Below are 55513 nucleotides of genomic sequence, written 5' to 3'. Positions count from 1 at the left end.
CCATGCCCTTCATGACGGATTTCACGTCGGCGAAGTCGAGGTTGATCAGGCCTTCCTTGACGATCAGGTCGGTGATGCAGCCGACGCCGGAATAGAGCACGCGGTCGGCGATCACGAAGGCATCGGCAAAGGTGGTCTTGGCGTCGGCGATGCGGAAGAGGTTCTGGTTGGGGATGACGATAACGGTGTCGGCCGCTTCGCGCAGGCGCTCGACACCCTCTTCAGCCATCTGCATGCGGCGCTTGCCTTCGAAGCTGAACGGCTTGGTGACGACGCCGACCGTCAGGATGCCGGCCTTGCGGGCTGCCGCCGCGATCACCGGCGCAGCACCGGTGCCGGTGCCGCCGCCCATGCCGGCGGTGACGAAACACATATGCGTGCCGCCGAGGTGATCCATGATCTCGTCGATCGATTCTTCCGCCGCCGCGCGCCCGACTTCCGGCAGCGAACCTGCACCAAGGCCCTCGGTCACATGCGCACCGAGCTGGATCAACCGCGACGCCTTCGACATCGCCAGTGCCTGGGCGTCCGTATTCGCCACGATGAAATCGACCCCCTGGAGCCCTTCGGTGATCATGTTGTTGATGGCATTGCCGCCGCCGCCGCCGACACCGATGACGGTGATCTTCGGGCGCATTTCGGTGATCGTGGGCTTCTTGAAATCGTTCATGGCTTTGTCTCCTAGGGCGAACGCCGCCAAAACAACGGATCGGGGCGAATCGGGCAGCTGTTATTTTAGGAATTGAAAAAAGCCACGGAGAAGGCAAGAGAAAAGGCTGATGCCACTTTCCACACATGATTTGTCATTTGCCGTTCGAGTGGGATTTCAGTCCTTCGCCCAGTTCGTCGTGGCGACCAAATTAATTCTTTTTATCAATGACTTGCTACATTTCCACATAGGCAACCGCCATTTGCCTCGGATCGAGCCGGCGCCACCCTCTTCTTGCTTCAATGGACCGAAACGGCGCGGCGCATCTCTTCCCACTCTATGTCGACAGGGCGGATCGGCCAATACAAGTGCCAATCGGGGGCAAACGTGAACTGCAAATTGGAGTGCGCCCCTGAGGGTGGACAGATAGGCATGATGAATTGACCGGGCTGGCCGGGTTTCCGAAAGTGGAACCCATGGCAAAACATCGCATTCACAGTATGGAATTCAAACGGCAGGTCGCGCAGGAGTTTGTCGCGGGCGAGACCTTGCATGGCCTGTCAAAGCGCCACGACGTGTCGCGCAACTTGATCCGGATTTGGGTGAGCAAGTATGAGCAAGGTGCGTTCGACGACGACGCTCAGGCCGCCGACCTTATTCAGGAATACGGCCCGGATTGCAGCGCTTGAACGCCTCGTTGGCAAACAGGCGCTGGAACTGGAGTTTCTAAAGGGGGCTCTGAAAAACGCACCGCGGCCGAGAAGCGGAGCTACATCCGCCATCACCGGCCCGCTGGTATCTCCGTCGCCGAAGGATGCGAGCTGATGGGTATCGCACGCTCGACCTATTATGACCGCCCGGAAATGCCTGTCGACGATACCTCTATCGTCGAGGCGATGTTTGCCATCTGCGATGAATTTGAATTCTACGGCTACCGTCGCGTTGGTGCCGCGCTACGCCAGCAGGGTTTGGTCATCAACCACAAGAAGATCAGACGGTTAATGCGTCAACACGATCTGCATCCGAAGATTCGCCGCAGGTTCGTCGCCACCACCGACAGCAATCATGATGGCCTGATCTTCCCGAACCTGGCGAAGGACATCGTGCCGACCGGCCCCAACCAGCTCTGGGTTTCCGACATCACTTACGTCGCGCTGCCAACCCGCTTCATCTATGTCGCGGTCATCCTCGATGCCTGGTCACGGTTGATCGTCGGTTACGCCGTCAATCGGAGTATCGACGCGCGTCTGACGGTTGCAGCATTAAAGGCAGCGATAGAGCGTCGGCGGCCGCCATCGGGCTGCATACATCATTCCGACCGCGGTTCCCAATACGCAGCTCAGGTCTACAGGGATGCACTGGCTGGCGGTGGTCTCGTCGGCTCAATGGGCCGCAGGGGGAATCCCTATGACAATGCCAAAGCCGAAAGCTTCATGAAGACGCTGAAGGTCGAAGCGGTGTACCCGATGGCCTATGAAACTTTCGAAGAGGTGACCGAACACCTTCCCCACTTCATCGAGGAGGTTTACAACACACGCAGACTTCATTCAGCGCTCGGCTATCTGAGCCCGCAGCAGTTCGAGGATCAACACATCCGGCAGACTGGCAAAACAGCGGCCTGATCACTGTCCACCCTCAGGGGCGCACTCCAAATGGCGGCCAGATTTGCCCCTCACCCCAGCCCTCTCCCCGCGTGCGGGGAGAGGGAGAACCGAGCGTGCGGCCCCCTCCAATTCTCCGCACGTCCAATTCCATCCCTCTTGCGGAATGCGTCTCGGCGGGTGCCGCAAAGTCCCTTCTCCCCGCCAGCGGGGAGAAGGTCCCGGCAGGGGGATGAGGGGCGGATCACCGCGATAACCCCGTCCCTCGACGGGCGGTCTAAGCCTCAAAGCTCGGCCGCGCCCGCACCCTTTCCAGCCAGCGCTGGACATTCCTGAGATCTCCCGGCACCTCCATGCCGAAGACGTCGCCAAGCCAGGCGCAGACGCCGGCGGTGATGTCCGCGATCGAGAACTTGTCGCCGGCAAGGAACGGCCGGCCATCGGCAAGCTCCCGGTCGAGCCAACCCCATTTCCTCGGCACCGCCTGCCGCTCGGTCTCGGCGAAGGCGGGAAACTGCCTCAGGCGGTCCTTGAAGAAAGCATCGGAATGCAGCGCGACATTGCCGATGGTGCCAAAAATCACCAGCTCGGCCCGCCGGTTCCACATTTCCACTTTGGCACCGCTGACGGCGTCGCTGCCGAAAAGCTGCGGTTCGCGGTGCGTCTCCTCGAGATAGCGGCAGATGGCGACGCTCTCGGTGATGACGGTGCCGTCATCCAGTTCCAGCACCGGGATCTGGCCAAGCGAATTGAGCGCGAGGAACTCGGCCCCCCTGTGCTCCGCCTTGGCGAAATCGACGTCCACCATCGGCAATTCGATGCCCTTCTCCGCCATGAAGATACGCACCCGGTACGAATTCGGTCCCATGCCCTGATAAAGTTTCATCGCTTCCTCCCATCGGCTCGCACGGCATGATTGCCGCCCCGTCGTGATGCAGCCACTATGCCATACCAGTTGTTTTTAGCAACCAGTTTTATTTAACTATATAGTTTATTTCGAGCCGCGGTTGCGCAAGCCGACTGCGTCAAAGTCGCCAGGCGCAAAGGTAACCCGACTTGAACACCGCCGGGCTCCGTGGACTGCTGCTGCAACAGGAGCCGCGCATGCAGATCAGAGCCCTGGCCCTTTCGGCTGTCGCGCTTCTCGGCGCCGGCGCTTCCCATGCCGCCCTTGCGCCGAACTATCAGCGCGCCAACGAACTGACCGCGATCATCAGCGCCGTTGCCGCAGCAGTGCCGAAATATCCGATCGACAAGATCATCAGCCAGGGGCGCGACCGCTATACGGTGGTCGCCGGCAAATGCACCGTCATCGCCCACATCGTCGGCCTGCCGGCAGAGCCGGGGCTGGTCGGACCAAGACAGTTCAAGGTGGAGCTCGACAGACCGCGTTGCGATTGATGTTTCTGCCTGCCTGTCGACCCGGCGCAGATGCTGCCGACCGTCGGTCGCGATCGGCGCTTATCCTATGCCCTCAAAGCCGCCAGCTGCTGGCAATCGCGAAGGTCGCTTTCTGTCCAACAGGAATGGCCGTGCCGCCATAGGCCTTCAGTGCCTGCCCGTCCGGCAGCGCCAGCGTCAGCGCAAAGCGTTCGCCCTCGTAGACGCAAGCCTTGACCTCGAGCGCGATGCCGTCGGCGGTGAGCCGCACATGCTCGGGCCGCACCAGCACGTCGCGACGAAGGCCGCTGTCGGTGGAGCCGATCGCCTGGCGGAGCATCGGCCACTCCAGCGCCCTCGGCGCGCCCTCTGGTAGTGGTAGCCTGAGGATCGAGCCGCGGCCGATCAGCCCGCCGACAACACTGCCTTCCGGGCGGGTATAGATTTCCGCCGGCGGCGCCAGTTGCACCAGCCGCCCCTCCGACATCACGGCAACATCGGTCGCCAGCGCCATCGCTTCCGACTGGTCGTGCGTAACATAGACCATCGTTGCGCCGGAGCGCTCATGGAAGATGCGGAAGGTCTCCTCCATCGATTTACGCAGGTGCTGGTCGAGATTGGCGAGCGGCTCGTCGAGCAGCACCACATCGGGCGACGTCACCAGGCAGCGCGCCAGCGCCACCCGCTGCCGCTGTCCGCCGGAAAGGGCCGCAGGTCGGCGCTCGGCATAATCGGTGAGTTTTACCAGCGCCAGCGCCTCGCCGACGCGGCTGCGCCAGGTCTCGCCGGAAATGCCGCGCACCTTCAGGGGATAGCCGACATTTTCCGCCACGGTCATATGCGGCCAGAGCGCATAGGACTGGAACACCATCGCCATGTTGCGCTTTTCCGGCGGCAGCGCCCGCGAGGCATCCGATAGCCGGCGCTCGCCATAGTCGATCGAGCCGTCGGTCGGCTGCTCGAAGCCGGCGATCATGCGCAGCACCGTGGTCTTGCCGCAGCCAGATGGCCCAAGCAGCGCCAGAAACCCGCCTTCGCGCACCGTCAGCGACACGTCGGAGACGGCAGGACGACCGCCGCCGAAATCCTTGGTCAGGTGATTGAGGATCAGTTGCGCCACGGCAGCACGCCTTCCGGTAGATAGTTTGCAAGGGCCTCGAGCGCCGCCATCAGTACCATCACCATGATGACGACCAGCACCGAGAGCGCCGACGCCAGATCGGATGAGCCGCTGTCGTCGAGGTTGAAGATCGCCACCCCCAGCGTCTGCGTACCCGCCGACCACAGCAGGGCTGAAACCGTCAGCTCATTGGCGGCTATCAGAAAGACGAGGATGATCGAAGCGCCCGCCGCCGGCGCCACCAGCGGCAGGATGACGTCGCGCATGCGTCGGAAGAAACCGGCGCCCGACAGCCGCGCCGCCTCCTCCAGCGATGGGTCCATCTGCAGGAAGGCGCTCATAACCGGCTTCAGGCTGACGGCAAGGAACGAGGAGAAATACGCAATCAGGATGATCCAGATGGTGCCGTAGAGCGATACCTTGAGGATCGGCAGCGGCGCTGCAAAGGTGAGGATGAAAGCAACCGCCAAAACAATGCCGGGCAGCGCATAGGGAATCTCGATCAGGATGCCGATCGTGCTTGAAAGCGCACCCTTGCGCCGGTTCATGAGATAGGCGGCCGGCACCGCGACGACGAGCAGCCCGAGCGCCGCCGTGCTCGCCAGGAACAGCGAATTGCCAAAGGCGCTCAGCGTCATCGTCTGGCGAAAGAGAATTTCTTCATAGGCGCGCAGCGAGACGGTCTGAAGGTTGAGCGGCACGCCATAGGCCGGAACCAGCGAGCTGGCGATCAGCGCCGCCAGCGGCGCTACCAACACCAGAAACAGGATCGCCGAAAGCGCCAGTTCGACAGCCACACGAAAGCGCCCGAGCGAAAAGGCGGCGCTGGCGCCGGAAAGGCCGATGATGCGGTAGTCCCTGCCCGCCAGCGCGCGCTGTTGAAGGATCAGCCCGGCGGCCGCGATCACAGCGATCAGGCTGGAGAGCAGCGCGATCTCGCCGAAGGTGCCGGTGCCGAAGCTCGCGAGCCGCGTGTAGATCAGCGTCGGCAGCACCGAAATCCCGGCGGGAATGCCGAGGATCGCCGGAATGCCGAAATTGCCGACGCCGGAGACGAAGGCGATTGCGGCACCGGCGATCAGCCCGGGGGCGGCCAGTGGCGCAACGATATCGAGAAAGACGCGAAACGGCGACGCGCCGGAAAGTCTTGCCGCCTCCACCCCGTCGCGCGGCGACGCAGCCAGCCCCGCCTTCAGCGCCAGGAACACCAGCGGCGCGTGCTGCACCCCGAGAAGCAGAGAGATGCCAAACAGCGAATAGAGCGGCTGCGGGCTGCCGAGCGGCGGTGCGATCCCCAGCGTTTTCAGGAGCGGGCTTGCCGGCCCGGTCATCTCCACCCAGGCAAGGGCCGTCACCTGCGGCGGGATCATCATCGGCAACATGAAGGCAAAACTCAAAAACAGTTTGCCCCTGACATCGGTGAGCGCCACGGCAAAGGCAAAGAGCGCGCCGATCACAAGCGAGATCAGCATGCCGCCTGTCGCCGTCACCAGAGTGTTGCGGATGGCCGCATAGGTCGCAGGCTCGGTCAAGACAGCGATGGAATTGCCATTGATCACTCCCGCAAAGCCGGCTTTGGCGAGGCTGATGAGCGGCAGCGCGCAGAGGAAGAAAAGGCAGGCGAGCACGAAGGGCACCAGCCAGCGCGGCTCGCCGGCGGGCGAAGCACCCGGTCTCGCGCGACCCGACCCTGGCTCGCTTGACCTCACCCGCCCCGGACGCTGCAGCCCCGCAATGGGAAAGCGCAGCCAGCGGTGCCGGCTGCGCATGGTTTCACCCTGTTCGGACATTCAGGCGATCAGTTCGTACCGAAGATGCCGGAGAAGGTCTTGAGGTCGGCGTCGGAATTCTTCACGGCCGAAGCAGCATTGATCGGCAGAACCTTGATCGTCTCGCGCGCCGGATAACCTTCGGGCAGCGCCACGCCGTTGCGTGCCGGGATATAGCCCATCTTCACCGCCGTCTTCTGGCCCTCCACCGAGATCAGGAAGTCGACGAATTTTTTGGCGGCGTCAGGGTTCTTGGCGGTCTTCAGGATGCCGACCGGCTCGGTGACGGCGGAAACGCCCTCGGCCGGGAAGACGAACTCGACCGGCGCGCCCTTGGCCTTCTCGCGGATCGCCATGAAGTCGACGATCATGCCGTAGGCCTTCTCGCCGGTGGCGACCGCCTTCAGCACGCCGCCATTGCCGCCGGCAGCCGTGGCACCGTTTTCGGCCAGCGCCTTGTAATAATCCCAGCCGAGGCCGTCGATGCCGGCAAGCGTCTGGGCGTGGATGAGGGCCGCACCCGAGGTCAGCGGGCTCGGCATCGTCACCAGGCCTTTGGCGTCGGCCTTCGCCAGATCCTGCCAACCCTGAGGCTTCGTCGAGGCCGAGGTGTTGTAGATGATGCCGGTGGTGATCATCTTGGTGGAGTAATAGGCGCCGTCGGCGTCATAGAGCGCCGCGTCGTAGTTGGCCGCTTCCGGCGACTTGTAGGCGAGCAGCTGGCCGGCTTCCTTCAGGCGCTGCATCGTCACGGTGTCGGCGATCAGAAGCACGTCGGCAACCGGGTTGCCGGCCTCGATCTCGGCCATCAGCTTGGCCATCAGCTTCGTCGTGCCTTCGCGCACCCACTCCACCTCGACACTGGGATTGGCCGCCTTGAAGGCGTCGACCGTCGCCTGCGCATCCTCGTTCGGCTGGCTGGTGTAAAGCACCAGGCTCTCGGCAAAGGCGGCGGTGGAAAGCAGCGAAGCGACAAGCGCGCCGGCAACGACGGAAACAAACGATTTCATCGGCATATCCTCGGTTCAAGATGGCGCCGAGCCTTAGAGCCGGTGTTTTACAGGGGTGTGACAGGGCCGCCGGCTGACACACCCTTGACAGCACCGGCAAGCCGCGAAATCGTGCGCCCCAAACGGATGGAGAATTGTGATGGATACTTTGCTGAAAGTGGCCGGCGCTCTGGTCATCCTGGTATCGGCTGGCGCGGCCGTTGCCGTAACCCTGCCGTCCTTCGGCGCACCGGCGGTGATGTGGGCGCTGCAATGGGCGCTTCCGGGCATCGGCATCGGCATCGCCCTTGCCGCCTTCGGCTCGATGCTCGGCCAATTGAAGCGCATTCGCCTTGCCGCCGAGCGCCAGGCCGATCTGTTCCAATCCATTCTGGAACGCCGTCAGCCCGCGAAATAACGGTACCGCTTGCGATCGGCGACGACCCTATCCCGCAGCCATCGGGTGAGACCGTGGGCTCTCGCCGCAGGTCTCTTCGACGTGCGGGAAACACGTCACGCCCATAGACAGGCAAACACGTTTCCAGCTTGGCCGCGGCGAAGATGGCGGCAAGGCTCAAGCGCAACCATCTGCTCACCACCCTTCAAAGGTGCAGCACGCACCCCGCCTGCGGGCCTGCCAGAAAAAATTCGCGAAAAAATCTGCGTCGATGTCACAGGGGCCAATCCTGGCTCGTCATGTAGTCGGAACCAACGAAAGGAAACGGAACCATGACTGCCAAGATCGACCTTTTCGCCGCCGCTCCGCAACTGATGAAGAGCTGGACCAGCGTCTCTATGTCCGTCGCCGCCAGCCTCGAGTCTGATCTCATCGAACTCGTCAAGATCCGCGCATCCCAGATCAACGGCTGCGCCAACTGCATCAACATGCACACCCAGGAAGCGCGCGCCAAGGGCGAGACCGAGCAGCGTATCTACCTGCTGTCGGCCTGGCGCGAAGCCCCCTGCTATTCCGAACGCGAGCGCGCCGCGCTAGGCTGGACCGAGGCGCTCACTCGCCTGTCGGAGGGCCATACCCACGAAAGCGCTCGTCAGGCTCTGCAGAACCATTTCACCGAGGAGGAGCAGGTGAAGCTCACGCTCATGATCAACGTCATCAACGGCTGGAACCGCCTGGCCGTCGGCTTCGGCCTCTGGATCGAGCCGGCAGCGGCAAAGGCAGTCGCCGAGGTCGCCGCCTGATGACGGGCAACGCCCAGCTCGACGCAGCGGCCGGTTTCGACCCGCTGCGTCCGAAACTCATGCGCGTTGCCTATCGCATGCTCGGCTCGGTCGCCGACGCCGAGGACATAGTGCAGGAGGCCTTCATCCGCTGGATGGGGGCCGACCGCTCCGCGGTGCGCGAGCCCGAAGCGTTCCTGCGAAGCACCGTCACCCGGCTCTGTCTCGACCAGCTGAAGTCGGCGCGGCGCCAGCGCGAGACTTATGTCGGCCCCTGGCTTCCCGACCCCGTCGTCGAGGAGGAACCGGAAGAGGACGTCACCCTGCCCCTGATGCTCGCTCTGGAGCGCCTGTCGCCGCTCGAGCGCGCCGCCTTCCTGCTGCACGACGTCTTCGGCCTCAGCTTCGAGGAAGTCGCCGCGACGATCGAGCGCGACCCGGCCGCCTGCCGCCAGCTCGCCGCCCGCGCCCGCACCCATGTCCGCGAGGCGCGGCCCCGCTTCCATGTCGAGCAGGCGCGCGGCGTCGAACTTGCCGAAGCCTTCTTCACCGCCTCGCGCAGCGGCGACCTGAAGACGCTCGGCGCCATGCTCGCCTCCGATGTCAGCATCCACGCCGACGGCGGCGGCAAGCGCCCCGCAGCGATGCGCCCCATCCTCGGCTTCGAGGCGGTTCTCGGCGTGCACGAAAAACTGGCGGTCGCCTTCCGCACGCAGATCTCGACGCTCGTGCGCTCCGGCTTCATCAACGGCCTGCCCGGCTTCGTCACTCGCGAAGCCGACGGCGAACTGCAGTCGACAGCACTAGAGATCGAGGACGGTAAGGTCGTGGCGATCTACATCGTGCGCAATCCCGACAAGCTGGGGCATCTGCACTAAGAGCATTTCCAGGAAAAGCGCGAAGCGGCTTTCCGTCAGGAAATGCTAAAAAACAGAGAGATAGAGCGTTTTCGTCTAAATCGGAAACGTTCTACAGCGCCGCGCGTCTTAGGTCGCTGTAGCACTTTGAATTGCTGCATGTTTTTGTCCTTAAATCGAATAGGATCTAAGGATAAAAACATGCAGTAGGAGTTGTGGATCGCATGCTCGGACGTGGTCACGCCGGCCGATAAATCTGCGCCACCGAGCCCCCCGGAAACGCTGTTGAGCTGATCAGCTTGAGGCGCTTTGGCGGGGCGACGTCAGAGAAGATCGGCAAACCCCTGCCGAGCACCACCGGATGCACCAGCAGGGCGTATTGATCGACCAGACCTTTCGCGATGAGACTGCGCGCGAAGGCGGCGCCGCCGTGGGCGAGGATCGGCTTGCCGTCCCGGGACTTCAACCTGGCGATCTCGTCGGCCAGATCGCCGCTCGCCACATAGGCCTCACTCCAACTGTCCGCGCCGGGCTGCAGCTTCCCCGAATGCGTGCTTCCCGCGTCGGTCCGGGCATCTTCGAGCGCCCTGGTCGCTTCAGCCGCTTTCAGGACCGCCGGCCCTTGTTTTGAGAAGACGGCCTTCGGAATCCGGTTCATCGGCGGCGCGAATACCTGTGTGGAGGTCGGCCAAAATGCCGCCATGTCCTTAAAGGTGCGGCTGCCCATGATGTGTAGGCTGGCGTTCCCCACCGTCTCCACCGACCAGGCAATGGCCTCTTGATCGCCGCTGAACACCCATTCGATTTCGCCCTCGGGCCCGCCGACAAAGCCATCGAGCGACACGGACATCTTCAGGATCAACTCTCTCATTGCTTCTTCCTCACGCTGGTCCGACCCAAGGACGGGCGAGATCAATCGGTTCCGACAATTCGCATTCGCCAAGCCGAAAAAATCTCGACCAACTCCGTGTCGCTTCTTCGGCCTGCGCAGGACGATCGGAATTACCGGTTGAGCGCAACCGGTATGGTTCCTGTTGCCGCGCCTCGGTCACCCACGCCGCCATTGTCCCGTGGCCCGTTAGCGGCTCCCAGGAAGGGCGAAACGATTTCCCGTCAGGAAATGCGTAAAAACAAGGGCTTAAAGCGCAGAAGGCGAATCTGAAAGATCGCGACGTGTATCAATGCATGTCGCGCAAAAGCGTGCAGCGGTGTTGCGGGAAACCGTGTCGTCGCGCGCTCATCGTCTCGGGCCGAGGCCATCGAGCAGGAAGTCGAGGCCTTTCCTGAAAGCACCGTCCCAGTCGTTATCCAATAGCAGACGAGAGCGTTCAATCGTCGGGTAGTGTTCGCTGAGACCTGCAAGGCGCTGCTGCCCGGCGGCCCTGTCCTCGTCCGAGAGGTCGAAGCTCGCCCGAGTGATGGTAGCGCCCATCACATAGTTCCAGAGCGACCATATCGCGACGTTCAAGTCCGCGTCCGAAACACCGGCTCCCGACAGGGTCCTGCTCAGGAGTTCCAGGCGATTGAGCATGTTCGGGCCGAGCGCCCGGCGCGGCAATAGCGATGCCGACCAGGGATGGCGCAGCATGACGGCGCGCCAGTCTTCGAGCATATGAACGACGTCCCCGCGCCAGTCTTGAGCCTCGACCCTATGCGACGGCCCGCGATATTCGAGCACCGCGTCGAGCGCCAGATCAAAGACCTCGTCCTTGTTGCCGACATGCCAATAGAGGCTCATCGCGCCGGCGCCGAGGCGATCGGCCAGCCGACGCATCTTCAATCCGTCGACCCCTTCGGCATCAAGCAGGTCTACCGCGGTCGCCACGATCCGTTCCAGGGAGAGCGGCGCTTCACTGCGTGGCTCCTGCACAGGCTGGAGTGACGCAGCCTTCCGCTGAGGCCGTTTGCTCTGAGTGCCGCTGCGTTTGGCTGCCATCGTTTTTCCTTGCTGATCAGAGCGTCGTTTTAAGCCGACAATCCGCCGAATGTCGATCCTGACCAATTGACGCGTACGTTGTACGATGCAATTTAATCGTACAACGTACGAGTCAATCGCATCGGCAATGCGTTCAAGTTCAATCCTGCAGGCCGTGAGCGTCGGTTGCTCACGGTCCTCTCGGAGCCAAGAGAAAATCATGTCACGCGACAGCAAGCATCTGCTTATCGGAGGGCTAATCATCATGAGCATGGCAGTTCCCACTGCGACGACAGCGAATGAGAATGATCTCAAGCTGACCATCGTCAATCCGCAAAACCTCTACGACCCGACGCCGAACGGCTACAGCACGGCGGTGATCGTGCCCCGTGAAGGCCGGGTTGCCTACATCTCCGGACAGGGCGGCCAGGACAGCACCGGCGCCCTGTCGCCCGACTTTGCCGTCCAGGTCAGGCAGGCCTACGCAAATCTGCGCACCGCCCTCGATGCGCTCGGCGCCAAACCGGATCAGGTCGCCAAACTCACGGTCTTCGTGGTCGATCACGACATGTCCAAGCTCGAGGTCCTGACCAAAAACGTCAAGGAAATGTTCGGCGCGTCCCTGCCGGCGCAGACGCTGATCCCCGTCCCCAAGCTTGCCATCGACCCCATGCTCTTCGAGGTCGAAGCCGTCGTCATGCTGAAATAGCGGCGGCGACGCATGAGGCGCGATTGGCAACTGTGTGAGCGGATACCAATGGGTACTTACGGGGACCGTCGTCGCGCCAACAGGCACGCAACTGCTCTAAGAGGCGCGTCTGCGGAGATTCTTCCATGCTTCAGCGCGCGCTCACGTCGTCGCGCCGTTTACGGCCCAGCAATGCCGGGACGTCAGGCTGCACGCCGGTCGCAAAGCGATCGGCGTCAAACTTGCGAGTCGATCGGCAGGAGTTTCACGAGGTCGGCGATGAGCCGCCGGCGGAATCCCGTTTCGGGCTCGTCGCCGTAGCTGACGATCTCGCCGTCCCGCACCGTCTTCCAGACGATCGCGCCATTAGGATCAAGGAAGACGTGGTAGCTGTTGGCGGGCGCGACGCCGGTCGCCATATAGGCCGTCAGCCTCGAGGCAAGCTCCGAACTCTCGATATACAGGCCGGCTTCCGTGTTGATTACCGCGGATCGCGGGTCGAGGTTGAAACTGCCGATGAACACGGCCTTGTTGTCGAAGACCATGGCCTTGGTGTGCAAGGCCGCCCGCGACCGCCCGGAATGGTGCGACCAGCCTGACCGGAATGCGTCGGTGTCCGCGCGCAGTTCGTAGAGCTCCAGGCCGTTCTCGAGAAGGCGCCTGCGGGTCTTGGCATAGACCGAATGCGCGGCGATCTGGTTGTTCGAAGCGAGCGAGTTGGTCAGCACGCGCACCCGAACATGGCGCTCGTGCAGCGCCTTGACGATCGCCTGCGCCCCGGCGGGCAAGGCGAAATAGGGCGCCTCGACGAGCAGTTCCTCCTTCAACTCGGTGACCCGCCCGCGAATGAAGGCGGTAACGTCGTCGGCCGCCTTGCCGCTGGCGATTGCTTCCGGGTCGTCGGCGATGATCCGCCCTGGCGCCCACACGAGACCGTCGCGCAGCTCGGCGCTCCGGGTCGCCAGCTCGCCGAGATCCTGGTCGATCGGATAGGGGTATTCGGCGGCGGCAATCTCCTGGCGCAAGCGGGTCAGAATGGCGTCGAGATCGGCGGCGCCATAGGTGCGCTTGACGATGGTCGCGATCGGCCTCGTCGAGGCGCTGTTCCAGTATCGGTCGAACACCCCCGACAGATCGTCCACAACGGGCCCGACCGCCAGCACATCCAGATCGCGAAAATTGGCGACGGTGTTCACGCCATAGTAGTCGTCGCCGATATTGCGGCCGCCAACGATCGCCGCCGAATTGTCGGCCACCATCAGCTTGTTGTGCATGCGGCGGTTGACCCGGCGGAAGTCGACAAGGAAGTCTAGCCTGGACCACCTCCGGTTCTTGGTCGGGTTGAACAGACGGATTTCGACGTTGGGGTGGGCGTCGAGGGCAGCTTTGACCTGATCACTGGCCTTGTAATAGGGATCGTCGACCAGGAGCCGCACCCTGACCCCGCGATCGGCCGCCCGCATCACCCGGTCGACGATGATCCGGCCGGTTGTATCGCCGTCCCACACATAATACTGCATGTCGAGATGTTTCTCGGCCAGGTCGGCCAGCGCCAGACGCGTGATGAAGGCATGTCGCGCCTCGCTCAAGAGGCTAAAGCCGGAGAGGCCAGGATGCGCGGCAGCGGCCGGGCTGAAGAACTGGCTCAACCGGGTTAACGCGGTATGCTCGAACCCCGTCATGGCCTTCATCTCTGGTTAGCGGCGGCGGCGCCTAACGCATGTCGCGCAAAAGTGCGCCGCGGTTTTGCGATAACGACATGCGTAAAAGCAAGAACTTAGAGCGCGGCAAGCGAATCCTAGAGATTGCTACGCGCTTTAGCCCTCTTCAAGAAGCTTCATGATCTCCGCCTTCATCGTCGCGTCGTCTTGGGAGGCGAGAATCGATTGATGTAGCCGGTTTTGCGCAGATCGAATTCGACCAATCCACGTCGCCAGAGTTGACCAATCTCGGTATCGACACGTCGGCAGTCGACCCAGTCATCGCTCTGGACGCACCCAATTTGGCGTCAGGGAAAATGCGCCAATGGACAGTGGGCGCGGCATGTTTTCCCCGTCTATATTGGGCTGAAACGATAACACGGTTCAGATGCAATGTCGTCACCGTTCACTGTGGGCGGTGCGAGCGAGGGTGCCGACTGGGGGATGATGGCGATTCGCGGCTGGCGATCGTCGTGCAGCGAAGGTGACGGGATCACGCGGCGAGATCAATGCGCTTGCTGAGCGAGGCCTCGGCGCTGCCCTCCCTTCCAGCCGAACTCAATGACTTTTCCGCTCGATGCAGGAAGGAGGCGAGGCTGAAATTGTCGCAAGCCACCGCTCGCTGTCCGCCCCCTTTTATCAAAATACTAACGCCCTGGTTGCTAAATGGACGAACGCGCTCGCTCTCGTTACCGGTGGGATCTTCTGCCGCAGGAGTGGCCGGTTGCCGAGGTGCCGATAGCCATGTGGCCATTCGAAGATGACGTGTATCCGGAAGGGTATTTGCTGCCTGTGGATGTGACCGGGACACCACTGCGATGGAGGGACTTCGGGCGGCGGCACGGGGTTGCCGTTCTGCATTATGGGCACTACGGGCTGTTCGCCGCCGACAATGTCCGGCTGCCGGATGGTACGCGCGGTCGGGTGCGCCTTGCGCCCCAAGGCCCTCATTGGCGGCGACCGCTCAACGATCATAATCGCGCCTGGTCCAGCGCCGCCGTGGCAATCCCGGTCCACTGGCGTTGGGGCACGCTGACGATAGGCCCCGACGATGTCGTGTTTGAGGACGATCAATCGTTGCCGGAGTACATGTTGCAAGGCCGCAACGAACGCCTCGATTACGATCTCTGCCAAAGTTCCGAGATCCGAAACCTCGCCCTGACAATGGAAGGGTGCAACGCGCTTTACGGCTTGCTCGTTGAACGACATTGGGCGCGTTCTCCCGACGATGAGAGCTGCTCATATACGCGGAAAGGCGCGGCCAGGCTGCTTGCAAAAATTCGCGGCCTCGGCGAGACATTCTATGATTTCACCAGTCCGGGCTGGCTGTGTTACCGGGGCTATGCGGCCGAGCACGAGAGGATAAGCCGTCAGCTCGAACGGCTCGGTTGGCACGATGTTACCGAGAAACCCGCCTCCCTGTCGGCAGACGGAGCTGGTGCGTCTGACGGGATGCCGGAGCTTCTGCGAACAATGGCGCTTTTCGTTGTCGGCACCATGGTCGCCTTTTTCATCCTGCTCGCCATCACAATACTCGCCCCGGTCTAGCGCGCCGCCACAATCTCTGCCTCCCTATCCAGCGGATAGATCGGCCGGCGCACGCGTTTGAATGCCCGTGCCCCGATATTGGCGGTGCTCAGACCATCGGCGTCGACCTCGATGATATCAGACGCGATCGGGCCGAAGGCGGCGCGGAAATGTTGCTGCGACTTGACGACGACGATGTCGTAGCGGGCGGGCTCGATGCCGACGGCGCGAAACAGGTTCTGGTCGAGCAGCTGCTGCCGCTCGCTCGAAATCAGGATGTCGATGCCTGAGACATGGAAGCGCACGCTTGGGCCGAGCGACGCCGGCAGGCCCTGGAACATCGGCCCTTCGAAGATGATCCGGCCATCGGAGATCGCCTGCACCGTGCCCCTCACCCGGATCGGCCCGCCGCCGACCGCAGGGTCGATCTTGCAGCCGAGCGTCACCTCCCGCTCGGCGCCGAGGCCGGCTTCGATCAGTTCGGCCACCACAGCTGGGTCGCACATCGCCCCGAAGGCTGCGTTTTCGACACCCGCCTGCAGCAGGCCTGTGAGCAGGCAGGTGGAATCGCTGTAGGCGCCGCAGCCGGGATTGTCGGAGAAATCGGCGATCACCAGCGGCCCGGGCTCGCGCTTGGCCGCGAAATGTTTCGCGATGGCGCCCGGCAGCGCGGCAAGCGGCAATTGCTGGTCCTGATGCTCGCGCCGCCGCCAGATCTCGTCGCAGAGCCGCTCGGCGTGCGCAATGGCATCGGCGTCGGCAACCCGCGCCTTGTCGTAGCAGATCACGGCAGAAGGTCCGGTGTTGTGGATGTCGGCGTCGTAGAAGCCGGCATTGATGGAGGTCGCAAGGATCCCATTCTCCTCAGCGATGGCATCGGCGATCTCCAGGAGTTCGGTCATGGCGCAGGCATGGGTCGTGCGGCCGTCGTTGCAGCCATTGATCATCGGCGGCTGGCGGATGGCGATGGCGGGCGTGATCTCCCTGCGCATCGCCGCCTCCAGCAGCGCGCCGGCCTTGTGGCCGCACTCGGCCATGTCGACATGCGGATAGGTGCGGAACGACACGGCAATGTCCAGCAGCGCGGCCATGTCAGGCGCGGAATTGGCATGAAGGTCGAAGGTGGCAGCGATGGGCAGATCGGACCCGACGATGCCTCTGACCGTCTCTAACAACTGGATCTGCGCATCGTCGGCCGTTTCGGTGCACATGGCGCCGTGAAAGACGATGAAGACGCCGTCGAGTTTTTCGCCGTTGAGCGCCGCCGTCACATCTTCGACGAAGCGCAGCCGCGTTTCCTCGTCGACCCTTCCGCCGGGCTCCGCCCGCGCCGCCACCGTATAGACCGACTCCCAGCCATAACGATCGCAACAGTCGATGAAGCCGCCGATTTCCGAATTGGTGCCGCGGCAATTGTCCTCGATCGCCGCGCCCTTGAAGTAGTGGCACATCTGAAAATCTTTAAAGCCGGTCTTCAGCTTCGAGAACGTGTTGGTTTCCTGGTTGAACTCGAGAACGGCGACCTTGAAGCTCATCGCATGCACTTTCATGTTGGGACTGGGAGAAAATCGAGGAAACGGGCGCCGGGGAAGCGCGAACACCCCGGCGCCGCGCCCACCGCTTGCCGCGCCCTGCGCTGAGCGCAACGCACAACACGCGAATTCCTTGTGAGAGGCGTGCAACACACCCTGACCCTCTCCCCGCAGGCGGGGAGAGGGAACGAGGCCGCCACGCGCGCATCACCTTGCGCACTCATTCACTGTTGCGAACGTTGCGGGCGCGGCAGCGACGCCGTCACCTTGTCGTGACAGAAGAGAAAGCTGAGAGGGCTGGCGGCTGTTGGGGTTGCGAGCGGGTGCCGCAATGTCCCTTCCTCCCGCATGCGGGGAGAAGGTGGCCGGCAGGCCGGATGAGGGGCTTCGATGAGCCAATAACGATCCTGCTCTAGCCCCTCGCCTCACCGGAAATATTCGGTCGTGCTCTTCGGCCGCGCCATGATGTCGAAGTCGAAATACTGTTTGCGGATCTTCTCGTAGGTGCCGTTCGCCATGATCGCCTCCAGCCCGGAATTGAGCTTGGAAAGCAGCGCCTCGTTGCCCTTGCGCACCGCCATGGCGTTGCCCTGGGCGGTGTCGAGAATGAAGCTGTCGCCGACGAAATCGCAGCAGCCGCTGTCGTCCTTGGCCAGCCAGTCGGTCAGCGCCATCTGCCCTTCGAGGATCAGGTCGAGGCGGCCGTTGGCCATGTCGAGAAACACTTCGCTGAGCGTTGGATAGAGTTTTATCTCGCTGTCGGGAAAGAACTCCTGCAGCGCCTCGACCGCCACCGAGCCGGACTGCGTGCCGATCACCTTGCCCTTCAGCGCCTCCGGTGAAACTTGCGCCAAGCCCAGGTCCTTGCGGGTGATGAAGCGCATGGCGTTGAAGTAGTAGGGCTTGGTGAAGTCGACTTCCTTCTTGCGGTCCTCGTTGATCGCCATCGAGGCGATCATCACGTCGAACTTCTTTGCCTGAAGGGCGGGAATGATGCCGGACCACTCGTTGGTGCTCCACACGCATTCCATCTTGATCTCGGCGCAGACCGCCTGGCCGATATCGTAGTCGAACCCTTTGATCTCGCCGCTCGCCGTCACATAGTTGAAGGGCGCATAATCGCCTTCCGTGCCGATCGCCAGCTTGTCCGCCGCAAGGCTGGTGCCAGCCATCGCACAGGCGAAGAACATCGCTGCCGCACTCATGAACTTCTTTTGCAACTCGTTCCCTTTATTGTTCTTCTCGGCGCCTCCCGGAATATCGCTCGCAAAGCCGCACACCGGGTTACACCCAATGCGGATTTCGCTTGTTATTCCGTAAACTTGCTGCCGATCGTTGTTGCATTTTCGCTTTATTATTCATCGACAATGGGGGATGCGGCAGCGCTTCGCAATGTCAAAGAAATAATCCCAGCCATCCAAAAAATTCATATATACTTGAGCGATTGAACCGCCTTCCGGAGAAACCCATGCGCGATCTGCCGAGCCTGAAATCCCTGCGCGCCTTCGAAGCGGCGGCGCGCAATGGCAGCCTCACGGCGGCGGCAAACGAGCTCTGCATCGGCCAGGGCGCCATCAGCCACCAGATCCGAATTCTCGAAGACAATCTCGGCCTCAGCGTGTTCGTCCGGAAGCAGCACGGCGTCGAACTGACGCCCGAGGGTGCCCTGCTCTTTGCCTCCTGCAACCGCGCCTTCGACGATCTCGAAGGCGTCGTCCAGCATATCCGCCCGCGCAACACCCAGAAGATCCTGCGGGTCAAGGTCGGGCCGTTCTTTTCGATGAAGCTGATTACGCCACGCATCTCTGAGTTTCTGGCCGAAAATCCCGGCCTGCAGATCCACCTCTCCCACCTCGAAACCAACACGCCCGCCTCCGGCACCGCCGACGTCATCATCGACTATTGCCTGCACCCGCCACCCGCCCGGTTTTCGCAGCGGCTCTTGCGCGAGCGCCTGGTGCCGGTCTGCGGCAAAGCCACTTGGGAGGGGCAGGCCGACAAGCACGATCTTCTCTCGGGCAACCGCCTGCACTATCGCGGCCTTCAGGAATGGCAGAGCTGGATCGCCTCCTCCGGCCTCCGGCTTTCGCCCAGCCGCCAGGACCTGATCTTCGACGACCAGCACATCATCCTCGAGGCGGTCAAGGAAGGACAGGGCGTCGCCCTCGTCGACCGCACTATGGTCGAATATGAGCTCAGAACCGGACAGATCTGCCTGGTGCACGACCACTATTACGAACCGGCAGAGACCTACCAGTTCGTCTGCCAGGAAGAGCTGTTCCGTACCAAACCGGTGACCAAGAGCTTTCTCGGCTGGCTGCTGCAGGAAATCGACGAGCGCCAACGCCGCTATGCCGAGATTGCCCCGGCCGGCTCCGCTGGCTAAGGCGCGGAGTGGCCGTGACGGGGCAACCGTACCGCTCCGCGACCACTATGCAGCCGACGCGATCTCACCCTCGGGATGACGACGTCGCTGGGCCGGCGTCAGGCAGCGAATGCCCATACCGCAGACCGAGAACCAGGGGCACGGCGATCGCATAGATGACGACGACCGTAAGCCAGATTGCACCGGGCCATTGCTCCCGGACGACGAAATAGAAGCTTGAGAACGCCAGCGGCGCCACGATCGAGGCGAGGCTGACGGCCGACGTCAGCACGCCCTGGAACTGGCCCTGCTGGTCCTCGTCGACCTGCCGGGTCGCCAGGGATTGCAGCGCCGGCGTGCCAATGCCGCCAAGCGCGAAAACCGCCATGATCGCGAAGATCATCCAACCCTCTGTCGCAAACGCCATGACAACAAGCGCAAGACAAACGCCAGCGATGCCCGTCAGGATGGTGGCGCGCTCGCCGAGCAGTTTCACGACCGGACCGGGAAGGAAGGCCTGGGCAAGGGCCTGGCAGACGCCAAAGGCGCCGAGTGAAAGGCCGATCCAGAGCCCGTTCCATTGAAAGGTGTCGCTGCCCCAGAGCGCCCAGCAGGTGCCATAAGCGTCGCCGGTGGCGCTGAAGATGAAGAAGGTGAGGAGACGGGAAAGCAGGCTCTTCACAGAAAACACCCAGCGCAGCGGCCGAAGCGGGTTCAGCGCTGCAAGATCGATCTTCTCCCGGCTCGGCGCGCGCGACTCCGGCAGGATGAAGAACGCCAGCAGCAGATTGAAGCCGTTCAGCACGGCCGCCGCGATGAATGGCAGCCGCAGCCAAGTGTCGCCCAAAACGCCGCCAAGCACTGGGCCGATGATGAAGCCGATACCGAACATGGCGTTGAACAGGCCGAAGCGCCGGGCGCGCTTATCCTCCGGCGAGATGTCGGTGATGTAGGCTGATGCCACCGACATGTTGGCGCTCGTCAGGCCGGCGATCGCGCGGCCGATGAAGAGCATCCAGAGATTGGGTGCAAAAGCCAGGAACAGGTAGTTGATGGCGGCACCGCCAAGCGAAATCAAGAGCACCGGCCGACGGCCCAGCCGATCGCTGAGCGCGCCGAGCACCGGCGCAAAGATGAACTGCATCACCGCGTAAAGTGCGGTCATGATGCCGATATAGGGGGCGACGTTGTCGGCGTGGGTCACCTCCTTGAGCAGCGAGGGCAGGATTGGAAAGATGAGGCCGATGCCGATGGCATCGAGGACAATGGCAGTAAAGATGACGATGAGGGGTCTGGTCATGACAGGTTCCGATGGACGCAAGCATGCGGACGCCGCCAGGCGCCATGAGCTCACGATAAGGCCCGACAGAGGTCAGGCGTTTGATGTTCTGGGAACCGCTGGCCGATCCATACGTCAGGCGTACGGATGGCGTGTGCTTGACCGCCTGGACGTGAATTCGTCCACCTGTTTACTCCGCCACTGAGCGGATCAAGGGAAGCAGTCGCTTTTCGCGATGGGCGATATTTACGCCAGACGATTGCGCGCGGCAAGCCCCCTGCTGCTGGCGCGTGGTGGCTGGCAGCTTCTTGCCAGGCGTCGGTTTGGACCTGGCCCTGCCAAAACGGCGGCACCAATGCGTCCGTCCTAGTCCTGCCTTCTTTTGGAAAGAACGCGCCTCCGGCCCGACAGCGGAGGACTTGCGCGCCATGGCCACGACCCGGCATCCTCGGCTGCCGTGGCTGAAAGCCAGATTGTAGGCCGTTGTGTTGAGGTAGCCGGCTGCGTCTACGCAGAGCCGCCATTTGCCGCGGCTGGTGAGGCCGCAGGCGCCTGTTGCGCTCGCGCGGTCCTCTGAAGGTGGATGGAAGGACAGAGCAACCATCTGACCAGCTCGCGCCGCCCGGCGCGCTTCACGCCAGGCGCGTCGCCCGCGAAAGGGATGGTCTCAGCCGCGGCGCGCCGCTTCGATCGCCGCCACGTCAATCTTCCTCATGGTCATCATCGCGTCGAATGCACGCTTGGCCTCAGCACCGCCTATGGCGAGCGCATCGGTCAGCACGCGCGGCGTGATCTGCCAGGACAGGCCCCATTTGTCCTTGCACCAGCCGCATTCGCTTTCCTTGCCACCGTTGCCGACGATGGCGTTCCAGTAGCGGTCGGTTTCTTCCTGACTGTCGGTTGCGATCTGAAAGGAGAAGGCTTCGCTGTGTTTGAACGTGGAGCCACCGTTCAGGCCGATACAGGCAACACCCGCAACCGTGAATTCAACGACCAGCACATCTCCCTGTTTTCCATCCGGATAATCTCCAGGCGCACGGATCACAGCGCCTACTGCGCTGTCGGGAAAGGTCGCGGCATAAAAGCGGGCCGCCTCCTCCGCGTCCTTGTCGTACCATAGGCAGATCGTATTCTTGGCCATTGTGTCGTCCTCTCACTGTTCGTTGCCCAATCCGGCCTGAACGACTTGAAGTAGGAGGAAAACCGCCTGTCTCCAGCCCGGACACCCAATTTGATGGGAAAAATGAGACAAGCCGGCCAGTTTGCCGAACCGTTTGCCTGGCGCGGCCCGGAGCCTCGCCGCATGGGCCGCCGAGGACTATGCCGGAGCGAAAGCCTGGTCCGTGCGCGACCTACCCAGCCTGCGCCGTCCCATGAGAATGGATCACCGCCTCGGCCTCCTTGCCGTAGAGCTCCTCGAAATGGTCGAAGTTCTTGGAGAAGTAGCCGATCCCTTGCGTTGCCGAACGCAACGCCCGCGCCAGCTCGTCGAGCGCCGAGCCCGGCACCAGGGCGCGAAAAACGTCCCAGCCCTTGGCCGCCTCGTCGCGGTCGAAGCCGAGCACCTGGCCCTTGAAGGTCGAGACAACCGGCACCAGGCTGCCGGAATAGATCGACGGGATGTGGATCTCGACGCGCACCACCGGCTGCATCAGCACGGCGGAGGCCTGCGACAGCGCCTGGCGCACGCCCATCTTGGCAGCAGCCCGGAAGGCGAATTCGGAGCTGTCGACCTGATGGTGCTGGCCATCCGTCAGCGTCACGCCGACATCGATCACCTGAAAGCCGAGCGGCCCCTTCTCCATCGCCTCGCGTGCGCCCGCCTCGATCGCCGGGATGAAGTTGCGTGGCACCGCGCCGCCCTTCACCGTCTCGTTGAAGCTGAAGCCGCCGCCGCGCTGGTTGGGGTGAACACTGAGCTTGACGTCGGCAAACTGCCCCGCCCCGCCCGTCTGCTTGCGGTGGCGGTAGTGCACGTCTGAGGGTTTGAGCACCGTCTCGCGATAGGTCGGGCTCGGCGGCCTATCGGTGACGCCGACATGGAAGACATCGGCCAGCGTCTTGCAGAGATCGCGCAGATGCACCGGCCCCTGCACGCAGATCAGCTGCGCGCCTGTGCCCTCCTCCTGCATCACCTTGAGGCTGCGATCGGTCTCCGCCAGCTTCGCAAGCGTACCGGAAAGCTTGGTCTCGTCGCGCTCGCTGTCGGGCACCAGGATGCGCTCCAGCATCGGCGTCGGCGGCACCGTCCAGTCAGGCGCCTCGGATGCGGCAGTGCCGGTCAGAAGCGCCGGCACCGGCAGGTGGTCGGATTTGACGGCGGCAAAGATCGTGCCAGGCTCCGGTGTCCCTGTGGCAAGCGGTTTTCCGGTCGCCGGGTCCTGCACCGAGCCGACACCGCCGCCGCCGAGTGCCGCACCCTGTTTGATGCCGTTTGAAAGCGCGCGGACAAGCACGGTCTTGCCGACATTCTGGCGGTGATAGGCATGAAAGCTGACGGCAGCGAGGTTCGCTTCGGGAACCTTGCTCGCCTCGCCGAGCCTTTTTCGCAGCGTGTCGACCGGCGGCGCCTCGTGCCTCAGCGCCTTCATCAGCCGCAGGATGCCGTTGCTGTGGCTCGCCGCGCCGACGAGAACAGGGATGATCCGGTTTTCCCTGAGCAGCCGCGAGGAGATGGCATAGATCGTGTCGCTGCCGGGCTCGCGATCCTCGATCAGCTCTTCGAGCAGCCAGTCGTCGAATTCCGAGAGATGTTCGAGCAATTCGGTGCGCGCTTCCTTCTCGCGCTCCAGCGTCGTATCCGGGATCTCGATCAGCGCCGAGGTCTGGCCCTCGCGATAGCGCCAGGCCCGCTCGGAGATCAGGTCGCAGCTGCCGACGATCCTGTCGCCTTCGCGGATCGGCACCTGCCGCAGGATCAGCATGTGGCTGGAATAGTCCTGCAGCGCGGCGATGACATCCCGCAACCGGCCGCGCGGCTCGTCCATGCGGTTGACGAAGATGATGCAGGGCGTGCCCGATGCTTCGATCACCTTGAGATAGGGCGCTGCCAGCACCGCCTCCTCCGGCGCCGGCGAGACGCAGAGCACGCAGGCGTCGCTCGCCAGAAGCGCGTGCTGCGCGTGCGCGAGCGCCTCGGTGCCGCCGGGCGCATCGAGCGCGCACCAGGCTTCCTTGCCGATCTCGAATTCGGTGATGTTCAATCCATAAGGTGACGTGGCCTTTCTGGAGCTTTCCCCCAGCGCAGCCAGTTTTTCCACCAGCGTGGATTTTCCGGTCTGCGAAGGCCCAACTACCGTGAAGCAGCGCATCGGCGATCCTCCCCTGTTGCGGAGCGCCGTGCGTTTCGACGCCCTGCCTTCTATTAAGTCTAGCGCATCTTTTGGGCTTTCAATGGCCTTGGGCAAAAACGGAACACGAACCGTGCTTCAAAGCACGCCACTTGGCGTTCGCAACACTCCAAAAACTGATTGCATAAGTGCATCAGTTTTGCCATAAGTTCCCCAGTAAAATCCGACCCATCAGCGTTGCGCCGGGTTACCGGACGCAACGCCCGCCTGAACCGTCAGCATCGGAGATTGTCCGCATGTCGCTCACGCTTTATCTGCATCCGCTCGCCTCATTCTGCCACAAGGTGCTGATCGCGCTCTATGAGAACGATACACCCTTCGAGCCGAGCCTGGTCGATCTTCTGGATCCCGTGGAGGCGGCCCGTTTCGCTGAGCTCTGGCCGGTCGGCAAGATGCCGGTGCTGCGCGACAGCGCCCGCGATGTCACCATCCCGGAGACGTCCATCATCATCGAATATGTCGATCGCCATTACCCCGGCAGCCAGCCGCTGATCCCCAGGGATAGCGACGCGGCGCTACAGGCGCGGCTCTGGGATCGCTTCTTCGATCTCTACATCCATGTGCCGATGCAGAAGATCGTCACCGACACGCTGCGCGCCCAGGGCGAGAACGACCATCGCGGTGTCGCAGATGCCCGCGCTACGCTCGGCGTCGCCTATCGCATGGCCGACCGGCATTTCGCAATCAACGCCTTTGCCGGCGGTGCCGCCTTCAGCCTTGCAGATTGCGCCGCGGCCCCCGCACTCTTTTATGCCGGAATTGTCGAGCCCTTTGCCGACGCCTATCCGCATCTCTCCGCCTATTTCGAACGGCTGCTCGAACGCCCTTCGATGACCCGCGTGCTGGCCGAGGCGCGCCCCTATTTCCACATGTTTCCCTATAAGGATCTCATGCCCGCGCGCTTTCTTGCCGGGGCCTGAAACGGCCTCGAAACCGCCGCCCGCCGTCGGACGCCGCACCCTAGAATTGTGGTTGCGGCTCGGCCTGCCCGCTGCCTTCCGGGCCGCTGTCCCTCGCCTTCGCCGGCTGCAGAACCTCGAGCGTGCGCACCAGCTCCCAGGCCGCCTGAAGTTCGGTTTCAAACAGCGCGATGCTGACATCGATCGGCTCAAGCCTCGCGCGCGAAGACGGTATTTCCCGGCGGCCGATCTCGTCCTGTACCCGGTAGAGATCGGCGCGAAGCGCATCGACATTCAGTCCGAGCGAGTGCAGCACGATGTTGATCTTGCGTTGCAGGTAGCCCCGCGAACCGGCGCTGAGCTCCGAGCGCAAACCCAGGATCGACAGAAAATTGACGAGGAAGAGATAACCGTCGGCCCCGAGATCGGCCTCAGGATAGCGCGGCAAGGCGCGCAACGTCTCGGAAAAGCGTGGCCGCGAGCACAGGAAGATATCGATCCGGAACGCCGTGTCGATCAGCTCGGTCCATTCCGCTTCATCGAGCGGGCCAAGCTCACTCAGTTCATGGTCAAGGTTGAAATAGGGCATCGAGCGCCTGGCGAGGATGAGCGCCAGCCGGACGGTAGAAGGCGACATCGGCGAGCCGCGCGCGGCTTCCGCCTCCGCCAGGCGCACGATGCCGGCGTCCGGCACGCCCCGTTCGATCTCGCCCCGGCTTGCCAGATATTCGTAGCGCAGCATCGACGTCTGGAGATAGGCGAGCCAGGCAAGCCGCACCTGTCTGGATGCGGCCCAGCGCGCCAGAAGATAGCCGCTGCCGACAACGGGCAAGTTGTAGAGGCGCAGATCGTGCCGCTCGAAGCAATTGTGCTCGAAACCGGCAAAGCTCTCCAGCGACAGTTGGGGGCTTGCCACGTCGCTCACCGCAGGCACTCCTCGATGTCGTCGAGTACCCGGCGATAGCCGGCATCGCTCTTGCAGACATCCGTGTGGTTGCGACGATCAACGGTATAGAACGGCGGATCCTGCGCAAAATCGCCGGGTTCGACGATATTTTCATACTGGCCGATCGTGATCTTGGTCGCGACCAGACATCGCAGTCGGCCCCGCGCCAGCCGCGTCAACGTCCCGGCTTCGATATCCCTTATGAAGTCCGATTTAGGCCGAAGGTCTTCCAGGATCGGTGCCTTGTAGAGCAGGCCGCATCGCAGCGCCGCCAGTATCCCGTGCCCCACCATCATCCCGCCCGCGTTGTGCAGCGCGTTCGATCCCTTGTGAGCAGGCGCAAAGAGCAGAAGCTGGATGTGATCCGCATAGGCGTCGTTGGCGCGGGCGAGATCCAGCGCCACCTGCCGCATGATCGCGCCACCCAGCGAATGCGCCACCACGACGACCCGGTCGTAGATGAAGGGCTGCCGCTGCGCTCCGTAATAGATGTAGCGATTGGAAAATTCGGCCGGCTCGGCCAGCAGCTTGCGAAACAGATCGAGCACCCAGCGACTGATCACACGCGCCCGGCTGCGCACGCTGTCATAACCGAGGAAGAGAACGTCCGCAGAGGAAAAAAGCGCATCCCGCCGGATATAGGCACTGGCATTGTGCCACGTCGCCTCCGCGGCGCCGGTAAAACCGTGCAGGAAAACGACCAGCGTTCCGGGCGTATCGAGGCACCAGAAGGCCGAACTGCCCACGCCGAAATCGATCCGGCCGAGACAATAGTGATTGCTCATTGCCCGCCCTTCCAACGCCTCTCCGCCCGCCATGATACAAGGCATTGCCCGATCAAGCGATGCATCTATTATAAGTAGCATTGCGGCGCCGCACGCGCGGACGTTCTCCCGTTCGACGCGGAGCCGACGCCTCATCCGCACCGTCACCTTGTTCCGCCTCGCTCCGCCCCTAATTTGTCACCCAACAGCAAAGGCCGACACCACAGGGAAGAGGAAAGCCAGATGGAATACCGACTGCTTGGCCGCTCCGGCCTGAAAATCTCGACGATCACCATGGGAACGATGACGATCGGTGGCGGCGGCAAGTTCGCGCAGGTCGGCAATGTCGGTCTCGACGAGGCGCGCCGCTATGTCGACATGTGCCTCGATGCCGGCGTCAACCTGATCGACACCGCCGATATCTATTCCACCGGCGGCTCGGAGGAAATTATCGGCGACATCCTCGCCGGCAAGCGCAAGAACGGCGTGCTGGTTGCCACCAAGGCGCGTTTCAACATGGGGCCGGGCCCGAACGACGGCGGCCTCTCCCGCCACCACCTGATTGCCGCCTGCGAAGCGAGCCTCAGGCGGTTGAAGACCGATGTCATCGATCTCTACCAAGTGCACGAATGGGACGGCCAGACGCCGCTCGAAGAAACGATGGAGGCGCTCGACACGCTCGTTCGCCACGGCAAGGTGCGCTACATCGGCTGCTCCAACTATTCCGGCTGGCACATCATGAAGGCGCTCGGCATCAGCGCGCTCGACCGCCGCCACCGCTTCGTCAGCCAGCAGATCCACTACACGCTCGAAGCCCGCGAGGCCGAATACGAACTGCTGCCGATCAGCATCGACCAGGGCCTCGGCGTGCTCGTCTGGAGCCCGCTTGCCGGCGGCCTGCTGTCGGGCAAGCACCGGCGCAACCAGACGCCGGAGGGTACCCGCCAGCTCGCCGGCTGGAACGAGCCGCCGATCCGCGACGAAGAACGGCTGTGGAAGATCGTCGACATGCTGGTAGCGATATCAGGCGAGCGCGGCGTCTCGCCAGCCCAGATCGCCCTTGCCTGGCTGATCGACCGCAAGGGCGTCACCTCCGTCATCATCGGCGGTCGCCGGGAGGAGCAGTTCCGCGACAACCTTGCCGCCGCAAGCCTCAAGCTTACCGATGAGGAGCGCGAACTGCTCGACGCCGTCAGTCTGCCGCCGGTCATCTATCCCTACTGGCACCAGCTGCGCAGCGCCAAGGACCGACTTGGCGAAGCCGATCTTTCGCTGCTGGGCCCGCATGTGTGAGAGCACGCTATTGCCAACGCGGCGAAGCGCGTTGCCCCTCATCCGGCCTGCCGGCCACCTTCTCCCCGCATGCGGGGAGAAGGAAACCCGCGGCGCCCTACCCATTCACATCGCGCCATACCAAAGCCTCCCGATCACCATGAGAGGGATCGCCGAGTTGCAACCCACTCTGTACCGCGTCCCCTCTCCCCGCCTGCGGGGAGAGGGTTAGGGTGAGGGGCCAATCTGCGACAGCAGTGAGTGGCAAAACTGCGAGAGCCCGGCGAGAACCCACCCGGCCACGCGTCGCTGTCGGACACCACACCTCCCCTTGACTTCCAGCTCAAAACCCCCATTTTATATCATATGATACGGCACGGGATTTCATAGGAGACGTTCATGCCCAGCGCACAGCCGGTTCTTGCCCCCGACCGCGACGCGGCAAGACATGAGGAAGCCGTCATCGTCAGGGCGGTGGTGAAGGCCTGCGACCTGTGGAAGCTGACCAACCGGGAAGCGTCGCAGCTCTTCGACGTGCCGATCGCCACCTGGAACCGGATGAAGGCCGGCGACTTCAAGGGCAAGCTCGACCAGGACAAGCGCATGCGTGCCAGCCTGATCGTCGGCATCTTCAAGGGCCTGCGGCTCTATTTCAACGGACCGCTGACCTATCAATGGCCAAAGGCGGTCAACACCGGGCCGGTCTTCGACGGCCAGTCGCCGGTCGACCTGATGATCGAGGGCGGCATACCCGCGATGATGAAGGTGCGCCGCTATCTCGATGGCCTGCGCGGCGGCCTATGATCGCCGAGATCGATTTTACCGATCCGGCCACCATCCGGCTGATCTCGACCGCCTATATCGACGAGCCGGCCGTCAAGCCGCTCTGCGACGACGAGGACGACATCGAGATCCTCAACCGGCTGGAGGCGCTGACATCCGCGCGGCTGAGCCCGCTGGCGCTACCCGCCGGTGTCAACCCGGCGGAGCTTCTGAACGAATCCTTCGGCTACGGCTGGTCGCTGATCAACGCCGCCTTCTGCCACGCCCGCCCGCCGGGCAACCGCTTCAACAACGAGGACCGCGGCGCCTGGTACTGCGCCTTCGGCGACACCGCGCTCGAAACCTGCCAGGCCGAGATCGTCTATCACCGCACCCGCGCGCTTGCCGACGCCGGTATGTTCCAAGACATCGGCGCCTACCGCGAGCTGATCGCCGGCTTCACCTGCCGTTTCCACGATGTCCGCGGCGAAACCGATGCTACCTATCTCGACTCCGACCCGACCCTTGCCTATCCGGCCGGTCAGGCACTCGCCGCCACTGTCTACGCGGAAGGCGGCAACGGCCTGATCTACCCCTCCGCCCGTCACCTCTCAGGCGAATGCATCGCCGTCTTCCGCCCCGCCGTCATCCAGAACATCCGCCAGGGCCAAACGATCACCTTCGAGTGGAAGGGTTCGCCCGAACCGACGATCCGGCGGGAAGGCTGAGGGTGCCGCAGCGGAGCTGCGGACGCAAAGTCATCTGTGATGCGGAAAGATCTAAATCCACTGACTGCCTAAAAACTCCCTCATTCCGGCCTTGTGCCGGAATCCAGCCAGCCCAAGTCCTTGGGCTGAAAGGTCTTTTGACCTGACAGCCGCCAAGTCGCTGGATGCCGGTACACGGCCGGAATGAGGGAGAGCAAGTCGCGCGCTCCGCCCTGAGCGGAACGGTTCGTCGGAACCAACCACTCAGCACCGGGGCTCGGGAATAGGTCGAAACGCCATCAGGCGGTAAGTTTGGAATGCCGGGAATGCGCTACTGCATGTTTCCTTAGATCCTATTCGATTTAAGGATAAAAACATGCAGCAATTCAAAGTGCTACAGCGACCTTTGCGCGTCTAATAAGACGCGCGGCGCTGTAGCAACGCACGCGACATCATCAATGCGCAGATGCACCACGCTCCCGCTCGCGGTCCATTCGAGCTTGTCAGGGCGTGATTACTGAGCGGCCTGGCAAGCCCTCAGGGCCTTGAAGGCTGCGTCGGTTCCGGCCAATTTTACGACAATGGGATTGCCGCCCTGGGGCGTAATCGTCACAGCCTTCTTCTTGGCCAGGTCATAGATGAAGTCAGCATTGTTGACCCATACGAACGCGCCGCGATAGCCGTCTATGGCTTGGCCCTTCGCCTCGCCGCTGAACTGCTGGCCATCGACATCGAACAGGACCGCAAGCTTTTCGTTTGCAGCAACATTAGCATCAGCTTTGGTGTAGAGCGCCATGTAGCCACGCAGCGCGGCCGTTGCATCGATGCCCATCTGAACTTGTGTACCGTCTGCGTTTGATTTTGTGATCAAGCATCCTGGCCCCATGTTGTCCTTCACGAGAATGTCCCAGCCGGCTTCTGAACCGTATTTGGTCTGGGCCATCACACCGGTTGCAAGGAGGGTCGAGAACGCCAGCGTCAGTCCAATTGCAATCTCCGTTTTCATAGCAATCTCCTTATGTTTAACAGGAATTACCAAGCCAAGCGCGGAAGGACGCCGTTTATAGCAGCGCCCAACAGGCTGCGCTGCAACGGCTTCAACACGAGTTTGCGCGCAGGAGAAAAGCGAGCAACTGCGGCTTTCTAATGGAAACGGGCGAAATACTATCGGCGCTGTCGCCTGGATTGCACCGGCAATCAAATAATTCGGTGGATTAACCCTTCATTAATCTTGGAATCGCCGAAAAATTGATAACGTGAACGTGGCTGCTTGCTTTTGGGCACCGCTGCCAATCGTAAGGCATTGAGGCAACCTTAGGGCGTCCGGCAACGGGCGCTCTTTGCGTGTAGCTCTTGAAAAGTTTCAACGATCACGCCTGCTGGAATGACTTGTGACGCGGACCCCGATACCGCAGCGCGTCGGCAATCAATGCAAATGCGGGCGACGTTTGCCGGCGGCTCGGGTAATAGAGGTGGTAGCCGGCAAAGGGCGGGCACCAATCTTCCAGAACCTGCACCAGCTGGCCCGAGGCGAGATAGGGCGCGACGGCATCTTCAGGCAGGTAGGTCAGGCCCAGCCCGCCAAGGGCCGCGTTCAGCCTGAGCGCGATGTTGTTGAAGACGAGTTGGCCCTCGACCCGCACCTTCACCTCGCGGCCTTGCCTCTCGAATTCCCAGGCATAGATGCCGCCATGGGTCGGCAGGCGCAAGTTGATGCAATTGTGCTCCGTCAGGTCCTGCGGCATTAGCGGCATTTTCCGTGTGGCGAAATAGGCGGGTGCGCCGACCACCGCCATGCGCATGTCGGGCCCGATGCGCACGGCGATCATGTCCTTGGCCACCTGCTCGCCGAGGCGCACGCCGGCGTCGTAGCGCTCCGAGACGATATCGGTCAGGCCGTAGTCGACGATCACCTCGACATGAACATCCGGATAATCAGGCAAGAGCCGCTCCAGCGCCGGCCAGAGGATGCGATCGGCCGCATGCTCGCCGGCGGTGATGCGGATCGTACCCGCCGGCTTGTCGCGAAACGCGCTGAGCGCTGCCAGTTCCTGGTCGATCTCATCCAGGCGCGGCCCAATCGACACCAGCAGCCGCTCGCCAGCTTCGGTCGGCGAGACGCTGCGGGTCGTGCGCGTCAGGAGCCTCAAGCCCAGCCGCGCCTCGAGCCCGCGGATGGTGTGGCTCAGCGCCGACTGTGAGACCCCGAGCTGCGCTGCCGCCTTCGTAAAGCTCCGTTCCCTTGCTACAGCAAGGAAGGCGATGAGGTCATTGATCGGCTGGCGCGGCATTCATGAATTCCCCTCATAAGCTCGTGCGATATTTACCATCTAATCCTGATCAATCCCACGCCCTAAATTGCTGCTGCATGTTTCCTGAGATCCTATTCAATCTAGGGATAAAAACACGCAGCAATTCAAAGTGTTACAGCGACCTTTGCGCGTCCAATAAGGCGCGCGGCGCTGTAGTGACGACAGCGACGACGTCAGGCCCGACCACGGCCGCGTCGCCATTTGCAAAGGATCGACGCCATGAACATCAAACGAAGCGGCTCGCAGCCCTCGGCCAAGGGCCCGGCGGATTATTTCACCGGCACGGTGCGCATCGATGCCCCCTTCAACGGCTCGTCCCCTGCCCGCGTCGGTGGCGCCACCGTCACGTTCGAGCCCGCCGCCCGCACCGCCTGGCACACCCATCCGCTCGGCCAGACACTGATCGTCCTATCCGGCCTTGGCCGCGTCCAGCGCGAAGGCGGTCCGGTCGAGGAAATCCGCCCCGGTGATATCGTCTGGTTCGAACCGGGCGAGAAGCATTGGCACGGCGCCTCGCCTTCCGCCGCCATGACCCATGTCGCGATCGCCGAAGCCCTCGACGGCAAGGTCGTCGACTGGATGGAGAAGGTCAGCGATGCGGACTATGGCGCCGAAATCAGGGCCGACTGATCGCCATCTCCCGGAGCGCCCTCGCCAGCCCGGCCGTGTGCGCCATTTCTAGCCCAAAGACATCATCATTCGAGACAAGGAAAAGCCCCATGGAAAAGCGCACACTCGGCAAAAGCGGCCTTGAAGTCTCCGCCCTCGGCCTCGGCTGCATGGGCCTCAGCTACGGCTATGGCCCGGCAACGGAGAAGCAAGCGGCAATCGCCCTCATCCGCACCGCGTTCGAGCGCGGCGTCACCTTCTTCGACACCGCCGAGGCCTATGGCCCCTACCAAAACGAAGAACTGCTCGGCGAGGCGCTCGCGCCGATGCGCAACAAGGTGGTGATCGCCACCAAGTTCGGTTTCGACTTTGACAACCAAGGTGGCCAGAGCGGCATGAACAGCCGGCCGGATCAGATCCGCAAGGTCGCCGATGCGGCACTGAAGCGCCTGAAGACGGACGTCATCGACCTCTTCTACCAGCATCGTGTCGATCCCAATGTGCCGATCGAGGACGTGGCCGGCACGGTGCAGCGGCTGATCAGCGAAGGCAAGGTCAGGCATTTCGGCCTTTCCGAAGCCGGCGCCGAGACCATCCGCAAGGCCCATGCGGAACAGAAGGTCGCTGCACTCCAGAGCGAGTATTCGCTGTGGTGGCGCGAACCGGAGGCCGAAATCCTGCCGCTGCTCGAAGAGCTCGGCATCGGCTTCGTACCCTTCAGCCCGCTCGGCAAGGGGTTCCTGACCGGCGCCATCAACGCCGACACCACCTTCGACGCCAAGGATTTCCGCAATGTCGTGCCGCGCTTCACGCCGGAGGCGCGCAAGGCCAATCAGGCGCTGGTCGATCTCCTGGGCCAGATCGCTGCCCGCAAGGGAAAAACGCCGGCGCAGGTAGCACTCGCCTGGCTGCTGGCGCAACAGCCTTGGATCGTGCCGATCCCCGGCACCACCAAGCTGCCCCGGCTCGAGGAAAACATCGGCGCCGCGGCCGTACGGCTGACCTCGGACGATCGCGGCGAAATCGACGATGCGCTCGCCAAGGTCACCATCGAGGGCGATCGTTATCCGGCCCACCTGCAGGCGCGCGTCGGCCGCTGAAGAAGAGGCAACAATGACAGAGAATATCAAGGACAAGGTGGTCGTCATCACCGGCGCCAGCAGCGGCCTTGGCGAAGCGACGGTGCGGCGGCTTGCCGGTGACGGCGCCAGGCTGGTGCTGGGCGCGCGCCGCATCGACCGGCTGCGGGCGCTTGCCGACGAGCTATCGCTCGGCAAGCAAGCTGCCGTTCAGACCGACGTAACGTCGTTCGAGGAGGTCAAGCGCCTGGTCGATCACGCCGTCCGGCTCCATGGCCGCATCGACGTCATGCTCAACAATGCCGGGCTGATGCCGCACTCGCCATTGGAGCGCTGCAAGGTCGAGGATTGGGACCGCACCATCGACGTCAACCTCAAGGGCGTGCTCTACGGCATCGGTGCTGCACTTCCTCACATGAAGCAGCAGAAGAGCGGCCACATCATCAACGTCTCCTCGGTCGCCGGCCACAAGGTCGGCCCCGGCGGTGCCGTCTATGCCGCCACCAAACACGCCGTACGCGTGATTTCCGAGGGGCTGCGGCAGGAGGTGAAACCCTACAATATCCGCACCACCATCATCTCGCCGGGGGCGGTCGCGACCGAACTGCCCGACAGCGTCACCGAGACTGATGTCGCCGAGAATGTCCGCGCGCTCTACGAGCGTATCGCCATCCCCGCCGACAGCTTTGCCCGCGCCGTGGTCTACGCCATGAGCCAGCCGGAGGATGTCGACATCAACGAGATCCTGTTCCGGCCGACCAGCCAGGAATATTGAAGCCGCGGGAGGGTGGCGCCTTGCCGCCCTCCTCTCGTGATCCCTTCGATCGCGCAAGCTGCTTCCTGCGCAAATACCGCTACAACGACCTCGGCAGCAAGACGCCGCGCCTCTCGACGAGACGCGGCGTTTTTCTTTTGCGGGTGGCGCAACGAGGAGAACCGGGCGAAAGCACCTGTCGAGGCAGCAGCGTCAGCCGGCTGCTACGGAGGCAATTGCCGCCGGTTTCGCTCCCTGGCCAACCTCGCCCAGCATCCAGTCGCAAAACGCCAGAACCCGCGGATCCTGGCCAGAGCTTTCGGGATAGACGAGGTGATAGGCATAGTCCTCGGCGACGCTGACGCCGATGTCGAACAGCTGCACCAGCCGTCCCTCGGCAAGTTCGTTGCGGATCATCGCGAGATCGACAAGGCCGACAGCGCCACCATCGATAACGGCCTCGACCACATGGCTGGTGTCGGTAAAGGCCACGCATCGGCTGTCGTCGAAATCATCGATGCCGGCAGCCGCCATCCACATGCGCCAGTTCGGCCACAGCATGCCTTCGGTATAGCATTCGACATGGCAAAGCGTCTGAGCGAAGAGATCGCGTGGCGTCTTCGGCCGTCCGCTGGCAGCGATCAGCTTCGGGCTGCAGACCGGGGCGATCACCGCCTCGAACAGGCGCTCAGACCGCGTCTGCGCATAACGGCCGGAGCCGAAGCGGATGGCGATATCGACATCGTCGGCGTCGAAATCCCTGACCTCGTCGCTGATGTCGAATGTCAGCTCGATCGTCGGGTTGGCGGCACGAAATTGCGACAGCCGCGGCAACAGCCAGTTGGTGGCAAAACGCGGGCTGAGCGACACGCGCAACTGCTGGGCGCCGCGCGCCATCCGGCGCGCACGGCCGACCGCCCGCTGCAGCGTCTCGAGCGCCTGGACCGCTGCCTCGAACACCACGGCGCCGGCCGGCGTCAGCTGGATGCTGCGGCTGGTGCGGGTGAACAGCACGAGGCCGAGTTGATCCTCGATTTCCTTGATCTGGTAGCTGACCGCCGCCGGCGTCAGCCCGACTTCGTCGGCCGCACGGGTGAAATTGAGATGGCGACCGGCAGCCTCGAAGGTTCTGAGCGCGCGGGTTCCTGGCAGCATTCGGCTCATGGATCTTCAAGCTCCATTTAACAATGCATCGAGAACTACTTGTTTTTCAATGAGCGATCAATCGGTGATGATCGAAAGCATTGATGATCGAAGCCATCGGGACCGCAGATTTCCGTCTCGCGGCGCCCAAATTTCCATGGAGTGAACATATGTCAGTTGGCTTGACCCCGAGCGATGGGCGGGCAGATAGCGCTGCCCTTGCGCCCGGTCAGAACGACGCGCTGCATTGGCCGGCGCGCCTTTGGGTAGCGCTCTTCATCTTCAGCGGGGTGATCCTGCTCGACGGGCTCGATATCTCGATGATTGCCGTAGCGATCCCCGAAATCCAGCATGAGTTCGGTATCAGTGCAGCCACCGCACAATGGCTGGTCAGCGCCTATATCCTCGCCTTCGGCGGCTTCCTGCTTCTGGGCGGGCGCTGTGCGGATCTGTTCGGCCGCAGGCGTGTGTTGGTCGTCGGGCTCGGTGTCTTTGCCGTGGTGTCGCTGTTCGGCATGGTCACCAACGACCCGATCCTTTTGATCGTTTCGCGCTTCATCAAGGGCATGACCGCAGGTTTCACCGGACCGGCGGCCATGTCGTTGCTGACCACGACCTTCCCGGAAGGCCCCCACCGCAACAAGGCTTTCGGCATCTTCAACCTCTTCGAGGCTTCGGGCTACTCCTCCGGCCTGCTCGTCGGCGGGCTGCTCGCCGGGCTGGACTGGCGCTACATCTTCGTGCTGCCGGCGCCGATCGCGGTGCTGTTGATGCTGGCTGCTTTGCGCTTCCTGCCGCCGGATGCGCCGCGCGCCGAGCGCCTGCGGCCGGATGTCGGCGGCGCGGTCACCCTCGTCGCCGGCATGCTGCTGCTCGTCTTCACCGTCGCCTCGACGGCCGATGCCGGCTGGACCTCGCTGCGCACGACCGGTGGCCTTGCGCTCTCCGCCCTGCTGCTCATCACTTTCCTGCTGATCGAGCACCATGTCGAGCAGCCGCTGATCCGGCTCGGCATCTTTCGCAACCGCGGCCTAGTAGCCGCCAATGTCAGCGCCGCCCTGCTCTATGGCGGCGCGATGGGCTTTCAATTCCTGATCGCTCTCTATCTGCAGAACCTCCAGGGTTGGAAACCGATACATATGGCTTTGATGCTCCTGCCGGCCGGTCTCATGGTGGTCATCCTCGGGCCGAAACTGGGGGCATTGATGAACCGTTTCGGCGTCCGTCGCGTGTTGATGGTTGGACTTGTGGCCTTCGTGCCCTGCTATCTCCTGATGCTGCGGATCGGCCCGACGCCTGACCTGTGGACCGTATTGCTGCCGGCATCGCTGCTCTGGGGCATTGGCTTTGCGCTCAGCATCTCGGCGCTGATGGTCGTCGGGACCAGTGGTGTCGCAGACGAGGAACAGGGGCTGGCCGCCGGACTGCTCAACAGCTCGCTGCAGGTCGGCGGCGCCTGCGGACTTGCCGTCGTCACCGCCGCGATCATGCCCGGCACGCAACTCGCCATGCTCTATCCCGGCGTCATCGTCATCCTGGCCTTTGCTATCCTGACGCTGCTGGCGCAATTGATCCATCGCCGCCGCTGAGGAGGCCGGCGCCGGCGCCGACCCGATCAACGGTCGGTCGCCGGCGACTACGTGTAAGGCATAATCTTGCAACCTCCGTCTTTCCTCGCTATGCCCTTCGCCATGGAACAGCTCGTCGAAATCGGAAATACGCGTGTTCTCAGATGCGCAGACGAAGGCGGCCTGCTGCGGGTCGCAGGCGACGCCAATGATTTTCTTGGCGATGCCTGGGCCCATAGTGCCGATATGCTCGCGATCCCGGTCACGCGCCTCGGCCCGGATTTCCTCAACCTCAGCACGCGCGTCGCCGGCGAGGTCTTCCAGAAGTTCGTGAACTACCGCATGAAATGCGCCATCGTCGGCGATATCTCTGGGGCGCTTGAAAGCAGCAAGGCGCTTGGCGACTTCGTTCGCGAAACCAACAAGGGCAATGCGCTCTGGTTTGTGCACGATTTCGATGCGCTTCGCCTCAAGCTCGCCAGCGCCGCCTGACCCAGCTTTCCCGAATGCATGTCGCGCAAAAATGCGCTGCGGTTTTGCAATGACGACATGTGAAAAACCCGGAACTTAAAGCGCGGCAAGCACACCCCGGAGCTCGCGGCGCGCTTCAAGCGAACGGCCCGCCCCGTGGCGGTTACTCAAACTTCTCCGTGCTATCCGCCTTGCCCTTGACCCAATATCCCGATGCCTTGATCCAGGAGAGCGGATAGCCACGTTCCTCGGTGAGATGCGCGCGGATCGCCCGCGTCACCGAGGCTTCGGCCGCGACCCAGACGAAAGTGTTGGGCTCGATGACGACAGAGCTAAGGATGGCGAGAAGCGCCGAGGCGTCGGTCGCCTGATGCAAGGGGCGATAGACCCAGTGGCACGTCAGGTCGGCCTTCGTCTCGAACGCCTGTTGCTCGGCAGCGTCAGCGACGGCGGCAATGCTGGTGATACGGGCGCCGGCAGTGGCCTCCTCGATCCGCCGACCGATCGCCGGCAGCGCTGTCTCGTCGCCGATCAGCAGCCAGCGCTCGACGTTGGAAATAACCGCCGAGCCGCGTGGGCCGCCGACGCTCAAGCCATCGCCCGGGCGCGCGTTCATTGCCCACTCCGTGATCGGCCCGGCCTCGTGCAGCGCGAAATCAAGCACCAGCGTGCGGGCGGCGGCATCGTAGCGGCGCGGCGTATAGTCCCGCCGCTCCTCCGTGCCCTCGGCTGAAGGCACCAGGATCTTGACGTGATCATCGGCGCCAAGGCTGACGAAATCGGCAAGGTCATCGCCAGAGAGCGTGATGCGCAGCATGCCGGGCGTGATCCGCTCGACATCGGTAACAGTGAGCGTGCGTCGCTTGAGATCGTGACGCACACGCTCGATCCTTGGGGTGGAAGCACTGTGGAAAGAGGGTTGGCTGTTGTCCATCTGTATCCTCTGGGGGCTCGCAAATCTCGATCCGCAGGACACAGTCGCGCAGATCGAAACATGAGAGCCGTTCGATCATACGCGTTGAGTGACGTTAACGCTTACGTGGCCGGACAGCGCCCGACCATTTCGCCCGTTGTAGCCGACATGCCGCCCTTCTGCAACGCGTTCTGAACGCGCTACCAAGAGCGACAGCGCCTCTAGAGCGTTCGGACCAAACGGCGTCGCCGAAACGCTCTATCTGTTTGTTTTTGCGCATTTCCCGACGGAAAACCGCTTCGCACTTTTCCTGGAAAGGCTCTATCCCGCCTTGTCGACCGCCGGCGGCGTCCATGTGCCGTCGACAACCGTCGGCTTTGGCCAGTAGGCGCGGATGTAGAGCGAGAAATCCCCGTCCTCCGGCGCCGGCAGCCAGTTGTCGCGAAGGTCCTCCTTCGGCGGCTCGGACTGGACGTAGATCGTCAATGATCCATCGGCATTGTATTTCAGTGACTTGTTCTTGGTGCCGAGAGAATAGCGCTTGATATCGTTCGGCTCGAAGAAGTGGTGCTCGTTGTAGAGCGTCAACGACCAGAATCCATTGACCGCAGGTGCTTCGCCCTTGGCAAAGGTCACGGTGTAGCTGTTCTTGCCGTTCAGGCGTGCGCTCGCCTGATCGAGATCCTGGTAGAAATACTTGGTCTCGGATGGCGCGTTGACGAAGATGTTCGACTTGGCGACGGCCGTACGGGTGTAATAGTCCGTGCCGAACGCCGCGTTGTTCGACGTCGTCGTCCAATTGTGCGTCAAGGGCAGGCCGTAGTTGCGGAACTGGAACAGCGGCTTGACCAGCCGCTCCTCTGCCTCCACAGCCGCCTCGTCCACCGCTTTGCGAATAGCCGGGTCGGCCTTGGCCGCTTCAGCGACCGCAAGCACCTGGGCGTAGCGCGCCTCTTCGCCCGGCAAGGGCGGCGCATCGGCGAGAACCAGCGGCAACTCGTCGATGAATTTCTCCGGCACCACCCATTGCGTTTCCGCCGATCCGTCACCGGAGGCCGGCACCTTCTTGACCGTGCTCCAGTCGACCGACTTCATCGTGCCGTCGAATTCCGACAACGGATAGAGCGTGATGCCCTTCAGCACCTCCTGGATGGCTGCCTTGTCCTCAGGCGTATCGTCCTGGAAGACGCGCGGAATGACGTTGGCGGTGTTGGTCGAGGCGCGGAAAACCTTGGTGATGCCCTTGGGAACCTCCCCCTGCCAGTTCGGCCCGACGAGCAGGTAGAATCCCGGCTGCGTGCCATACATCTTGCCGAGCTGGGCAAAGCTGTCGGTCCTGAGGTCGACGACCTGATAGACCCAGAAGCGATCCTTGAAGTCTGGGACCTGAATGACAACCGGCGATTGGTCGAGCCCCAGCAGCCCTGCGCCATAGACCACGTCCTGGTTCGGGCAGGCCACCAGCCGCTCATCCGGCTCGATATAGTCCGTCAGCATCGTCAGGCTGTTGATCGGCGCCATCGGGGCGGCACCGGAATAGATCCGCTGCGGAATCTTGGAAAAGGCCAGCCGCCGATTGAACATGTTGACCATCGGCCATGCCCAGAAATAGGCATCGCTGACGACGAGCTTTGCATAGTCGGCGGTGATCCGCGTGCCTGAAACCGGGCCGGCGGGCATGGAGGTGGCCCAGGCGGGCGAGATCCGTACCGGTTCTGCCGCTGCTTGGCGAACAGCAAGGATCGCGGCAATCGCGGTCACGGCCAGGATCGGGCGATGGGTTGTGGTGGTGACCATAAGAAATTCCCAGGGAAATGAAGCGACGGGCGCCGATTGGCAGACCGTGGATTACTTGACCTTCTCCAGATCGCCGGGCTTCCAGCTCTTGTCGAAGAAGGCCTTGGTCGGGCCGTAGAGGCGCAGGATCGTGAAGAAGCCCTGGTCGGGAATCGTGGCGATCCAGTTCTTCCCCTCACCCGGCGACTTCGGCCCGAAATAGATATCGGTCGAGCCGTCGGCATTCTGGACCGGCTTGTCCATGGTGTTGAGCGAGGGGAACGGCTGGCCGTTGTCAAGGCCCGATCCGGTGACCGGATCGTAGACCGTCACCGACCAGAAGATCTTGGCCGGGATATCCTTGGGCAGGGTCAGCTTGTAGTTCACGTCGCCCGAGAGATAGTCGCCGTCGGCGTCCCTGAAGGCATTGGGATATTTGGCGCCGACATTCTCCATGTTGATCGCCATGCCCGGGCTGGTCGAATAGGCATAGGTGAAGAAGCTGGAGCGGGCATCAAGCTGGTTGTAGCTGTCGGCGGTGAAATCGGCATTGGTCGAAAACGGGTTCAGCCACTGTCGGTCCTCGTAATATCTCAACGAGGTCGGCCCATAGCCTAGGCCATGCGCCATGCGCGAGGCGGTCTTGGCCGCATCGTCGAGCAGCTTGCGCATCTCTTCGTCGGGCGCAAACGCCTGCCCCTTGATGATGCCGAGATCGGCGGCCATGCCGCGCATCTCGAAATCCTTGGGGTCGACATATTCGTGCTCGACGAAGCGCGCCAGCATGTCGAAGGCCGCGCCATCCTGCGGATAGAGCATGTTGACCGCCACGCCTGAGGCATCGGGGAACTCCATCTTCTTCGCCGTCGCCTCCTTGCCGAGCGGATAGATGCGGGTCTGTTCCATCACCTTCACCGGCTCTTCCAGTTGCTTCGGGTCCTTGAAGAAGCCGCGCCAGAAGACGAAGACGCCATAGGTTCCGGAGCGATAGGTGAAGTAGCCGTCGGGAATTCCGCCCTCATAGTCCGGCGGCAGGATCAGATACTTTCCGCCCTTGCCCTGGTCCGGTCCGGGCAGCCCGACATCACCCGCCCATTTGCGTCCGCCGATCTCGCCTTCAGACGGGATCGGCCGCTGGAAGAAATCGTCGAGGATCCCCTGAAGTCCGGGCGGAACCTCGATCACCATCGGCCCGTCTTGCTTGAGGTCGAGATAGCCGAGCCCATAGATCACATCGGAATTGGGCGTGGTGATCAGCGTCTTGGCATCAAGCCGCTTCTTGAAGATCGGCAGGACATTGTAGCCTTTGCCGAATTTGGCCTCCGAGCCTTCCTTCATGCCGTACATGTTGAGCGCCGGCAGCGCCCAGAGATAGGTCTGCACCGCCCGCTGGAAGATCAACTCTTTCTGCAGCGCGGTGACGCTGTCCGGCGACAGATATCCCTTGGTGTAGGGCGCGCGCGCCAGATCGCGCGCGTCGGCAGCGACAGTGGTTGAGGTCATCGTCGAAAGGGCGAGAAGGCCCGCAGTCAGGCCAGTAGCTAGAATAGTGTATCGTGGCATCGTCCGCTCCTGGAATGCTCGATCACAAGATCACATCGATGGAGATGACAGAAGAACGTAACAGTTACGATGGCGGCGTAACGACAGATTCAGGGCGGGCGGGGCCAATCGCGGCCAGCCAAAGCGTGTCCCGCTAAACAGCATTCCTGTGCCGTCACCAGCCCGGCCGTTTCCGCTCCGCTCAAAGCGGAAGAGACACCACAAAGCTCAGCAAATTCAGGCGGGATTGCTGACAAGCCATGCATTGTCCTCGACAGATCGCTGGGACGGCCTAGCGAGGAACCCTCACTCCTGTGCTTGTCACAGGAGTCCAGTCAGTCCAAGTCCTTGGACGGAAAGGTCTTTCGATCCGACAGACGTCGGATCGCTGGATCCCCGTCACAAGGGCGAGGATGAGGAAGAGTGAGGGGCTCTTCCCATCAAATCAAAAAAGGCGCGCCCGTTTCCGCGGACGCGCCTCTCTAGGAGAAACCGGGTGGCTACCGTCAGGCCGCCAGTGCCGCGGCTTCGCCGCGCACGAGATCGCTGAGACGGCGGATGCCCTCTTCGATCATCTTGTCGTTGGCGCAGGAGAAGGAAACGCGCAGCGTGTTCTCGCCCGAACCGTCGGCAAAGAAGGCGCGGCCGGGCACGAAGGCGACCTTGGCCGTCTCCAGCGATTTCGCCAGAAGCGCCGTTCCGTCCATGCCCTTGGGCAGCGTCACCCAGACGAACATGCCGCCTTCCGGCTTGGTCCAGGTCACGCCATCGGGCATGTACTTTTCAAGGGCTGCCAGCATGGCGCTGCGGCGGTGCTTGTAGACCCTGTGGATCTTGGCGACCTGCGCGTCGAAACCACGCTCGGCAACCGTGCAGATCGCCATCTGGTTGATGGTCGAGGAATGCAGGTCGGCCGCCTGCTTCAAGAGAACGAGCTTGCGGATCACCGTTTCCGAGGCGCAGACCCAGCCGACGCGCAGACCCGGCGCCAGCGTCTTGGAGAACGAACCGCAATAGACGGTGCGGGTGTGGTTGATGTCGCCCTTGCGGGCGATTTCCAACGCCAGGATCGGCGGGATCGCCTCGCCGTCGTAGCGCAGCGACTGGTAGGCGGCGTCTTCGATAACGGCAATGTCGAGCTCTTCGGCAAGGTCGAGCACCCGTTCGCGCCCTGCCCGGTCCACCGTCTCGCCCGTCGGGTTGGAGAAGTCGGCCGAGAGATAGGCGAACTTGACGCGGCCGCCGGCGGCTTTCGCGGCCTCGGCATAGGCCGCAGGCGTGCGGTTGCCGCCCGGGTTCAGCTGGTCATAATGCGGCTCATAGGCGTTGAACGCCTGCAGCGCGCCGAGATACGTCGGCCAGGTCACGAGCGCCGTGTCGTTGGGCGACAGGAACAGCTTGCCGATATAGTCGAGGCCCTGCTGCGAACCCGAGGTGATGAAAATGTTGTCGGCACCGGCTGGAATGCCGATCTTTTCCATCTGCTTGGCGAGCCATTCACGCAGCGGCTTGTAGCCTTCGCTGACGGAATACTGCAGCGCAGCGCTGACGGCGGGGCCGGAGAAGATCTCCGCATATGCGTCCTTAAACTCCACATCCGGAAACAGCTCGGGATCGGGAATGCCACCGGCAAACGAGATGATGTCGGGGCGGTCGAGCAGTTTCAACAGTTCGCGGATTTCCGAGGCGCGCATCCTGCTGGCGCGCGTCGCGAATATATGGTCCCAGTCGAGCATTGGGTCGTTTCCTCAAGGATTATTGGAGCGGGGCAGCGCCTCCAGGCTTCGTCCCGCAATCATTCTCATTGTGCTTCGACAGGATCACGGCGGCTAATTTATGTCAATGTTATTGACCTAAATCGGCTTCAATTTCTGCCTCACGCCATCTCACTTGACGTCAATTGAGTGACGGAGCGTAACCCACCGTTCCACCGAACGAGACTGGCCTTCGTAGCCCTGATGTTACTGTTACATCCTTGTCCGCCTCACGCACGGGGCGCAGACTTCCGTTCGTCCACCGATTGCAGACCCAGGCAGCATTTCCGACCCTTCAACGACGTGGAGTAAAGACGCCATGAGCACGCATCCCGACGACGATCAGCAGCAGAACGGACATCCCCTTGGCGTCAGCCGGCGCAATCTTCTGCTTGCCGGCAGTGCGCTTGCGGCAGCGGCGCTGACCACGTCAGGTGGGGCGACGCCGGCCGTCGCGCAGCAATCCGCCCAACCCGCCGCCGCAGGCGCCAAACCGAACATCCTCATGATCATGGGCGACGATATCGGCTGGTTCAACCCGAGCATCTACAACCGCGGCATGATGGGTTACCGCACGCCCAATATCGACCGCATCGGCAATGAAGGCGCTGTCTTCACCGACTGGTATGGCGAGCAGAGCTGCACCGCCGGCCGCGCCGCCTTCATCACCGGCCAGTCGCCGATCCGCACCGGCCTCACCAAGGTCGGCCTGCCCGGCGCCGATGTCGGCCTGCAGCCGGAGGACCCGACGGTCGCCGAATTCCTTAAGGCGCAAGGATATTCGACCGGCCAGTTCGGCAAGAACCACCTGGGCGACAAGGACGAATTCCTGCCGACCAATCATGGCTTTGACGAATTCTTCGGCAACCTCTACCATCTCAACGCCGAGGAAGAGCCTGAGAACCCCGACTATCCGAAGAGCCCCGAGTTCCGCAAACGCTTCGGCCCGCGCGGCGTCATCCACTCCTATGCCGATGGCCGGATCGAAGACACCGGTCCCCTGACGAAGAAACGCATGGAAACGGTCGACGGCGAGTTTCTGGTCGCAGCGCTCGATTTCATCGATCGGCAGAACAATGCCCAGAAACCGTGGTTCTGCTACTTCAACTCCACGCGCATGCACGTTAACACCCACCTGAAGCCCGAGTCCGCAGGCAAGACCGGCAAGGGCGTCTATGCCGATGGCATGGTCGAACATGATGGCATGGTCGGCGAACTCCTGAAGAAGCTCGACGATCTCGGCCTCGTCGAAAACACCATCGTCATCTACACCACCGACAACGGCGCCGAAGTGATGACCTGGCCGGATGGCGGCAACACCCCGTTCCGCGGCGAAAAGGCGACCAATTGGGAAGGCGGCTACCGCGTGCCGACCTGCATCCGCTGGCCTGGTGTGATCAAGCCGAACACCGTCTACAACGACATGTTCTCGCACTACGATTTCATCCCGACCTTCTGCGCGGCCGCGGGAGAGCCGGATATCGTCGCCAAATGCAAGGCCGGCTACGAGGCGGGTACCAAGACCTTCAAGGTGCATCTCGACGGCAACAACCTCATGCCCTTCTTCCGCGGCGAGGTGAAGGACGGGCCGCGGCGCGAATTCCTCTATTGGAACGACGACGGCGAACTGGTCGCCGTGCGCTTCCAGGACTGGAAGGTCGTGTTCAAGGCACAGGAAAGCACCGGCATCGGCGTCTGGCGCGACGAGTTCACCACGCTCCGCGTGCCCAAGCTGTTCAACCTGAGGGCCGATCCATTCGAGCGCGGCGACGAGTCGATCGAATACGAATCCTGGTACTTCGCCCGAGCCTTCGTGGTGGTGCCGTCGCAGGCGATCGTGGCGAATTGGCTGTCGAGCTTCCAGGAGTTCCCGATCCGCCAGAAGCCGGCAAGCTTCAACCTCGACGACGTGATGAACAAGCTGTCCGCTTCCGGCAGCAAATAGCGCCGGGTCATGAGGTCCGGGCCTTCGGGTCCGGGCCTCCTGCCCTGCGAACACCGCTACAGCGCCGCCCGTCAAATATGACGCGCAAAGAACGCTGTAACGCTTTAAACTTGCTGCATAATTTCATCCTTAAATCGAATCCGATTTAAGGGATTATGCAGCAATCAGCCCGCAGCCTCGAGGCTTGCAAGAGCGTCGGCGATCCGCGGCGGCGCCTTGGCGCGCGCATACATTCGCTCGAGATAGGCCTTGAGATTGGGGAACCCGTCGATCAGCCCGACCTCATTGCCCCAGTCGATGACATAGACGGTGACGCAATCGGCGATGCTGATGCGGTCGCCGATGACGAACGTACGCCCGTCCATGTGACGCTCGAGCACCTCAGCCATCGCCACAAACTCCTCCTTGGCAAGCGCAATGTCCTCGGGCAGACGCTTGTCTTCGGGGTATAGGAATGTGTGCTTGGCGATCCGCCATAGCGGCTGCTCCAGCTCGGTGACGGCAAACAGCGTCCAGCGATAGGCCTGCGCCCGCTCGTTCAAGTCGGTGGGCATCAGCCCCTTGTCGGCGTATTTCTCGGCCAGATAGAACACGATCGCGGCGGATTCCGTCAGCACCAGGTCTCCGTCGACCAGTACCGGAACCTTTCCGGCGGGGTTGAGGCGCAGAAAATCGGGGTGACGGTTTTCGCCGCCCAGCAGGTTGACCGGCACGAACTCGAAGTCCGCATCAAGCTCCTGAAGCGCCCAAAGGGCACGAAGCGAACGTGTCGGACCCAATCCATAGAGTTTCATCATCTTGGCTTTCCTCGATTTCAATCAGCCTGCAGCGTCGCTGCACTGTCAAAACGGCGGCCCCGAATGGCTGATCTCATGTTTGCGCACATTCCCTGCATCGAATTTCACATCGGTTTTGGGCGGCTTCGCTATTTTTCTCCAAGCCCTGAGGGCGGCTTCGGATTCCCACAGTTCCATCATGTTAACACGGGAAGGATCGACGGAGTCTTCGCTGATCGACAGGTCGAGGCAGCCTACAGCGCCGCGCGTCTTATTAGATGCGCAAAGGTCGCTGTAGCACTTTGAATTGCCACATGTTTTTATCCTTAAATCGAATAGGTTTTAAGGAAACATGCAGTAAGAGGAATACCAAGTGACGAGCACACGCGACGATACCATGGCCTTCTACCGCGACAACGCCGAGACTTATGCGGCACGCGACCGTCAACCGCCGACGGATCGTCTCGCCGCCTTCATCGCCCGGCTTTCGCCCGGTGCCGCTGTGCTCGATCTCGGCTGCGGTGGCGGCCACGACAGCCTGCATCTGATCGAGGCAGGGCTCGAAGTCACGCCCTGCGACGGATCTGCGGAACTGGCGCGCGCGGCAGAGCGGCGGATCGGCCGCAAGGTCGAGATCGTCACCTTTCAGGACATCGAGTGGAGCCAGAGGTTCGACGCCATCTGGGCGGAAGCCTCGCTGTTGCACGTGCCGCGCACCGAATTGCCTGACGTGCTGGTGCGGGTGCACAGGGCCTTGCGGCCGGGCGGCCTGCTGCAGGCGAGTTTCAAGGCGGGCGAACGGGAAGGCCACGACCGCTTCGGCCGTTACTTCAACTATCCCTCGGCAGCCTGGCTCCGGACCTGTTTCGAATGGGCCGGATGGTCGAACATCCACATCGAAGAAGCGGACGGCGGCGGCTACGACAACCAGCCGACCCGCTGGCTGCATGTGACGGCCACGGCTGACCACGCAACGCCTCGAAGCGGGCTGCTTCCCTCCTGCGCACGCAGACGGACACTCCGCGCGTCGGTCAGCACCATCGATCGAAAAATGAAAGGACCACGCGTTCAGGAGGACTGTACCGCCCGCAGCAACTGCCGCTTTGCGCGGCTACTGCCTGTTTCCTTAAATCCTATTCGATTTAAGGATAAAAACTTGCGGCCATTCAAAGTGCGACAGCGACGTTTGCGCGTCTAAATAAAACGCGCGGCGCTGTAGGGGCACGGGCGGATCAGCACCAGAAAGCAAAGGCCGGCGACCCGCTCTAACGACGCGAACAGTTCAAGCCAAAACCTTATCTCAGGCTTCGCGACTAAAGTAACTCAGGATCAGAAGCGTGCAGATCGCGCCGATGATCAGCGCATCGAAAAGTGCAAAGTGCTCCAGAATGTTTGGCATGGTACATCCTCCTTCCCACTAAACCTATGAGAGCATAATTTTGTTCCAATGGAAAGCTTTTCAGGAAAATATACTTTATTGATCAACGTCAATTCAGAAACACAATCTTGCAACGCAACAGAAAAATACTGCAACGCACAAACGGATTACCAGTCAAATTCCACGGAAACCTCAACCAGAAAGAGTATCGCGGAGGTAACAGTCATGGCTCGCAACCGTCCCCAGGCTGGCTGGTTGCGTTACATGGCCGCGCCGACCAGTCCGGCCACGAACGTCTCCCGATAGGCTAAAGCTCAGGTGGGCCCGATGGCCGCCGCACCGTACAGGCAATGATCGCCGCAGGCCGACCCTCAGTCTTGCTGAAAGCTCACCGGGTTAGCGTCCGCGCTCGAATTTCGGTTTTGCCTGACGTGCCGTCCGCCGTGGCTTGAAAAGCATATCCTTGGCGGCAAGCATCGCCCCGACCGTGATCATGACGCAGGCGACCGCGATCGACCAATGGAACATGCCAAACCCTGCCAGCAGCAGGACGATGACCGAGAGCAGCGGCGCGGCATAAGAAAGAGCGCCGAGGATCATGATGTCGCCGTGCTTGCAGCCATAGTCCCAGGCGTAGAAACCCGCTCCGAGCGGTATAGCGCCCAGAATGGCGATCGCGGCCCATTGCACCGACGTTTCCGGCCAGACGGTGGTTTCCAGTGTCAGATGCAGCGCAAGCGCAACGACTGCGGTGATCAGGCAATAACCCGCCACCACATCGGTTGGCACCTGGCCGAACCGGCGCGACAGTACGGAATAGCCGGACCAGACGAAGGCGCAGAACAGGGCGATCAGATGGCCAGGCTTCACGCCCTCGGCCAGCCCGACGCTGCCGCCCTTGGTAATCACCAGAATGGCGCCGGCGAGACCGAGGATCACGCCGAGAATGTGGTGCAACTGCAGCCTCTCGCCCGGCAGGAATGCCGCAAACACCACGATCAGCAACGGCCACAGATAGGCGATCAGGCTCACCTCGACCGGCGGCGCCGACTGGATCGCGAAGAAATAGGCGCAGTGGTAGATGCAGAGCCCGGCAGTGCCGAGCGCCCAGACCTGCCATGGCTGGCGCAGCGACTTGATTGCGGCCGGACGAAAGACCCAGCTCGAGGCTCCGACAAGCCCGCCAAGCCCGCCAAGCAGAAACGTCATCGCGGCCAGCTGAAACGGCGGGATCGGCCCGGCAGCGGTGGAAAGAAGCGCAAGGAACGACCAGGTCACGATCGCCAGAAAGCCGATCAGCGTCGGTATCGTCGTCATGTCGCATGGCCTCCATCCGCAAGCGCATGTTTTCGCATGGAAAGGGCGTTCTCCACTGCCGCATACGGTCAATCGCTAACGGAAATGCGACGTGGCGGCGCGTTGGGGCATCGCCCCCTTTGTCACATCAAGCGGATTGATGGTTGCGCGCGCTGCACCGCCTTGAGCTGGCGCCACCTCCAGGAGAAGTCATGCGGAAATTCGAGGCGCGACCAAGAACCATTGCGCCCTATATTGCGGGCCGCCGGCGCGTTGCGCCGAACGATCGCGACCCGAAACCGCGCGGGCGGTTTCGGGTCGTCGATAGGAGGCAACATAAGGCCGGAAGCATTGATCCGTCCTCACGCGCCGTGCGTCAGGCGGCCGGCTGGACCGACTTCACGCTGCCGCTGGTGTCGACGATGCAGTTGAACTTTCGTCCGCCGGCGTCGAGATCGACGCTGTAGGATGTCGCGTCCAGCTGGCGCGAGCTTGTGGGCAGAACCTTGCTGCTATCGACCTTGGCGGTGCCGGCCGCCGCATTGGCGCAGATCAGCTGCAGATCGGCCGGCGCCGTCTGCAAGCTCGTGCGCGCCATTTCCTCCGGCTTCGGGGGCGCCGACTGGCAGCCGCCGAGAATGGCAAGGCCAACGCCTGCCGCGACAAACAAGTTCCTTGAACGCATCGTCCCCTCGATCACAAAAAGTCCTCCCCTTCCAGATCCTGTGGCTTGCTGCCCGGCCTACCCTTGTCTCAAAGGCAGGCTGAGATCAGCCACCTGTCGCAACGCAATTTCCTAAACAGTCCGGTTTCATCACGCCTGCGAGACGCACCTGCCCGACACGCCGTCAGGTTCGCTGCCGCCGGTTTGTCTCGTCAAACACCCTTGTAGAGTGCCGCGCCCTGCATCAGCACGATCACCTTCGCCCCGACCTCCACGCGTGAGTGCAGGTCGGTGACGTCATCATTGTTCATGCGGATGCAGCCGGACGACACGTCGAGCCCGATGGTCCAGGGCTCCACCGTCCCGTGGATGCGGTAGATCGTGTCCTGGTCGCCCTCATAGAGATAGAGCGCGCGGGCGCCGAGCGGGTTGTCCGGGCCGCCGGGCATGCCTGCCGCCCATTTCGCAGCGTTCGGATCGCGCGCCACCATTTCGGCCGGCGGCGTCCAGGTCGGCCACTCCGCCGTGCGCCCGACGCGCACGATGCCGGCCCAGCCGAAGCCCTCGCGGCCGACACCGATGCCGTAGCGGATCGCCTGCCCGCCGGGCTGGACCAGATAGAGAAAATGCTGGTTGCCGTCGATGATGATCGTGCCCGGCTTTTCCGCCGTGCGGAACGGCACCACCTGCCGGCGAAAGGCCTCGGGCAGCTGATTGTTGCGGGCAAAATATTGCCGCGCTTTCTTCTTGTCGTAGTTGACCCATTTCTTGGTCCTGGCGTCATAGATCTGGGTCTGCGCCAGCGCCACCAGGGGGCCGAGACAAACGCCTGCGGCCAGCATCACCAGCCCGAGCTTGCGCGCCCGGGTCATGAACCTGGCGCGTCCTGCATCGGCTGCGTTTCGATCCGGTGTTGTCGTCATGGTTTCGCCCACCCGTCGATGCGTGCCGTGTTGTCGTCCACCCATTTCTTCGCGTAGTCGGCCGGCGCCTGCCGCTCGACCTCCAGCGCGTAGCTCATCTTCGTCACTTCTTCCGGCGAGAAATCGACCTGATCCAGGAACTTGGCGATGTCAGGATGTTTCTTGCCGAAGCCGGTGGCGTAGGCGATCTGGAAATGCGCCGCGTCCCAGGAGGTCGCAGCCGTCGACTTGCTGATCCACAAGGGGTCATCCGCACCGACGATCTTCCACTTGGCCGGATCGTGCGGCGGCTCCTCGATGCGCGCAATCTTGTGCAGCTCGAAGACGTGGTGCGGAGCATAGCAGTAAAACACCATCGGCCGCGCCGTCGCGATCGCCGCGTCAACCCCTGCCATTGCCACCTCTTCTTCCGCCTCGAACAGCGTCAGGTTGGCGCCATAGCCATAGCTGTTGGCCCGGGTGCGCTCGATACCGGTCGAAAGCCAGGTCGGCGCGCCGATCCAGAGCTCGCCCTTGCCGTCGCCGTCGGTGTCGAGGATCTTGGTCTTCTCGGGGTCGCTAAGGTCGGCGATCGTCTTGATCGTCGCTGCCGCCTCCGGCGTGGCACAGAGCCCCTGCCAGGCGGGCACGCTGCGTGCGCTGAGCGTTGCCACACCCTTGTCTGTCACATATTTCTTGACGATGTCCCCGAAATTGGGCTGCCAGACTTCCGGCTGGATATCGACATCGCCGGTCTCGAAGCCGACGAAGGCGTTGAGCGTGCCGAGCTCCTTGACCTCGGCATCAAGGCCGAATTTCTTGGCAATGCTGACCTTGAGGATATTGGCCGTCGCCTGGCCGGACGGCCAGTTGGGCATGGCGATCACCAGATCCGCCGCCATCACGGGGGCAGCGGAGCCGAGCAGAAGCACCAGGCAAGCAGACATGCAGAACTCTAGACGTCTCTTCACAGTCCCCTCCGAACAGCATTGACCGATCGACTTGAATGACTTGCGAATGCGTATTGAAAGCGGCACAGGCAGCGGGCGTACCCGCACCCCATCGAATGCAACTGTTCCTGTATCCGGGCCGCTTACCGGCCCCGGCGCCGTTTTCCGCCGCCCTGTCTTCTTTGGCCGGCAGGATGCCTACAGGATCGACATCCGTCAACGCCCGGTTACACCGGACGTTGAAATGGCTGTGATTTTCTCTATCAGCCGGCAGTTGTCCCCAGAGCTGGCGAGCTATGGTCCAACCGTTATTTGACCGCAGGCAGTGCAGCCACCCGGCCGCGCCATCGCCGCCAGTCGAGCGTGGCGGCGACGGCGGCCGAAACCACGATCAGCAGCTCGGCCATGAAGGTCCAGTGGAAGAGGAAGTTGAGATACCAGGGTTTGTAGAGCGCCTGGACGTGCACGAGGTTCACGCGAAGATCCGATAACGGATGGAACCAGCGAATATCGGCGGCGACCGAGTCCAGGAGCAGATGCAACAGCACGTTCGCGAGCCCGACGCTGACGAGAATGAGCTGATTGCGCCTGCCACTCAGCGTCAACGCCAGCGCCAGAGCTGCTGCGGCAGCCAGCCAGAACAGCGGCGTGTGCGTCCAATAGTCATGGTGCGCCGTTCGCCGGCCGTCGACCAGATAGAAATAGGCGAGATCAAAATCCGGCAGCACCGAACAGACAATCCCTGTGGCAATGATCGCGCCGGATTGAGTCGGTCTACCACGCGCGATGAAACGGCTGAGCAGGTAGCCCGCCGGCAAATGAGCAACGAACAAGAACGATCCCCCGGACAATTGACGCATGACGCGAACAGGAACGCGATTGCAACTCATCTGGTCGAATTCGTGGCGACCTTGCGTTAGACGCAATTAAAGCTCACAGTATCTTATCGACATTGGCCATTATGGCTTTTCGCGGCGTCAGAGGCTCTCGACCCGCCATCTTTCCCCATATCGAGCGTTGAAGTGTGCGCGCCAAGCACGCTCGACATCCCTCGAACGCCCATGTGCTGACATGATCACAGGAACGATCATGCGTTTCGACTTCAATCGCGGCTACGGCTTCGTTCAGCCGGAAGACGGTGGTCGCGCAGTCTACGTCGATGCGCGGGCGCTCTATAGGTCAGGCATCAAATCGATCTTTCCCGGGCAGACTTTCCGCTTCGAGATCTGGAAAGACGAAAAGGGGCGCATCGCCGCCCGCAACCTGCGGCTCTGACGCAGTCGAAACAGATCGTCCTACTGCCTGTTTCCTTAAATCCTATTCGATTTAAGGATGAAAACATGCAGCCACTCAAAGGGCTACAGCGACCTTTGCACGTCTAATAAGACGCGCGGCGCTGTAGTCGCAACGCCGCGCAAATGCCGGCGATAGAGCACATTGCGCAAAAGTGCGTAGCGGTTTTGCGATCACGGCATGCGCAAAAACAAGAGCTTGAAACGCAATAAGCGCCCCTCGGAGATCGCGGCCCGCTTTAGAAGGAGACGTCATGTTCAGCCGAACCAAGCACCGCACCGTCCACTTCAGTGAACCCTTCCAATTGCCGGATGTCGAAGGAGTGCTCGCGGCTGGAGACTATGAGGTGGATGATGACGAGGAACTGATCGAAGGCATTTCGTGGCTCGCCTATCATCGCGTCGCCACCTTCATCAAGGTGCCGGCAACCGCGGACAATGACCATCGCATGCGCATGGTCGCAATCGCGCCGGATGAGCTCGATCGCATCATCGCTATCGACCGCGCCAAGCATGCCTTCGTCCCGGCACCCCAACCCTGAAGAGGTCAAGAACCAATGCCCGCACATCGCTTCGCCGTTGGATTATCGGTCCGTCTCAGGGATCGCAGCCATATCTCGCCGATTGCCGCGGAAACCTACCGCATCACCGCCATCATGCCCGTTCGCGACAGCCAGCCCCAGTACAGAATTCGCAACGACGAACTTGGCCAGGACCGCGTCAGCAAAGAGGAAAACCTGGAGCCGATCGAGTGGGGCATGCCCCGCCACTAGATCGCTTCGGAAACGCTCTATCTGTTTGTTTTTACGCATTTCCGGACGGAAAACCGCTTCGCACTTTTCCTGGAAATGCTCCAACCGAGGAACCGCCATGACCTATTACGGAAAACTGAGACAGCTGCTCCAGTGGAAAGGCGCGCCGGCCATGGTGCCCATCACCAAGCCGCCGACGCGAAAACCGTCTCTCCGCAAGCCAAAAACCCTGTCGGACGACGAGCAGAAGGGTGCGAACGAGAGCGCCGTCAAATCGCGGCGCGGCCGCGAAACGCTGGAGCGGCATCGCCTCTTGTGAACGGTGGCAACGGGATTTGTTTGAACACGCGCCACGACGGCAAGGGCGCAGGCAGACGGGCGAGCCCGAGGGCGCGGTCGTCTGTGACGACGGCAATCGCCACGCGTCGCAGTCTTGCGGGCTGAAAAGCGCCCAAAGAAAAAGGCCGGGAAATCCCGACCTTCTCAATATCGTCTCAATGGCCAGTGCCAGTACATCCGTGGTCAAGGACCAGAGACGAAATATCGGTGATTACGCAGCCGACAGGTTGTCGGCAGCGCTCTTGCCCGAACGTGCATCGCGAACGATGTCGAAACGGACCTTCTGGCCTTCAACGAGCGAGCTCATGCCAGCGCGTTCAACAGCAGAAGCGTGCACGAAAACGTCGGTTGCGCCGTCGTCCGGAGCGATGAAGCCAAAACCCTTGGTGGTGTTGAAGAACTTTACGGTTCCAGTATTCATAAGAAATTCCTTTCAATCAAAAATTCGCCTCCCGACTTTGGGCCGGACAAGGCAGTAAGATCGATTTTGATAGGAAAGGTCAGCTTGAACGCCGGTCGGCGAGAAAACAAAGCTCAGCAAGCAAGATCGATGGCAGACCCTTTACAGGCACATTGTGTTCTTAGCAAGGAGCAAGATCGACTACGGAAATACGTAAGGGCTCCGTACACCATTTTCGATGGCCTAACTTGCGCGCATCCCGCCCGGCCGATGGCAGCCTTGACCGGGCACGCGGCTGGGTTGGTTTGTCGGCCGGGCGTGGCGTCCGCGCCCGCGATGCATTCCTCGGCGAGCGGCGCTGCCTGCCGGCAGATGCGCCTACTTGATCGTGCAGATGCCGTTGGCTCCGCCCTTACCAGTATAGGAGACGGCGGGCGAACCGTCCGGGTTGACGCTGAGCGAAATCGTCACCCCGCCGCCCTTGGCTTCGAAGTAGTTGTCGTTGAATTTCTTCAGCTTGCCTTCCTTGCCGTTGATATAGATCGGCCCGCCCTCATCGGCGTGCACCTCGATATTGCCAGGGCAGGAAGCATTGACCAGCGGAATGCCGGCAACGGCCTCGCCGGCCAGAGCAAATGCAGCGATTGCGGCAGCAGCACGCAGGCACGTCTTCATGACACTCTCCTTGGGAACCGTGGTCGACAGCACCGGGGGCAGAAACCGGCGGCCGGATCGTGGCAGCATGAGAATGGGTGTCAAGCAAGAGTGCAACCGCAGCAAGGCGTTGGCATGCGGCCCATTGCCGCCACCGCGACATCATCGACGGCATGCTCCTTCGTTTGGCATCTGGCTCAGGGAGCAATCCACGGCAGCTTTCAAGCGTCGCAGCGCCGTTCAGGCGTGATCTGTCGCGACGCCACGGCCAAACGAGAAAAGACCCGCCGCGGTCAGCACGCGACGGGTCTTTGGCAGATGCGGATCACCAACGGGGAGGCTCGTTGGGATCACGTGAACCAGCTGACTGGGAGGCGATCAGTTGGTTCGCATTGCTCTTGGCAAAGGTCTTTGCCTTGCATGTGTTGGATATTAGCCGAGCGATCTGCCAGGAGGTGTTCCCAGGGTAACAGGCACGAAAAAATCATCGGAAGCGGCGGGGCATGCTCAGCTTGTCCCTGCCCAATGTTCGCACCGGTCACCCCAACCGCCTCAGGCAACCACAGCATCGTCGACGACGGCCACTGAACCCTTGCCATGCCGACCGCCCTCTTCCCCCCAACGACACAAGGCGGCGGCCGCAACGTTGAGCGCCGCGCCGCGCTCCGTCAGGGAGTAGACAACCTTTGCCGGCAGCGACGAATAAACCGTACGATCGACCAGTCCATCCGCCTCCAGCTCGCGCAGCTGCTGGGCCAGCATCTTTTCGCTGATCGCCGGGATGGACTGGCGTAGGCGGCCAAACCGGCGCGCCGCCTTTCCAAGCTCGCAGAGGATATCGACCTTCCACTTGCCCTCGATCGCCTTGAGTGCGGTGGCAAAGCCGCAATTTTCCATGGTCGGGTTCACGATATCCTCCTTACTATCCGGGGAGTAAGCACTTACCCCACGGTAAGCGCTTACCGGCCGGTGCGTATTGCGCACGTCCGGCGCC

The 55513-nt window shown here is 62.3% G+C and carries 56 protein-coding genes and 1 pseudogene (1 of these 57 only partly in view); 25 read left to right on the top strand and 32 right to left on the bottom strand.

What is annotated here, in order from left to right:
- Window positions 1–670: the 5' portion of a cell division protein FtsZ gene (ftsZ, locus tag IB264_RS15195; protein WP_025427522.1), read on the bottom strand. The gene continues 380 nt to the left of window position 1, outside the view; 670 of the gene's 1050 nt are visible here — the first part of the coding sequence; the start codon lies at window positions 668–670; its stop codon lies beyond the left edge, outside the window.
- A gap of 419 nt (window positions 671–1089) precedes the next feature.
- Here ftsZ and IB264_RS35385 point away from each other — a divergent pair, with 419 nt between their 5' ends.
- Together IB264_RS35385 and IB264_RS15185 are read left to right on the top strand one after the other, a co-directional pair.
- Entirely contained in the window at window positions 1090–1338 is a 249-nt protein-coding gene (locus tag IB264_RS35385; RefSeq protein WP_309141652.1) for a transposase, read from the top strand.
- Window positions 1339–1422: 84 nt separating this feature from the next.
- Window positions 1423–2271 carry an IS3 family transposase gene (locus IB264_RS15185; RefSeq protein WP_144239153.1) on the top strand — a complete coding sequence of 283 codons (849 nt, stop codon included), beginning with the start codon at window positions 1423–1425 and terminating at the stop codon, window positions 2269–2271.
- A 256-nt stretch (window positions 2272–2527) separates the two neighbouring features.
- On the opposite strand, the gene IB264_RS15180 is transcribed toward IB264_RS15185, so the two are convergent.
- A complete protein-coding gene (locus tag IB264_RS15180; RefSeq protein WP_025427524.1) occupies window positions 2528–3136 on the bottom strand; it encodes a glutathione S-transferase family protein in 609 nt (202 codons plus the stop codon).
- Between the two features lie 218 nt (window positions 3137–3354).
- On the opposite strand from IB264_RS15180, the gene IB264_RS15175 reads away from it, so the two are divergent.
- The gene (locus tag IB264_RS15175) at window positions 3355–3651 is read left to right on the top strand and encodes a hypothetical protein (protein ID WP_025427525.1); all 297 of its coding nucleotides are present in this window, start codon (window positions 3355–3357) and stop codon (window positions 3649–3651) included.
- Between the two features lie 73 nt (window positions 3652–3724).
- Here IB264_RS15175 and IB264_RS15170 read toward each other — a convergent pair whose 3' ends face one another.
- Genes IB264_RS15170 through IB264_RS15160 form a run of 3 tightly spaced genes read right to left on the bottom strand, consistent with a single transcriptional unit; the run spans window position 3725 to window position 7529 of the window.
- Window positions 3725–4750 carry an ABC transporter ATP-binding protein gene (locus tag IB264_RS15170; protein WP_025427526.1) on the bottom strand — a complete coding sequence of 342 codons (1026 nt, stop codon included), beginning with the start codon at window positions 4748–4750 and terminating at the stop codon, window positions 3725–3727.
- Window positions 4738–6519, bottom strand: coding sequence for an iron ABC transporter permease (locus IB264_RS15165; protein ID WP_107027167.1), 1782 nt, complete (start codon window positions 6517–6519; stop codon window positions 4738–4740). The genes IB264_RS15170 and IB264_RS15165 overlap by 13 nt, the downstream gene beginning before the upstream one ends.
- Window positions 6520–6548: 29 nt before the next feature.
- Window positions 6549–7529: an ABC transporter substrate-binding protein gene (locus IB264_RS15160; RefSeq protein ID WP_025427528.1), complete on the bottom strand. Its 981-nt coding sequence runs from the start codon at window positions 7527–7529 to the stop codon at window positions 6549–6551.
- Between the two features lie 139 nt (window positions 7530–7668).
- Between IB264_RS15160 and IB264_RS15155 the strand changes: the two genes are divergently transcribed.
- From IB264_RS15155 to IB264_RS15145, 3 genes are all read left to right on the top strand, one after another.
- Window positions 7669–7926, top strand: a complete 258-nt coding sequence (locus IB264_RS15155) for a hypothetical protein (protein ID WP_025427529.1) — start codon at window positions 7669–7671, stop codon at window positions 7924–7926.
- A 311-nt stretch (window positions 7927–8237) separates the two neighbouring features.
- Window positions 8238–8708 (top strand): carboxymuconolactone decarboxylase family protein, encoded by a 471-nt coding sequence (locus tag IB264_RS15150; RefSeq protein WP_025427530.1) that lies wholly within the window; start codon window positions 8238–8240, stop codon window positions 8706–8708.
- The gene (locus tag IB264_RS15145; protein ID WP_025427531.1) at window positions 8708–9565 is read left to right on the top strand and encodes a sigma-70 family RNA polymerase sigma factor; all 858 of its coding nucleotides are present in this window, start codon (window positions 8708–8710) and stop codon (window positions 9563–9565) included. The genes IB264_RS15150 and IB264_RS15145 overlap by 1 nt, the downstream gene beginning before the upstream one ends.
- A gap of 217 nt (window positions 9566–9782) precedes the next feature.
- Here the strand turns inward: IB264_RS15145 and IB264_RS15140 are convergent, their stop codons facing one another.
- On the bottom strand, window positions 9783–10415 hold the full coding sequence (locus tag IB264_RS15140) for a dihydrofolate reductase family protein (protein WP_025427532.1): 633 nt from the start codon (window positions 10413–10415) through the stop codon (window positions 9783–9785).
- 366 nt (window positions 10416–10781) lie between these two features.
- The gene (locus tag IB264_RS15135) at window positions 10782–11480 is read right to left on the bottom strand and encodes a TetR/AcrR family transcriptional regulator (RefSeq protein WP_025427533.1); all 699 of its coding nucleotides are present in this window, start codon (window positions 11478–11480) and stop codon (window positions 10782–10784) included.
- 199 nt (window positions 11481–11679) lie between these two features.
- On the opposite strand from IB264_RS15135, the gene IB264_RS15130 reads away from it, so the two are divergent.
- On the top strand, window positions 11680–12168 hold the full coding sequence (locus tag IB264_RS15130; RefSeq protein ID WP_025427534.1) for a RidA family protein: 489 nt from the start codon (window positions 11680–11682) through the stop codon (window positions 12166–12168).
- A 215-nt stretch (window positions 12169–12383) separates the two neighbouring features.
- Here IB264_RS15130 and IB264_RS15125 read toward each other — a convergent pair whose 3' ends face one another.
- Entirely contained in the window at window positions 12384–13829 is a 1446-nt protein-coding gene (locus IB264_RS15125) for a phospholipase D family protein (RefSeq protein ID WP_158268924.1), read from the bottom strand.
- A 684-nt stretch (window positions 13830–14513) separates the two neighbouring features.
- Here IB264_RS15125 and IB264_RS15120 point away from each other — a divergent pair.
- On the top strand, window positions 14514–15395 hold the full coding sequence (locus tag IB264_RS15120; protein ID WP_025427536.1) for a hypothetical protein: 882 nt from the start codon (window positions 14514–14516) through the stop codon (window positions 15393–15395).
- On the opposite strand, the gene IB264_RS15115 is transcribed toward IB264_RS15120, so the two are convergent.
- Both IB264_RS15115 and IB264_RS15110 read right to left on the bottom strand, forming a co-directional pair.
- Window positions 15392–16909 carry a M81 family metallopeptidase gene (locus tag IB264_RS15115; RefSeq protein WP_025427537.1) on the bottom strand — a complete coding sequence of 506 codons (1518 nt, stop codon included), beginning with the start codon at window positions 16907–16909 and terminating at the stop codon, window positions 15392–15394. The two genes, IB264_RS15120 and IB264_RS15115, sit on opposite strands and share 4 nt — an antisense overlap.
- 422 nt (window positions 16910–17331) lie before the next feature.
- Window positions 17332–18111, bottom strand: a complete 780-nt coding sequence (locus IB264_RS15110; RefSeq protein ID WP_225906315.1) for a transporter substrate-binding domain-containing protein — start codon at window positions 18109–18111, stop codon at window positions 17332–17334.
- Window positions 18112–18374: 263 nt separating this feature from the next.
- Here IB264_RS15110 and IB264_RS15105 point away from each other — a divergent pair, with 263 nt between their 5' ends.
- Window positions 18375–19292, top strand: coding sequence for a LysR substrate-binding domain-containing protein (locus IB264_RS15105; RefSeq protein ID WP_025427539.1), 918 nt, complete (start codon window positions 18375–18377; stop codon window positions 19290–19292).
- A gap of 64 nt (window positions 19293–19356) precedes the next feature.
- Here the strand turns inward: IB264_RS15105 and IB264_RS15100 are convergent, their stop codons facing one another.
- The 3 genes from IB264_RS15100 to IB264_RS15090 all read right to left on the bottom strand — a co-directional run bounded on the left by IB264_RS15100 (window position 19357) and on the right by IB264_RS15090 (window position 23861).
- Window positions 19357–20571, bottom strand: coding sequence for a TCR/Tet family MFS transporter (locus tag IB264_RS15100; RefSeq protein WP_025427540.1), 1215 nt, complete (start codon window positions 20569–20571; stop codon window positions 19357–19359).
- Between the two features lie 646 nt (window positions 20572–21217).
- The gene (locus IB264_RS15095; protein WP_025427541.1) at window positions 21218–21691 is read right to left on the bottom strand and encodes a VOC family protein; all 474 of its coding nucleotides are present in this window, start codon (window positions 21689–21691) and stop codon (window positions 21218–21220) included.
- A gap of 211 nt (window positions 21692–21902) precedes the next feature.
- Entirely contained in the window at window positions 21903–23861 is a 1959-nt protein-coding gene (locus tag IB264_RS15090; RefSeq protein WP_025427542.1) for an elongation factor G, read from the bottom strand.
- 275 nt (window positions 23862–24136) lie between these two features.
- Here IB264_RS15090 and IB264_RS15085 point away from each other — a divergent pair, with 275 nt between their 5' ends.
- Window positions 24137–24820 carry a glutathione S-transferase family protein gene (locus IB264_RS15085; protein WP_025427543.1) on the top strand — a complete coding sequence of 228 codons (684 nt, stop codon included), beginning with the start codon at window positions 24137–24139 and terminating at the stop codon, window positions 24818–24820.
- Window positions 24821–24860: 40 nt separating this feature from the next.
- On the opposite strand, the gene IB264_RS15080 is transcribed toward IB264_RS15085, so the two are convergent.
- Together IB264_RS15080 and IB264_RS15075 are read right to left on the bottom strand one after the other, a co-directional pair.
- On the bottom strand, window positions 24861–25724 hold the full coding sequence (locus IB264_RS15080) for a hypothetical protein (RefSeq protein WP_025427544.1): 864 nt from the start codon (window positions 25722–25724) through the stop codon (window positions 24861–24863).
- Window positions 25721–26530 carry an alpha/beta fold hydrolase gene (locus IB264_RS15075; RefSeq protein ID WP_025427545.1) on the bottom strand — a complete coding sequence of 270 codons (810 nt, stop codon included), beginning with the start codon at window positions 26528–26530 and terminating at the stop codon, window positions 25721–25723. The genes IB264_RS15080 and IB264_RS15075 overlap by 4 nt, the downstream gene beginning before the upstream one ends.
- Window positions 26531–26752: 222 nt before the next feature.
- Between IB264_RS15075 and IB264_RS15070 the strand changes: the two genes are divergently transcribed.
- From IB264_RS15070 to IB264_RS15060, 3 genes are all read left to right on the top strand, one after another.
- Complete coding sequence (locus IB264_RS15070; RefSeq protein WP_025427546.1) at window positions 26753–27802, top strand: aldo/keto reductase; 1050 nt, start codon at window positions 26753–26755, stop codon at window positions 27800–27802.
- A 378-nt stretch (window positions 27803–28180) separates the two neighbouring features.
- Window positions 28181–28585, top strand: a complete 405-nt coding sequence (locus IB264_RS34635) for an antitoxin Xre-like helix-turn-helix domain-containing protein (protein WP_025427547.1) — start codon at window positions 28181–28183, stop codon at window positions 28583–28585.
- Window positions 28582–29271: an RES family NAD+ phosphorylase gene (locus IB264_RS15060; protein WP_025427548.1), complete on the top strand. Its 690-nt coding sequence runs from the start codon at window positions 28582–28584 to the stop codon at window positions 29269–29271. The genes IB264_RS34635 and IB264_RS15060 overlap by 4 nt, the downstream gene beginning before the upstream one ends.
- Window positions 29272–29764: 493 nt before the next feature.
- Here IB264_RS15060 and IB264_RS15055 read toward each other — a convergent pair whose 3' ends face one another.
- Both IB264_RS15055 and IB264_RS15050 read right to left on the bottom strand, forming a co-directional pair.
- On the bottom strand, window positions 29765–30256 hold the full coding sequence (locus IB264_RS15055; RefSeq protein WP_025427549.1) for a hypothetical protein: 492 nt from the start codon (window positions 30254–30256) through the stop codon (window positions 29765–29767).
- A gap of 364 nt (window positions 30257–30620) precedes the next feature.
- Window positions 30621–31541, bottom strand: coding sequence for a LysR family transcriptional regulator (locus IB264_RS15050; protein ID WP_025427550.1), 921 nt, complete (start codon window positions 31539–31541; stop codon window positions 30621–30623).
- 240 nt (window positions 31542–31781) lie between these two features.
- Between IB264_RS15050 and IB264_RS15045 the strand changes: the two genes are divergently transcribed.
- The 3 genes from IB264_RS15045 to IB264_RS15035 all read left to right on the top strand — a co-directional run bounded on the left by IB264_RS15045 (window position 31782) and on the right by IB264_RS15035 (window position 34025).
- Complete coding sequence (locus tag IB264_RS15045) at window positions 31782–32192, top strand: cupin domain-containing protein (RefSeq protein WP_025427551.1); 411 nt, start codon at window positions 31782–31784, stop codon at window positions 32190–32192.
- Window positions 32193–32281: 89 nt separating this feature from the next.
- A complete protein-coding gene (locus tag IB264_RS15040) occupies window positions 32282–33271 on the top strand; it encodes an aldo/keto reductase (RefSeq protein WP_025427552.1) in 990 nt (329 codons plus the stop codon).
- Window positions 33272–33284: 13 nt separating this feature from the next.
- Window positions 33285–34025, top strand: coding sequence for an SDR family oxidoreductase (locus tag IB264_RS15035; RefSeq protein ID WP_025427553.1), 741 nt, complete (start codon window positions 33285–33287; stop codon window positions 34023–34025).
- A gap of 192 nt (window positions 34026–34217) precedes the next feature.
- Here IB264_RS15035 and gcvA read toward each other — a convergent pair whose 3' ends face one another.
- Window positions 34218–35168 (bottom strand): transcriptional regulator GcvA, encoded by a 951-nt coding sequence (gene gcvA / locus IB264_RS15030; RefSeq protein ID WP_025427554.1) that lies wholly within the window; start codon window positions 35166–35168, stop codon window positions 34218–34220.
- 149 nt (window positions 35169–35317) lie between these two features.
- Between gcvA and IB264_RS15025 the strand changes: the two genes are divergently transcribed.
- Both IB264_RS15025 and IB264_RS15020 read left to right on the top strand, forming a co-directional pair.
- Window positions 35318–36736, top strand: a complete 1419-nt coding sequence (locus tag IB264_RS15025; RefSeq protein ID WP_081788907.1) for an MFS transporter — start codon at window positions 35318–35320, stop codon at window positions 36734–36736.
- 66 nt (window positions 36737–36802) lie between these two features.
- Entirely contained in the window at window positions 36803–37207 is a 405-nt protein-coding gene (locus IB264_RS15020) for a DUF4180 domain-containing protein (RefSeq protein ID WP_234907744.1), read from the top strand.
- 142 nt (window positions 37208–37349) lie between these two features.
- Here IB264_RS15020 and IB264_RS15015 read toward each other — a convergent pair whose 3' ends face one another.
- The 4 genes from IB264_RS15015 to IB264_RS15000 form a co-directional block, all read right to left on the bottom strand.
- Window positions 37350–38120, bottom strand: a complete 771-nt coding sequence (locus IB264_RS15015) for a siderophore-interacting protein (RefSeq protein ID WP_025427557.1) — start codon at window positions 38118–38120, stop codon at window positions 37350–37352.
- Between the two features lie 300 nt (window positions 38121–38420).
- A complete protein-coding gene (locus IB264_RS15010) occupies window positions 38421–39896 on the bottom strand; it encodes a DUF1254 domain-containing protein (RefSeq protein WP_025427558.1) in 1476 nt (491 codons plus the stop codon).
- A 51-nt stretch (window positions 39897–39947) separates the two neighbouring features.
- The gene (locus IB264_RS15005) at window positions 39948–41438 is read right to left on the bottom strand and encodes a DUF1254 domain-containing protein (protein ID WP_038576223.1); all 1491 of its coding nucleotides are present in this window, start codon (window positions 41436–41438) and stop codon (window positions 39948–39950) included.
- Window positions 41439–41923: 485 nt separating this feature from the next.
- On the bottom strand, window positions 41924–43153 hold the full coding sequence (locus IB264_RS15000; RefSeq protein WP_025427560.1) for a PLP-dependent aminotransferase family protein: 1230 nt from the start codon (window positions 43151–43153) through the stop codon (window positions 41924–41926).
- 337 nt (window positions 43154–43490) lie between these two features.
- On the opposite strand from IB264_RS15000, the gene IB264_RS14995 reads away from it, so the two are divergent.
- Complete coding sequence (locus IB264_RS14995; RefSeq protein ID WP_025427561.1) at window positions 43491–45116, top strand: arylsulfatase; 1626 nt, start codon at window positions 43491–43493, stop codon at window positions 45114–45116.
- 164 nt (window positions 45117–45280) lie between these two features.
- Here the strand turns inward: IB264_RS14995 and IB264_RS14990 are convergent, their stop codons facing one another.
- Window positions 45281–45913 carry a glutathione S-transferase family protein gene (locus IB264_RS14990; RefSeq protein ID WP_025427562.1) on the bottom strand — a complete coding sequence of 211 codons (633 nt, stop codon included), beginning with the start codon at window positions 45911–45913 and terminating at the stop codon, window positions 45281–45283.
- A gap of 45 nt (window positions 45914–45958) precedes the next feature.
- Window positions 45959–46216 (bottom strand): putative quinol monooxygenase, encoded by a 258-nt coding sequence (locus IB264_RS35605; protein WP_081788869.1) that lies wholly within the window; start codon window positions 46214–46216, stop codon window positions 45959–45961.
- 73 nt (window positions 46217–46289) lie between these two features.
- Here IB264_RS35605 and IB264_RS14980 point away from each other — a divergent pair.
- Window positions 46290–46850: pseudogene (locus IB264_RS14980) on the top strand (class I SAM-dependent DNA methyltransferase); the annotation flags it as partial.
- An 816-nt stretch (window positions 46851–47666) separates the two neighbouring features.
- Here IB264_RS14980 and IB264_RS14975 read toward each other — a convergent pair.
- The 4 genes from IB264_RS14975 to IB264_RS14960 all read right to left on the bottom strand — a co-directional run bounded on the left by IB264_RS14975 (window position 47667) and on the right by IB264_RS14960 (window position 51079).
- Complete coding sequence (locus IB264_RS14975) at window positions 47667–48587, bottom strand: DMT family transporter (RefSeq protein WP_192433722.1); 921 nt, start codon at window positions 48585–48587, stop codon at window positions 47667–47669.
- Between the two features lie 355 nt (window positions 48588–48942).
- Window positions 48943–49251 carry a hypothetical protein gene (locus tag IB264_RS14970; protein WP_051509209.1) on the bottom strand — a complete coding sequence of 103 codons (309 nt, stop codon included), beginning with the start codon at window positions 49249–49251 and terminating at the stop codon, window positions 48943–48945.
- Between the two features lie 191 nt (window positions 49252–49442).
- Complete coding sequence (locus tag IB264_RS14965; protein WP_038577200.1) at window positions 49443–50102, bottom strand: L,D-transpeptidase; 660 nt, start codon at window positions 50100–50102, stop codon at window positions 49443–49445.
- Window positions 50103–50149: 47 nt separating this feature from the next.
- On the bottom strand, window positions 50150–51079 hold the full coding sequence (locus IB264_RS14960) for a glycine betaine ABC transporter substrate-binding protein (protein WP_207207598.1): 930 nt from the start codon (window positions 51077–51079) through the stop codon (window positions 50150–50152).
- Between the two features lie 70 nt (window positions 51080–51149).
- Between IB264_RS14960 and IB264_RS14955 the strand changes: the two genes are divergently transcribed.
- Window positions 51150–51398: a hypothetical protein gene (locus IB264_RS14955; RefSeq protein WP_192433720.1), complete on the top strand. Its 249-nt coding sequence runs from the start codon at window positions 51150–51152 to the stop codon at window positions 51396–51398.
- On the opposite strand, the gene IB264_RS14950 is transcribed toward IB264_RS14955, so the two are convergent.
- Window positions 51391–51915 carry a metal-dependent hydrolase gene (locus IB264_RS14950; protein ID WP_025427568.1) on the bottom strand — a complete coding sequence of 175 codons (525 nt, stop codon included), beginning with the start codon at window positions 51913–51915 and terminating at the stop codon, window positions 51391–51393. The genes IB264_RS14955 and IB264_RS14950 overlap by 8 nt on opposite strands.
- Window positions 51916–52171: 256 nt before the next feature.
- Here IB264_RS14950 and IB264_RS14945 point away from each other — a divergent pair, with 256 nt between their 5' ends.
- The 4 genes from IB264_RS14945 to IB264_RS14930 all read left to right on the top strand — a co-directional run bounded on the left by IB264_RS14945 (window position 52172) and on the right by IB264_RS14930 (window position 53445).
- The gene (locus IB264_RS14945; RefSeq protein WP_057247483.1) at window positions 52172–52357 is read left to right on the top strand and encodes a cold-shock protein; all 186 of its coding nucleotides are present in this window, start codon (window positions 52172–52174) and stop codon (window positions 52355–52357) included.
- A gap of 271 nt (window positions 52358–52628) precedes the next feature.
- Window positions 52629–52916, top strand: a complete 288-nt coding sequence (locus IB264_RS14940) for a hypothetical protein (protein WP_025427570.1) — start codon at window positions 52629–52631, stop codon at window positions 52914–52916.
- A 15-nt stretch (window positions 52917–52931) separates the two neighbouring features.
- Complete coding sequence (locus IB264_RS14935; protein WP_025427571.1) at window positions 52932–53147, top strand: hypothetical protein; 216 nt, start codon at window positions 52932–52934, stop codon at window positions 53145–53147.
- Window positions 53148–53244: 97 nt separating this feature from the next.
- Window positions 53245–53445, top strand: a complete 201-nt coding sequence (locus tag IB264_RS14930; RefSeq protein WP_025427572.1) for a hypothetical protein — start codon at window positions 53245–53247, stop codon at window positions 53443–53445.
- Between the two features lie 231 nt (window positions 53446–53676).
- On the opposite strand, the gene IB264_RS14925 is transcribed toward IB264_RS14930, so the two are convergent.
- The 3 genes from IB264_RS14925 to IB264_RS14915 all read right to left on the bottom strand — a co-directional run bounded on the left by IB264_RS14925 (window position 53677) and on the right by IB264_RS14915 (window position 55428).
- On the bottom strand, window positions 53677–53886 hold the full coding sequence (locus IB264_RS14925) for a cold-shock protein (RefSeq protein ID WP_025427573.1): 210 nt from the start codon (window positions 53884–53886) through the stop codon (window positions 53677–53679).
- 357 nt (window positions 53887–54243) lie between these two features.
- Window positions 54244–54540, bottom strand: a complete 297-nt coding sequence (locus IB264_RS14920) for a hypothetical protein (RefSeq protein ID WP_025427574.1) — start codon at window positions 54538–54540, stop codon at window positions 54244–54246.
- A gap of 531 nt (window positions 54541–55071) precedes the next feature.
- Window positions 55072–55428, bottom strand: coding sequence for a helix-turn-helix domain-containing protein (locus IB264_RS14915; protein WP_081788870.1), 357 nt, complete (start codon window positions 55426–55428; stop codon window positions 55072–55074).
- Window positions 55429–55513 lie beyond the last annotated feature (85 nt).

The sequence above is a fragment of the Ensifer sp. ENS11 genome (genome assembly GCF_014851895.1).
Taxonomy (GTDB): domain Bacteria; phylum Pseudomonadota; class Alphaproteobacteria; order Rhizobiales; family Rhizobiaceae; genus Ensifer; species Ensifer canadensis.
This window is presented reverse-complemented; position numbering and strand designations above follow the sequence as displayed.

Bases quoted from the DNA above. Each gene is read 5' to 3' on its own strand.
- IB264_RS14970 (WP_051509209.1), bottom strand. From the start codon at position 49,251: ATGCGTTCAAGGAACTTGTTTGTCGCGGCAGGCGTTGGCCTTGCCATT.
- IB264_RS15040 (WP_025427552.1), top strand. From the start codon at position 32,282: ATGGAAAAGCGCACACTCGGCAAAAGCGGCCTTGAAGTCTCCGCCCTC.
- IB264_RS14925 (WP_025427573.1), bottom strand. From the start codon at position 53,886: ATGAATACTGGAACCGTAAAGTTCTTCAACACCACCAAGGGTTTTGGC.
- IB264_RS14990 (WP_025427562.1), bottom strand. From the start codon at position 45,913: ATGATGAAACTCTATGGATTGGGTCCGACACGTTCGCTTCGTGCCCTT.
- IB264_RS15105 (WP_025427539.1), top strand. From the start codon at position 18,375: ATGCGCGATCTGCCGAGCCTGAAATCCCTGCGCGCCTTCGAAGCGGCG.
- IB264_RS15005 (WP_038576223.1), bottom strand. From the start codon at position 41,438: ATGCCACGATACACTATTCTAGCTACTGGCCTGACTGCGGGCCTTCTC.
- IB264_RS14920 (WP_025427574.1), bottom strand. From the start codon at position 54,540: ATGAAGACGTGCCTGCGTGCTGCTGCCGCAATCGCTGCATTTGCTCTG.
- IB264_RS15150 (WP_025427530.1), top strand. From the start codon at position 8,238: ATGACTGCCAAGATCGACCTTTTCGCCGCCGCTCCGCAACTGATGAAG.
- IB264_RS14930 (WP_025427572.1), top strand. From the start codon at position 53,245: ATGACCTATTACGGAAAACTGAGACAGCTGCTCCAGTGGAAAGGCGCG.
- IB264_RS15125 (WP_158268924.1), bottom strand. From the start codon at position 13,829: ATGACGGGGTTCGAGCATACCGCGTTAACCCGGTTGAGCCAGTTCTTC.
- IB264_RS15165 (WP_107027167.1), bottom strand. From the start codon at position 6,519: ATGCGCAGCCGGCACCGCTGGCTGCGCTTTCCCATTGCGGGGCTGCAG.
- IB264_RS15145 (WP_025427531.1), top strand. From the start codon at position 8,708: ATGACGGGCAACGCCCAGCTCGACGCAGCGGCCGGTTTCGACCCGCTG.
- IB264_RS14955 (WP_192433720.1), top strand. From the start codon at position 51,150: ATGCGTATTGAAAGCGGCACAGGCAGCGGGCGTACCCGCACCCCATCG.
- IB264_RS14945 (WP_057247483.1), top strand. From the start codon at position 52,172: ATGCGTTTCGACTTCAATCGCGGCTACGGCTTCGTTCAGCCGGAAGAC.
- IB264_RS15000 (WP_025427560.1), bottom strand. From the start codon at position 43,153: ATGCTCGACTGGGACCATATATTCGCGACGCGCGCCAGCAGGATGCGC.
- IB264_RS15130 (WP_025427534.1), top strand. From the start codon at position 11,680: ATGTCACGCGACAGCAAGCATCTGCTTATCGGAGGGCTAATCATCATG.
- IB264_RS34635 (WP_025427547.1), top strand. From the start codon at position 28,181: ATGCCCAGCGCACAGCCGGTTCTTGCCCCCGACCGCGACGCGGCAAGA.
- IB264_RS15045 (WP_025427551.1), top strand. From the start codon at position 31,782: ATGAACATCAAACGAAGCGGCTCGCAGCCCTCGGCCAAGGGCCCGGCG.
- IB264_RS15055 (WP_025427549.1), bottom strand. From the start codon at position 30,256: ATGAAAACGGAGATTGCAATTGGACTGACGCTGGCGTTCTCGACCCTC.
- IB264_RS15110 (WP_225906315.1), bottom strand. From the start codon at position 18,111: ATGAGTGCGGCAGCGATGTTCTTCGCCTGTGCGATGGCTGGCACCAGC.
- IB264_RS15010 (WP_025427558.1), bottom strand. From the start codon at position 39,896: ATGGTCACCACCACAACCCATCGCCCGATCCTGGCCGTGACCGCGATT.
- IB264_RS15160 (WP_025427528.1), bottom strand. From the start codon at position 7,529: ATGAAATCGTTTGTTTCCGTCGTTGCCGGCGCGCTTGTCGCTTCGCTG.
- IB264_RS14965 (WP_038577200.1), bottom strand. From the start codon at position 50,102: ATGACCCGGGCGCGCAAGCTCGGGCTGGTGATGCTGGCCGCAGGCGTT.
- IB264_RS15155 (WP_025427529.1), top strand. From the start codon at position 7,669: ATGGATACTTTGCTGAAAGTGGCCGGCGCTCTGGTCATCCTGGTATCG.
- IB264_RS14940 (WP_025427570.1), top strand. From the start codon at position 52,629: ATGTTCAGCCGAACCAAGCACCGCACCGTCCACTTCAGTGAACCCTTC.
- gcvA (WP_025427554.1), bottom strand. From the start codon at position 35,168: ATGAGCCGAATGCTGCCAGGAACCCGCGCGCTCAGAACCTTCGAGGCT.
- IB264_RS15090 (WP_025427542.1), bottom strand. From the start codon at position 23,861: ATGCGCTGCTTCACGGTAGTTGGGCCTTCGCAGACCGGAAAATCCACG.
- IB264_RS15095 (WP_025427541.1), bottom strand. From the start codon at position 21,691: ATGGCCAAGAATACGATCTGCCTATGGTACGACAAGGACGCGGAGGAG.
- IB264_RS14995 (WP_025427561.1), top strand. From the start codon at position 43,491: ATGAGCACGCATCCCGACGACGATCAGCAGCAGAACGGACATCCCCTT.
- IB264_RS15070 (WP_025427546.1), top strand. From the start codon at position 26,753: ATGGAATACCGACTGCTTGGCCGCTCCGGCCTGAAAATCTCGACGATC.
- IB264_RS15060 (WP_025427548.1), top strand. From the start codon at position 28,582: ATGATCGCCGAGATCGATTTTACCGATCCGGCCACCATCCGGCTGATC.
- IB264_RS15135 (WP_025427533.1), bottom strand. From the start codon at position 11,480: ATGGCAGCCAAACGCAGCGGCACTCAGAGCAAACGGCCTCAGCGGAAG.
- IB264_RS14935 (WP_025427571.1), top strand. From the start codon at position 52,932: ATGCCCGCACATCGCTTCGCCGTTGGATTATCGGTCCGTCTCAGGGAT.
- IB264_RS15075 (WP_025427545.1), bottom strand. From the start codon at position 26,530: ATGAGCAATCACTATTGTCTCGGCCGGATCGATTTCGGCGTGGGCAGT.
- IB264_RS15085 (WP_025427543.1), top strand. From the start codon at position 24,137: ATGTCGCTCACGCTTTATCTGCATCCGCTCGCCTCATTCTGCCACAAG.
- IB264_RS15120 (WP_025427536.1), top strand. From the start codon at position 14,514: ATGGACGAACGCGCTCGCTCTCGTTACCGGTGGGATCTTCTGCCGCAG.
- IB264_RS15180 (WP_025427524.1), bottom strand. From the start codon at position 3,136: ATGAAACTTTATCAGGGCATGGGACCGAATTCGTACCGGGTGCGTATC.
- IB264_RS14960 (WP_207207598.1), bottom strand. From the start codon at position 51,079: ATGTCTGCTTGCCTGGTGCTTCTGCTCGGCTCCGCTGCCCCCGTGATG.
- IB264_RS14975 (WP_192433722.1), bottom strand. From the start codon at position 48,587: ATGACGACGATACCGACGCTGATCGGCTTTCTGGCGATCGTGACCTGG.
- IB264_RS15025 (WP_081788907.1), top strand. From the start codon at position 35,318: ATGTCAGTTGGCTTGACCCCGAGCGATGGGCGGGCAGATAGCGCTGCC.
- IB264_RS15035 (WP_025427553.1), top strand. From the start codon at position 33,285: ATGACAGAGAATATCAAGGACAAGGTGGTCGTCATCACCGGCGCCAGC.
- IB264_RS15175 (WP_025427525.1), top strand. From the start codon at position 3,355: ATGCAGATCAGAGCCCTGGCCCTTTCGGCTGTCGCGCTTCTCGGCGCC.
- IB264_RS15015 (WP_025427557.1), bottom strand. From the start codon at position 38,120: ATGGACAACAGCCAACCCTCTTTCCACAGTGCTTCCACCCCAAGGATC.
- IB264_RS15100 (WP_025427540.1), bottom strand. From the start codon at position 20,571: ATGACCAGACCCCTCATCGTCATCTTTACTGCCATTGTCCTCGATGCC.
- IB264_RS15115 (WP_025427537.1), bottom strand. From the start codon at position 16,909: ATGAGCTTCAAGGTCGCCGTTCTCGAGTTCAACCAGGAAACCAACACG.
- IB264_RS15050 (WP_025427550.1), bottom strand. From the start codon at position 31,541: ATGCCGCGCCAGCCGATCAATGACCTCATCGCCTTCCTTGCTGTAGCA.
- IB264_RS15140 (WP_025427532.1), bottom strand. From the start codon at position 10,415: ATGAGAGAGTTGATCCTGAAGATGTCCGTGTCGCTCGATGGCTTTGTC.